Raw genomic sequence first — 40918 nt, 5'->3', positions numbered from 1 at the left:
GCCCCCGGACCCCCGAGGTATTTGGACAAAGAAGAAGCAGGCACAGTTTGCCGGGTATTCCGGCGAAAGCGGGATGTCGGGCAAAAATCCTGTGCCGATTTATTTTACCATTTGATAAAATTTCTGACCTGTGTCAGCCTGATTGCATCCAACAGGTGAGCCAGGAGACGAAAATGTCCCAAGCCAGACTGTCCCCGGGCGTCGTGCCCGGACGCCTGAGTTCTGAAGAACTCGCGGCAAATTTTGCCGATGTCGCGCCTTTGATGGACGATCACGAGGCACGTATTGCCGCCGATCGATGTTATTTCTGCCATGATGCGCCCTGCGTGACGGCCTGTCCGACCTCGATCGATATTCCGTTATTCATCCGGCAGATCGCGACCGGCACGCCGGATGCGGCGGCGATGACGATCCTGCACGCCAATATCCTTGGCGGGATGTGCGCACGGGTCTGCCCGACCGAAAATCTGTGCGAAGGTTCCTGTGTGCGCATGGATGCCGAACAGCAACCGGTCGAGATCGGCGCATTGCAGCGCTATGCGACCGACGGGCTGATGGCGCAGGACGGGCACCCGTTCCGCCGCGCCGAACCAACGGGCAAGTGGATCGCCGTGGTGGGCGCGGGTCCTGCCGGGCTGGCGGCGGCGCATCGGCTGGCCGCCAAGGGCCATGACGTGGTGATCTTCGAGGCCCGCGAGAAGCCCGGCGGGCTGAATGAATACGGGATTGCCAGCTACAAGGCCGTTGACGGTTTCGCGCAGTCCGAAGTGCAATGGCTGCTTGAGATCGGCGGGATCGAGTTGCGGCACGGGCAGCGGCTGGGCCGCGAGATCACGCTTGAGGGGCTGAGGGCGGAATATGACGCCGTGTTCCTTGGGATGGGGCTGAGCGGCGTCAACGCCCTGCGCACCGATGGCGAAGACAAGGATCACGTCACCGATGCCGTATCGTTCATCCGCGATCTGCGGCAGGCAAGCGATCTGACCGCCTTGCCGATCGGCCGCGATGTCGTGGTGATCGGTGGCGGCATGACCGCGGTGGATGCTGCCGTGCAGGCGAAGCTGCTGGGGGCCGAGAATTCCACCATCGTCTATCGCCGCGGCCGGGACCGGATGAGCGCCAGCAGGCATGAACAGGAACACGCGACCTCTTCCGGGGTGCGGATCATCTGCAATGCCGCGCCGGTGGCTATTCACGGCAATGGCTCGGTCGCCGAGATGGAGTTCTGCTATACGCAGGACGGGCCGGACGGGCTGACCGACACGGGCGAGCGTTTCCGCCTGAAGGCTGATCAGGTGTTCCGCGCCATTGGTCAGCAGCTCGCAGATGAGCCGCAGGGGCTGAAGCTGACCGGCGGCAAGATCGCCGTCACCGCATCAGGCCGGACCAGCCTGCCTGATGTCTGGGCCGGCGGCGACTGCGCCACCGGAGGCGACGATCTGACCGTGACCGCCGTGGCCGAGGGCCGCGACGCCGCCGAGGATATCGATGCGCGGCTGACCGGCCGTCCCGTCGAAATCCCCGGCTGACCCATTCTTGCGCTTATCAGAAGGAGGCTGACACATGGCCGATCTGCGCAGCGATTTTATCGGAATCAAATCACCCAACCCGTTCTGGCTGGCCTCCGCTCCGCCGACCGACAAGGAATACAATGTCCGCCGCGCCTTTCAGGCCGGATGGGGCGGGGTTGTCTGGAAGACTCTGGGCTCGGAAGGGCCTCCCGTCGTTAACGTTAATGGGCCGCGTTATGGCGTGATCCACGGCCCTGACCGGCGTGTGCTGGGGATCAACAATATCGAGCTGATTACCGACCGGCCGCTTGAGGTGAATCTGCGCGAGATCAAGCAGGTCAAGCGCGACTATCCCGACCGGGCGCTGATCATCAGCCTGATGGTGCCCTGCGACGAGGATTCGTGGCGGACGATCCTGAAACAGATCGAGGATACCGGCGCGGACGGGGTGGAGCTGAATTTCGGCTGCCCGCATGGCATGAGCGAACGCGGCATGGGCAGCGCCGTCGGTCAGGTGCCGGAATATATCGAGATGGTGACGCGATGGGTGAAGCAATATTCCCGCATGCCCTGCATCGTGAAGCTGACGCCCAATATCGCCGATATCCGCAAACCCGCCGAGGCCGCGAAACGCGGCGGTGCGGATGCCGTCAGCCTGATCAATACGATCAACTCGATCACTTCGGTGGATCTGGATCTTTTCGCGCCGGAACCGACCGTCGACGGCAAGGGCGCGCATGGCGGCTATTGCGGGCCGGCGGTCAAGCCCATAGCGCTTAACATGGTGGCAGAGATCGCGCGGAACGCTGAAACCCGCAACCTGCCGATCAGCGGCATCGGCGGCGTGACCACATGGCGCGACGCGGCCGAATTCATGGCCCTTGGCGCCGGAAACGTGCAGGTCTGCACCGCCGCAATGACCTATGGTTTCAAGGTTGTGCAGGAAATGATCACGGGCCTGCGCGATTATCTGGACAGTCACGAGATGGCGATGTCTGACCTGATCGGGCGGGCGGTGCCGAATGTGACCGACTGGCAATATCTGAACCTGAACTATGTCACCAAGGCGGTGATCGATCAGGAAGCCTGTATCAAATGCGGGCGCTGCTATGCCGCCTGCGAGGATACCAGCCATCAGGCCATCGCGATGAAGCCGGGCCGGGTCTTCGAAGTGATCGAAGAGGAATGCGTGGCCTGCAATCTGTGTCTGGATGTCTGCCCGGTCGAGAATTGCATCTCGATGCGGGAACTTGACATGGGAGAGGTGGACAAGCGTACCGGCATTGCCCGTGGCGGTTATGCCAACTGGACCACGCATCCCAACAACCCGATGGCGAAAGCGGCGGAATAGCCGTTTTCCCATTCCGGAGCGCTCTTCGCGTTTCTGGCCCGCAGCCCTTGACTTCCGCCGGTCATACGGGCGGATTGGGGTTGTGATTTCGATTTCCCGTGAACAGAGTATGATCGCAGCGCCTATAAGCTGCATATTCCGGGGCACAGCTAGGGGCAGGCATGAGTGGCACAATCATCGTAACCGGAGCATCCGGCGGCATCGGCCGCGCCACGGCAAGGCTGTTCTTGCAGACGGGCTGGCAGGTCGGGCTGATCGGCCGCCGCCCCGAGGCGCTGGAAGAAACGGCCGATGGCCATGACAACGCGGTGATCCTGCCCTGCGATGTCGCGTCCGAGGATCAGGTGACGGCGGCTTTCGATACCGCGCTGTCCCGCTGGGGTCGGCTTGACGTGTTGTTCAACAATGCCGGGACGTGGCTGATATCCGTCACGATCGACGAAATCGGGTTCGATCAATGGCGCGAGGTCATGGATGTGAATATCAACGGGATGTTCCTTTGCGCCCGCGCAGCCTTTGCGCAGATGCGGCGACAGGAGCCACAGGGCGGGCGGATCATCAATAATGGTTCGATCTCGGCTCATGCACCCCGCCCCGGTTCCGTCGCCTATACGACCTCGAAACATGCGGTGACCGGGATGACTCGCAGCCTTTCGCTTGATGGCCGCCCGTTCAATATCGCGTGCGGCCAGATCGATATCGGCAATGCCCTGACCGATATGACCGCCGGTCAGGCTCAGGGTTTTTCGCAGGCGGATGGCTCGATACGGCCGGAACCGACGATGGATGTGCAGGATGTGGCCCGCTCGGTCCTGCATATGGCCAGCATGCCAGATGGCGCGAATGTGCAGTTCATGACCGTGATGGCCACCAATATGCCCTTTGTCGGACGCGGCTGAGGCAATCGGAAATCGCATGTGAAAGGATGAACGGAGATGACGCGCAATCCCCTTAAGGCGGCACTGAAAGAACGACGGAAACTGCCGGGTCTGTGGCTTTCCCTGTGTTCGCCCACAGTGACAGAGATCGCCTCGGGGGCGGGCACCGACTGGGTGCTGGTGGATATGGAGCATGCGCCGGGCGATCTTTCGCAGATCGCGGATCATCTGCGGGCGGCACATGGAAGCAATGCCGAAGTGATCGTGCGGCCGCCTTTTTCCGAACAGGTGATGATCAAGCGCCTGCTGGATATCGGAACGCGCAACCTGATGTTCCCGATGATCCAGACAGCCGAAGACGCGCGGCAGGCCGTAAGCTGGACGCGATATCCGCCTCATGGGATTCGCGGCATTGCGGCGTCGGTCAGGGCAAATCGCTATGGGCGGCAGGCGGATTATCTGAAAACCTATACCGAGGATATGACGATTATCGTTCAGGTCGAGACACCTGAAGCCATCGCCAATATCCCCGAGATTGCCGCGGTAGACGGGGTGGACTGCATTTTCGTCGGGCCGGGCGATCTTGCCGCGTCGATGGGCCATGCCGGCAATGGCAGCGCGCCAGAGGTACGGGCGAAGATCATCGAAGCACTGAAGCTTATTCACGAGGCCGGCCTGCCGGCGGGCATCCTGGGTTATGGCGAAGAGACCGCCCGGGGCTATCTTGAGAATGACGGTTTCGAGTTCGTCGCCATTGCGGGCGACACCTGGCTGCTTGCCCGCCATATGGATGCGATCGTACATGCCCTGAAGTAAACCGGCTTCAATGGAACGGCGGCGGATCGGTGCGATGTTGCCGCTATCATTCGCTCTCGCAACGAGGCGGGAACCGGTTTAAACGGGCTTGGCGAAAAGGTTGATCCGGGGGACTGGTCGATGGTGACATTGTTGGGAGATGTCGGCGGCACGAATGCGCGGCTGGCCATTGCCAGAGACGGCGTGATCGACAATACGACGGTGACACGGTTTCGTGGCGACGATTTCAGCAGTTTTGATGACGTCATGCGGCAATATCTTGACCAACAGGGCAATCCCCGGATCAATTCGGTCTGTATCGCCGTGGCGGGACCGGTCAGCGGCGGCACGGCAGAGCTGACCAATCGCGACTGGAATTTCTCGGAAGACAGGCTTGCGCGGCTGACGAATGCGGATCGGGTGCGGCTTATCAACGATCTGACCGCGCTTGGCTATGCGACACCGGCCTTGCGCGGAGACGGGCTGGCCATTCTGCGCAAAGCCCCCGAAGATCGCGCCCGCAACGGGCAAAGTCTGGTCGTCGGATTGGGCACGGGGTTCAATGTCTGCGCCGTCCGCCTGCTGCCCGGCGGGATCATCACCGCGCTGGAAGCCGAGGAAGGGCACACGAACCTGCCCGCGAATATCTATCAAAGGCTGGTCGACCTGTTGGGATATGACGCTGCGCAGGGGTTTTTCTCGACCGAAGAGACCTTTGCCGGGCGCGGGCTGGCGCGATTGCACGCGGCGCGGACCGGCGGTGACATCCTGCGCAGCGAAGATATCGCCCGGGCCGCCGGGAACGGAGATACCGGGGCGGTGGCCACCTATGACCTGTTTACGGAGCTGGTCGGCCTGCTATGCCGGGAACTGGCGTTGCGCTTCATGCCTCTGGAGGGTCTGTTTCTGGCGGGCAGCGTGGGCCGCAGCATTGCCGACCGGATGGACCGTTTCGAAACCGGTTTTCTGGCCGATAACTATATGCGTCAGATTCCCGAGACGACGCCGATCTATCTGATCCGCGATGATATGGCTGCATTGCATGGATGCCTTGCCGCAACAGGCTGACGCAAGGGTGTTACCTCTGGGCGGCAATCTGCTGGAAGAATGATCTGCTTGCTGGATCTCCGGGTCTATTCCTGCTCAAATACCGTCAGAAATTCGAGGGCGGAGACAACGCGATGCGGGCATATCTGAAGGCGATTCTGATAAGCCTTACAGCTTTGGGTATCGGCGGAGTGGTCCATGCGCAATCCTCGAATCCGTTTTCCGGACTTTTCGGCGACGAAGACAGCGACAGCCCCGTTTCCCTTGATTTCCGGGTTGCCGGAGACAACGACCGAATCGAACGGATGATCAAGGGCACATCGCTTTTGTCCAGTGCTCTGGCCGAGGATCGGATCACCGGGCAGGATCTGCTTGCCGCCGCACGTGCCGATTACGCCCGGATATTGGGCGCGTTGTATGACGAAGGGCATTATTCCGCGGTCATCGATATCAAGCTTGACGGCGTGGAAGCTGCCGAGATCGCCCCACTGGATGCGCCCGAGCTTGTCCGGTCGGTTGTCGTTATCGTCGATCCCGGGCCGGAATTCGCCTTTTCGCGCGCGGCCATCGGCCCGCTGGCCCCCGGCGCACAACCCTCGAACGACTATCGGCGCGGCGAACCGGCAGGAACCGGCGTGATCAAGTCCGAGGCGCTGTCTGCGGTGGCTTCCTGGCGGGAATATGGCCACGCCAAAGCCGATGTCAGCAGTCAGGAGATCGTGGCGGATCACAACAGCAATACCGTGGACAGCCAGATCGGGCTTGAATCCGGTCCCGTCGTCACCTTCGGCGAGTTGCATATTTCCGGCTATAGCCGCATGAATCCGCGCAGGCTCCGCAAGATCGCGGGTTTCCCGACCGGGCAGCGATTCGATCCCGAAGATCTGGAAACAATGCGCAAAAGGCTTCGCCGCACCGGCGTATTCTCGGCCACGACGATCGAAGAGGCCGAACAGCTTGGGCCGAATAACAGCATGGATGTCAGCCTTGCCGTGGTCGAGCAGAAACCCCACAGGATCGGCGCTGGGTTCGAATTGTCGAATACCGATGGCGCAATGGTCTCGGCCTATTGGATGCATCGCAATATTCTGGGCGGCGGCGAGCGGCTGCGGATCGACGGTAAAATTTCCGATATGGGATCGGATGTCAGCGGGCGCGATGAGGAACTGAAATTCCGCCTCGACCGGCCCGCCACGATCACCCCGGACACAACCGCCTATACCGAGACCAAGCTGGAAAGGATGCGGGAAGAGGAATACGATTCCGACAACCTGACCATCGGTGTGGGTTTCAACCATATTTTCAGCGACGAACTTACTGCCGATATCGCGATCGAATATGAAACCTCACGCGTCACCGATGCCAATGGCGAGACCGATTTCCGGGTGCTGGCGCTTCCGATGGAAGCCACATGGGACATGCGCGACGAACCGAACAATGCCAAGCGGGGCTTTTATCTTTCGGCCGAGGTCACGCCGTTCAAGGGCTTCGAAGAAACCGGATCGGGCGTCAGGGCGCTGGGCGAAGCGCGGGGCTTCTATTCGCTGGGTGAAGATGACAAGTTCACGCTGGCGGGCCGGGCGAAAATCGGAACTGTGGCAGGAACAGAAATCGAACGCACGCCGCGCGACTATCTGTTCTATTCCGGCGGGGGCGGAACCGTGCGTGGCCAGCCATATGAGTCGCTTGGCGTAAGGGAAATTCCCGGACCTGACGAGCGGATCAAGACCGGCGGGATGAGCACCGCCGTGCTTAACGCCGAGCTTCGCTGGCAGTTCGGCGAAAATCTGGGGGTTGTCTTCTTCGCCGACTATGGCAAGGTCTGGGCAGAGTCCGGATTCGGCGGCAACAACGACTGGCATTCGGGTGCGGGCGCCGGAATCCGTTATAATACGCCGATCGGTCCCCTGCGTTTCGACATCGCGGGACCGGTCGGAGGCGACACTGGCGACGGTGTGCAGCTTTACCTTGGCCTTGGACAGGCATTCTGATGCGCAGGCTTGTAATCTTTCTTTTCGCTATTTTTCTTCCGCTCGCGGTGCTGGCGCAAAGCGCCGCCGAATTGTCCGAGCAGGCCGAGGATGACCGTGGCTTCCTGACCTCGCTCCTTGAGAAAAATCTGTCCGGAGCTGGGCGGCAGGTCGTTATCCGGGGCTTCAAGGGGGCCCTGTCCTCCCGCGCGACATTCGAGCAGTTGATCATCGCCGATGATGAAGGCACCTGGCTGACACTGAATGACGGGGCAATCCAGTGGAACCGGTCTGCGCTGCTGGTCGGACGGATCGAGATCGCCGAACTTTCGGCCAGCGAGATCCTGCTGCCCCGCCTGCCCGGCACCGGCGAAGACGGAAAACCCAAGGCCGAAGCCAGGGAATTCGCGCTGCCGGAACTGCCGGTTTCGGTGAATATCGACACGATCCGCGCCGACAGGGTAGAGTTGGGCGAACCCGTCATCGGCCTTCCCGCCGCCATTTCCATGGCAGGCAGCATGAGCCTTGCCGGTGGCGAGGGTAACGCCGACCTGAATATCAAGCGGCTTGACGGGCCACGGGGCGAGTTCGTTCTGAGCGCCGGATATATAAACGAAACCAAGAACCTGTCACTGAACCTGTCGCTGGACGAGGCCAAGGACGGGTTGCTGGTCAATCTGGTCGATCTCTATGACAAGCCATCAGTCACCGCCCAGATCAGCGGCGAGGGACCGCTGGACGGTTTCACCGCAGATCTGCGGCTTGCCACCAATGGCCAGCCACGGGTGACGGGCAATGCCTCGATCAGTGCCGAAAGCTCTGCCGATGGTGAGCCGGGACGGGCATTCCGGCTGGAACTTGGCGGCGATGTCGCCTCGCTTCTGCCGCCCGATGACCGGACGTTCTTCGGCCCGGATACCCAGCTTGTCGCCGATGGCTGGCGCGGTGACAGCGGACGGCTGAACGTGCCGGAGCTCATGATCGATACGGATGCCCTGAATCTTTCGGGATCGGTGACCACCAATGAAAAGGGCGCGCCGCAAAGCGCAAAGCTGCTGCTGGCGCTTGGCAGGGATGCGGAGGCAAGCGAGCTGCCCGTCAAACTGCCCGGAGCAGGCGGCGATACCACCGTCGATTCCGGGATGCTGGAACTGCAATATGATGCCGCCGAAGGAGAAGGCTGGACCCTGGCGGGCCGTGTCGGCCAGCTTGATCAGGGCGATGTCAAGATCGGCGCGTTGACGCTTGATGGTTCGGGCCAGGTGGTCATGAACGAGGCAGGCGCCCTGTCCGAGATCACCGGCGGGCTGGATTTCGGCGGCAGGCAGATGGAATTCGCGGATCCCGGGCTTGCGCAGGCCATCGGCGAAGCCATTACCGGCAATGCCGTGTTCACCTATGCCAAGGGTCAGCTGGAGGTCAGCGAATTGCAGGTGAACGGATCAGATTACGGGCTGTCAGGCTACAGTCTTCTGTCCGACCTGACCGGCGGGCTGATGCTGTCGATGGACATGCAGGCACGATACGAGGACCTCGACCGTCTCTCGACCCTTGCCGGTCGTCCCCTGTCAGGTCGCGCCGATGCTTCGATCTCGGGCTATTACACCGTGCTGACGAAAGCTTTCGATATAGATGCAGCGGTCCGGGGCACGGATATCACCGTCGATCAGGAACAACTTGACCGGCTTCTTGCCGGGCAATCGCGCATCCTGCTTTCGGGACGGCGGGACGAAACCGGAATCGAACTTCGCGATCTTTCGATCAACGGGCAAGGATTGACTGCGAATGCGCAAGGCTATCTGAACAGCGAGTCAAGCGATGTCACCGCGCAGATCTCGATGCCCGCGCTTGACCAGCTTGGCGGCGGCTTCCAGGGCTCTGTCGAGACCGAGGCGAAACTGACCGGGGCGGATGGCGCAAGGCAGGTTTCCCTAAGGGGCGAAGCGGACAATCTACAGCTCGGGATCGAGATGCTGGATCGGGCGCTAAGCGGAAAAACCAGCCTGACGGTGCTGGCCGGACAGGTAGAGAACGGGTTTCAGGTCGAGAATTTCCGGTTCTCGAACCCGCAGATCAATGCCGAGGCCAAGGGCAATTTCGCCGCTGGCGCATTGGACGCGACGGCGGATATCGCGATTCCCGATCTGGCCGCGCTCAACTCCGACTGGACCGGCGACCTGAGCGCCACCGCCCTACTGAACGAGAAGGACGGCATCCGCTTTGTCGATCTGACCGGGACAAGCGAAGATCTGGGCTTTGGCCAGCAGGGCGCCGATGTGGCATCTACGGGCACCACCAATCTGCGCGTGAAAGCCGAAGAGAAGGACGGCGTTATCACATTGCGCGATGTCGGGCTGAAGAATGAACAGATCGACGCGACCGCTTCGGGAACCTATGGCGAAGGCGTCACCGATATTTCAGCCGATGTGGACATCTCGGCGCTTGAACCGCTGATTGCAGGTTGGCATGGCTCGCTAAGCGCGAACGCCGTCCTGAAGGAAACCGGGGATGGCGCGCGGCGGCTGGAAGTCGATGGCACCGGGCAGGATCTTGCCTTTGGTCAGGCGCAGGTCGACAACGCCTTAAGCGGTGAAACACACCTGCGCGTCATCGGGACCGAGCGTGACGGGGTTTTCGACATCGAGCAGGCGCAGATCGAGAATCCCCGCCTGGAAGCGGAAGCGACCGGCAAGATCGGCAAGGGCGCGACGGATCTTTCCGCGACGGTTGACGCAAGCGATCTTGGTTTTGTCGGGCAGGGATTCGGCGGAGCGGTTTCGGCGCAGGCGACGCTGGTCGAACAGGATGGCACGCGCCGGATTAATGCCAACGGATCGGCAAGCAATCTTTCGGTCGGACAAGAAAAGGCCGATGCTGTCCTGCGCGGACAGACGAATTTCGATATTGCCGCGACCCAATCGGATGCGGGAATTTCCCTGCAAAAACTGGATGTCTCGAATCCACAAATCCAGATCGGCGCAAGCGGAGATCCCGCGCAGGCATTGAATGTCGATGCGAGACTGAACGATCTGGCACTGATCCAGCCCGGTTTTCCGGGACCTGTCAGCCTGACCGGAACCATACAGGAAACCGCTCAGAATTTCATCGCCGATCTCGATGTGACCGCGCCGGGTAATACGAGTCTTCGGATTTCGGGGTCAGCGGCGCGTGATTTTTCGACCATGGATCTTGGTATCAATGGCGACACCAATGCCTCTATCGCCAACAGTCTCATCCGGACACGCAGCATTCAGGGTCCGGTCACAGCCGATCTGCGGATCAGCGGCCGACCGTCGCTGGAAGCCATCAGCGGTCAGGTGACCCTGCGCGGCGGTGAAGTCGCCGAACCGGGTCTGGGCATGCGGATCGAGGGGCTGGATGTGACCGCCGATCTACAGAATGGCCGGATCATGGTAGATGCCGCCGGGAATATGGAGGCGGGCGGGCGGATCGCGGTGAACGGTCCGGTCGATATTCGGAACGGCACGGTGGATCTGGAGGTGGCATTGGACAGTGTCGTCGCCCGCGACCCCAATCTTTACGAAATCATGATTTCCGGCAATGTCCGTTTCGCCGGACGTAACGCCGATGGCCCGCTGATCTCGGGCCGGGTGGATGTGGAGAAAGCGGAAATTCGCATTCCGTCGACCGGGTTGGGCGGCGCAAAGGCAATTCCCGACATCAAGCATATCGGCGACACGCGCCCCCCACGCTCGACCAGAGCGAAGGCCGGGCTTGAACCCTATGGCGGTCCGGCCTCGCAAGAGGCCGGGCTGGGCGGGCCTCCGGCCACGCCGCCGGCCAATCCGCCACGACTGGATCTGATGATCAGTGCCCCCAATCAGGTATTCATCCGTGGCCGGGGCGTGGATGCCGAAATGGGCGGGGAACTGCAGGTCACCGGCACCACCCGCAATGTCATCCCGATCGGCCATCTGGAAATGATAAGGGGCCGGGTGGATCTTCTTGGCAAACGGTTCGATCTGACCGAAGGGCTTGTCGAGTTGCAGGGCAGCATGATCCCCGTGATCCGGCTTGTTGCGGAGACATTGGAAAACAGCGTCACGACCCGTATCATCATCGACGGCGACGTGCGCGATCCCGATATCAAATTCGAATCCTCACCCGAAATGCCGGAAGAAGAGGTGCTGTCGCAATTGCTGTTCGGGCGCGGTATCGATAATATCAGCCCCTTGCAGGCGGCCCAGCTTGCGAATGCGATTGCGGTTCTGGCCGGGCGCGCGGGTGACGGAATCGTCGGACGGCTGCGCAAGCAGGTTGGTCTGGACGATCTGGATCTGGCAACCGATGACGAGGGCAATGTATCGGTCCGGGCCGGCAAATACCTGACGGACAAAGTTTATACCGATGTATCGGTCGGCGACGACGGCAAAAGCGCCCTAAGCCTGAATATGGATATTTCGAATACTCTGCGAACCCGGGGTTCGGTCGCCAGCGACGGCGAAAGCACAATCGGCATCTTTTTCGAGCGCGATTACTGAAACCGGTCGAAGCCTTGCCGGGATACGGCTTTCCCCGGCAAATCGTCAGGCAGCATGAAATCGCAGCATCCGGCAGCCGCCGCTTACCTGCGAGATGCTCCACCCGATCCGTTGGCCTGCCGGGCCGGATATGCTGCCGCCGCATTCATCGGGCTCTATATCCGGATTCAGAAAACTGCGGCGCAATGCGTCATGTGCCGCCGATACCTCATCGCTCCAGTTATCCTGATATGAGCGATTGGACAGCACCAGCTTCCCATCCGGTCCGAACACGGCCAGGGAATCGTCGATCTGATCCAGCACCGCCTTGTTCAATGCCAGCTTTTCCCGGTATTCCCGCCTTATCACGATCTCGGAAGTGATATCCTCGAACAACAATGCGATAGCGCCATCGGGATGCGGGCTGCCCTGCACACGGAAAACCCGACCGCAGGGCAATGACCATTCTTCAAGATGATGGCCGCTCGCCGCCGCGCTTTCGAGATTATTGATCTGGCGGCGCCAGCCTGGATAATCCTTTGGCTCGGGCACCATCCGCAATTCGCGCAGCTGATCAAGAAAATCCGCAAGCGTCGGACGCGATGCCAGAAAATCTGCCCGGATACCGGTCAGCTCAATGATCGCGGGATTGAATAGCTGCAAATTGCGCTGCCGGTCGAATATCGCGAAGCCGGTGTTCAGGGTGGCGAATGTTCTGGTCAGCGTCTGCACGAATTCGCGCAGAAACCGCTCGGCCCGCACGGCGGCATCGGCGGGGACGGCGAAAAACATTGTATCCTGCCCTACATTGTGACGTCGGCAGTCGAACCACAGCGTTTCATCGCCGGAGATCAGCTTGGCGCGGCAAATCCCGTCCCCGTTATCGGGCAAATCAAACAGATGCAGCATGGGCCAACCGGGTTCCTTGCCTGTGATCCTCCTGACCTGCGACAGATAAGAGGCATTCGCCCATGTGATCCGCCCCGCCGGGTCCTGCCGCCACAGCAGCGATGGCGCGTTGTCGAAGGCCTGACGCAGCACCAAAAGCTCGTCTTCCATGGCATATCGGGACATGATGTCGTTATCGCCGCAACTGCCTGGATTCGCCGGGGCCAAGGTGACGCGTGTCAGGTTCTCGCCGGGGTTTTCAATCACAAGGCGAATTTCGTCGCCATCAGGATTGATACGGGCAGTCAGGTCGGTGGGAGTAAAGCCACCACCAGCCGCAAACCCCCTTGCCTGCGGAAAATGCGATTCGATCCAGTTCCGCACCTGCTGCCACTCGGTTCCGGGCATGCCACTTCGCCCCAGCCAATGACGAGCGGGTTCTGTCGCATCAAGCAGATCAGTGCCCTTGAACAGGAATATCGTGGGGGTTTGCCGCTTTGAAGCGTCATTCGTACTGGCCTGCGTCGCCAGCTGCCGCCCGCGCGCCCAAAGCCGGACCAGTGCCAGCCCCGATATGACGGACAGCGCACCGCAAATCAGGGATATACCGATAATCAAGAACGTAACATCGTCCACGCAATCGTTCCTCGGGAAAAGCAATGCAACTATAGCGGGTATTTCAATTCCGCAAGTCTAAAATTCAGGGATCGGCCGGGTGATGAGGGTTCTCCCCCAGGATCGCCCGGCTGTCGGTTTTCAGACGATCCAGCGGCCATGTGACCCGAACCACCGCACCGGGCCCGCCATTCGAGAATTCCAGACGGGCTCCCGACCGCTCAAGCAGGGTCTTGGCGATAAACAAGCCAAGCCCCATACCGTCATATTCCTGGCGCTGCGCTCCGCTTCGGCGACTGGTCAGATAGGGATCGCCGATCCGCGAAAGCAGGCTGCCGGGATAGCCCGGCCCGTCATCTTTGATCGTGACGATCAGGGTTTCGTTGTCATGTTCGGCCTCTATCTGAACTCGTTTACTGGCGAAATCGACAGCATTCTGGATCAGATTGCGCAGCGCGTGAATCACCGCCGGATCGCGGCGGACACTGATATCCGGCGCGTGGATTTCAACCGCCGGACCACGATCGCCATGTGGCCCCACGGCATCTTCAAGCATCGCGCTTAGAAGCGCGGAATGCAGCAGAAGATCGTCCTTCCCTGCCCTTCCCATACTTCGCAGGATATATGCGCAGCGATCGGCCGAGTCGCGCAATGCGTTAAGATCGGGCGACAGTTCGGGCCGGTCTCCCAACTCGTCGATCAGTTCCGATGTGACCAGCTTGATCGTCGCCAACGGTGTTCCCATCTCATGCGCCGCCGCGGCAACCACGCCCCCGAGATGCTGCAGCCGCTGCTCTCGCGCGAGGGCCATCTGCGTCGCGAACAGCGCGTTCGAGGTGGCGGATAACTCGGCCGTGACGCGATGCGCATAGCCCGAGAAAAAGAACACGCCGATAATCAACGCAAGCCAGTGACCGATCTGAAGCAGGGGATCCAGAAGCATCATCTCACCGTCGGGATAGCGGACGGGGATGGCCAGAACGGCGGATAGAGTGATCAGGGCGACGGTCGCCAGTCCCAACGCGAATGTATGGCGGGCGTTAAGCGCCGTTGCCGCAATCGTGACCGGCGCCAGAACCAGAAGCGCGAACGGATTGGCCAACCCACCGGTCAGGCCCAGCAAAGCCGAAATCTGCGCGACGTCGAACAGCAATTGAAGAACGGCGCTATTGGGCGAAATCCGGGTAGGAACCTGCAAAAACAGCCATAGATTCATGACTCCGGCGATTGCGATCAGAACCAACGCCCATATGATCGGGAATTTCATACCCATTGCCGACGCCGTAACCACCGCCGCCAGTTGCCCGGCAATCGCGAACCACCGCAATAACGCCAGTGTACGCATGCGTATAGGCTCTGAATGCGGAACCTGATCGCCGATACTCAAAGACTCTGTCTGGGACATGGCGCTTTCCGCTGCGACAATGAGTTATCTTGATACCCGGCGCAGGATTGGCGATCAATGCGCGAATGAAACCCGAGCAGGAGCAAACAGATGACCGTTCGGAAAGACCTGATAATTGGAGGTGCCGTTGCCGTGGTGGCACTTGTCTCTGGCGGAATATATCTGTCAAACGGCTCCGGAGGCAGTTACGCGGATTGCGTCGCCAGCAATGTTGCCGGCGGATTGGACAATTTCGGCACCTCTTTTACCCTACGCAATCAAAAAGACGAGCAGGTAACCGATCAGGAGGTTTTCTCGAAACCATCCCTGCTTTATTTCGGTTATACTTATTGCCCGGATGTTTGCCCGTTGGATAGCGCCCGAAACGCCGAAGCCGCTGAAATCCTGAAAGAACGCGGTATCGAATTGCAAACTGTTTTCATTACCGTCGACCCTGACAGAGACACGCCTGAAGTTCTTGCCGATTTCACCGACTCATTTCCCGGCGATATGATCGGCCTGACGGGTACCCAAGAGGAAATTGCCGCGGTCAACAAAGGTTGGAGAAATTACTACAAGCTTAACAATCAAGAGGATAGCGAATATTATCTCGTCGACCACATGACAAATACCTATCTCATTATGCCTGGCAACGAAACGGTTGAATTTTTTGACCGTAACAAGTCCCCCGAAGAGATCGCGGATAGTGCCGCTTGCTTTATCCAGGCAGCGTCATAGTCTACAGATCGGCTCTACGCGACTCGCCGGAGTCAATTCGCTGTGATAAAGGGGCTGGCATGGCAGAAGTTAACTCGAACAAAATCGGGCCGGACCCTTCGCTATTGCTGGTCGATGACGATGAGATTTTTGTAACCCGGCTTGGCCGGGCCATGGAAAAACGTGGTTTCCAGCCACTGACAGCGCTTGGCGTCGCAGAAGCCGAGCGGATTATCGCCGACAAGCCGCCGGCCTATGCCGTTATCGATCTTCGGCTGGAAGATGGGCACGGGCTTGATGTGGTGGATCAGTTGAGAGAGCGTCGTCCGGATGCCCGCATTATCGTTCTGACAGGTTATGGCGCCATCGCGACGGCCGTTGCGGCTGTAAAGATGGGCGCAATTGATTATCTTGCCAAACCTGCGGATGCCAATGACGTAACGGCAGCGCTTCTTTCAACAAAAAACGTTTTACCACCACCGCCCAATAATCCGATGTCCGCAGATCGTATTAGATGGGAACATATTCAAAGAGTTTTTGAGCAATGCGACCGGAATGTCAGTGAAACTGCGCGCCGTTTACATATGCACAGAAGAACACTACAGCGAATTCTTGCCAAGCGCGGCCCACGTTAATATATTACGCTTCTCTATAACTTTATTCATATAGTATAGGATTAAGAGTAAATCCTGTACGAATGGAAAAAAAACGAATGGATATCGAGTTAGATAAGCTGTCGCTTAAGGAGTTGCGTGAACTTCAAGCCAAGGTAGAACGCGCCACAAATTCTTACGAAGATCGTAAACGGCGCGAAGCACTTTCCGCAATCGAAAGCACCGCTCGTGAATATGGCTTCAACCTTGCCGAGCTGGTCGGCAGCAAACCGAAGCGTGCCGGAACCATTGCGCCGAAATATGCGAATCCCGAAGACCCGACGATGACCTGGACCGGCCGCGGCCGTAAGCCTCGTTGGGTCGCCGAGCATCTTGAAAAGGGTAAATCCCTGGACGATCTGGCCATCTGATCCCGAAAATCGTTCAGACGTAACCCGTCACTTTCCCGGCTTCGCTCTGTCTGCCTTGTCAAGCAAGCGGGAAAACCTGTCCAGAAACTCCGTCCGCACTTCCGCAGGTGGGCGGAGTTTTATTTCAAGCTCTTCCAGAAGCGCCCCATTTCTGATCGGAAACAGTTTCCGCGCCTCACCAGTGGTGAAACCGGCTATCTGGACCGCCTCAAGCCGCGCCGAAATCCGGTCTGCGGATTTGATCCGCTTCCTGATCGGTAATGGAATATAGCCCGGCAAACCGAAGCGGCGGTGAATGGCAGTCGTGAGGCGTTCATCCATATCGCCATATTCCCCGCCCAATGCCGCCTTGACCGGGGAAATCATGTCGCCAATCACATATTCGGGCGCATCATGCAGCAAGGCGGCCAGCCGCCAATTGGGATCGGCGCCCGGTTCGAGACGGCCGAAAATCTGTTCGACCAGAAGAGAATGCTCGGCTACGGAATAAGGCCAGTCGCCGCGCGTCTGGCCATTCCAGCGCGCGACAAACGCAAGCCCATGCGCGATATCTTCGATCTCGATATCGACCGGAGTGGGATCAAGAAGATCAAGGCGGCGCCCGGAAAGCATTCGCTGCCAGGCGCGGCTTTGCCGGACGGCCATTGAATACCCTCCTCAGGACGAGGATTGCTGTTCCTTGGCGGAAGATTCGGCTTGTTGCTGCGCGCGCCGGGCAAGTTCCTGACGGTAAAGCTGGACGAAATCAATCGGATCCATATTGAACGGCGGGAAACCACTGTCGCGCGTCAGGTCCGACACGATCCGGCGCGAGAACGGGAACATCATGCGCGGGCATTCGATCATCAGGAAAGGGTGAAGCTGATCTTCGGGAACCCCCTCGATGTGGAATACACCGCCATAATCCAGTTCGATCAGAAACAGCGTCTGACCGTCACCCTTGTTGGTCGATTTCACGCGGTATTTCGAAATGACTTCATATTGGTTGTCATTATTGCGCTTGCGGGCATCCAGGCTGACCTGCACGGTGATTTCAGGCTGCACGTCACCGGTTGGAGCGCCTTTCTGGGCAACCGCATTCTCGAAAGACAAATCACGGATATATTGCGCCAGAATTTGCATCTTCACTTGCTGTTGCGGCTGACTGTTCGGAGCAGCACCGTTCGACTGATTGTCTTCGGCCATAGGATTCTTCAAACCTCTCTGAAAAACTCAGGCCGCTTTTAACAGCACTGCGTGTCCGCCTCAATGCCGCGTCCAGCCAGAGTTGCCGCGATTGCGGTTTTCCCGCGGCGAAACATCCGGCGGCACGGGAGAATGATCCTGCGATTCGTCCTCGACCACGAAATCACCATCGATCACGCCATCGTTATACGGGGGACGATGTGGTTCGGGCCGGCCTCCCATTTGGACACGGGACACCTGAATGCGGCTGGCGATCCAGCGCATGACAAGTTCGCGTATGCCGGGCACCAGAAGCGCCAGACCAAGGCTGTCAGTAAAGAAACCGGGCAGCACCAGCAGCATGCCGGCAAACATGATCATCACGCCATGCGCCAGCGGCCGGCCGGGATCACGCAATTCGCCAAAGCTTCGGTTCACATCATTCCATGCCTTCGCGCCCTGGCTGCGCATCAGCGACATACCGGCGACCGCCGTCAGAATCACGATGCCAAGCGTGGGCCAAAGGCCAATCAGACCGCCGACCTGTATGAACAGTGCGATCTCGATCAGCGGAACTGCCAGAAACAGTACGAATAACCACATATGCTTTCCCTTTCCGGACGGGTCGATAACTGGACTTGCCCCGCCTCAGCCCCTACATAATGATCGAGGCCGAAGATACCAACATATGCGCATAGAATTGAGGTTCCCTGCATGTCCAACCCGATGATCCAGCTGCTTGTTCTGGCCGCGATCGCAGTTTTTCTGATATTGCGGCTGCGCAATGTGCTGGGCACGCGTGACGGCTATGAACCTCCGAAATCGGAAACCGCGCAGTCGGATCGCCGGAATTTCGAGGTTATTGATGACAGCCCGGTCGAGCTTGACCATGATATCCTTGACCATGTCGAAGCCGACAGCCCTGCCGCCCATGCATTGATCGCGATGAAACACGCCGAACCTTCGTTTTCCGTCCGGGAATTCCTGAGCGGTGCGAAATCCGCGCATGAGATGATCCTTCTGGCATTCGAACGCGGCGATATTTCCGAGATTCGTCCTTTTCTCGCGGATGAGGTGGCCAACGCATTCCAGTCGGTCATCGATACCCGCAACGAGCAGGGACAGAAAGTCGAGGCTCAGTATCTTGGCACACGCGAAATCTCGGTCGCCGGCGCGGAATTCGACAAGGCGACAGGCACCGCCGAATTGTCGGTGCGTTTCCTTGCCGAGATAATCGTGGTGACCCGCGATTCCGAAGGCGCCGTGCTGGAGGGCGATCCCAAAGCCCCGCACAAGCAGCGGGACGTCTGGACCTTCAGCCGCGGAATGGGACAGGACGATCCGAACTGGCAGTTGGTCGCGACCGGCTGACATGGCGGCGCGGCGCAGGGGACTTACGCCGGGCGAGCGGGAGTTGTGGTCCCGTATCGCCCGCAGCGCCAAGGCATTGCACCCGCCCGGAAAACCCGCGAAATCCCAACGGGAAGAGACGACCCTTCCCATATCTGAAAAAGCTGCCACGACGCCGGCGGCTTTTCCGCGGTTTCGGGTCGGCCAATCCTCACTTCCCTCCAAACCAACCAGTGTCAGGGCACCAAGCCCCGCCGAATGGCTGGCCGATGCCGCCCCGCGCATGGATGCCAAAGCCTATAAGCGGATGACCCAGGGCAAGATGCGCCCGGAGGCGCGGCTTGATCTGCATGGCATGACGCTTGCGCAGGCACAGCCCGAACTTACCCGGTTCATCCTGTCTTGCCATGCGAATGGATTGCGACTGGTTCTGGTGATTACCGGTAAGGGTCGTGGCGATCACGGCCCTTTACCGACCCGCCCTGGCGCACTTCGCCACCAGGTGCCGCATTGGCTGCACAGGACACCATTGGCTCCGGTCGTGCAGCAGATCACCGCCGCGCATTACAGGCATGGAGGAGAAGGCGCCTATTACGTCTATTTGCGCCGATAATGCCGTTAAAGCGATATGTTGGATTTCGGCCCGGCAAAATACCAGATGATCAGGCCGATAACCGGCAGAATGACAATAATGGCAATCCAAAGGATTTTTGTGCCGGTGCTGGCATTCGTATTGATGATCGACGCAATCGCCAGAACATCCAGCACGAAAATAATGATCCCGAATATATAGTTCACGATAAAGCCCTCCGTGCCGCTGAGTGATCAACTCCGGAAAGCGATCCGGGTTCCCGATAAAATCCTGCAGCCGCGACGGCCCGGGAATGAAATAACCCCGGTGCACAAGGCACCGGGGCATCAGAGAGAGAAAGAAGGTATGCCCACAACCGTGGACGATAACTTCCTATCACCAACGCATCCTGTCGGGTTAGGTTCCACGATTCCGCTCGTCAGGAGGATTCACACTGTTTTGTGAAAACCGAAAGACCCGGCATGATACCGGGCCCTTCCTGATCCCGAGTCGCGGAATCCTGTTCAGGCGATCAGCCGATAGCCGCCGGATTCAGTGACCAGCAGGCGCGCATTCGAAGGATCGGGCTCGATCTTCTGGCGCAGGCGATAGATATGCGTCTCAAGCGTATGCGTGGTGACGCCCGCATTATAACCCCAGACCTCATGCAGCAGCACATCGCGCGGCACCACACCATCCTGTGCGCGATACAGGAACTTGAGGATATTGGTCTCCTTCTCGGTCAGACGGATCTTGCGGTCCTTCTGGTCGATCAGCATCTTCATCGCCGGCTTGAACGTATAGGGCCCAAGCTGGAAAATCGCGTCCTCGGATTGCTCATGCGTCCGCAACTGCGCCCGCAGACGGGCCAGCAGGACCGGGAACTTGAACGGCTTGGTCACATAGTCATTCGCCCCGGCGTCAAGACCAAGAATCGTATCCGCATCGGTATCATGTCCGGTCAGCATGACGACCGGGCATTTGACATTCAGCTTGCGCAGCTTCTTGCACAGCTCGCGGCCATCGGTATCGGGAAGGCCCACATCAAGAATGACCAGATCGTAAATGGCGTTCCGGGTGGCATCCACCGCCTCGGCACCGGTCCCGGCCTCGATCACTTCGAATTCATCGGTCGCCGCCAACTGCTCGGCCAAAGCCTCGCGCAGGTCTTCCTCATCATCGACAAGCAATATTTTTTTTAGTCCGGGCATGTTGCCTCCTTCACACTATTGCGCAAAGGAGTGGGGACAGGTCCCGGTTCCGTCCAGAGGAATGAAGGAATTCTCACATGGAATTGTCGGTATGGGGCCCTTATGTTTCAGAATGTTTCAATAATTGCCAGCCATGAGCCTGATCCCGACCCTTGCCGAAACCATATCCCGCGCCCGTGCCGATCTGCGCATGGGCCTACCGGTCGTGATCGGCAACCATGTTACCGCGGCGGTCGAGACGCTTTCGCCCGCGCGGCTTTCCGACATGCGGGCACTGGGTCAGCCGGTTCTCGCACTGACCGCGCGACGGGCGGAAACACTGAAAGCCCGCGTCTATGACGACGGGCTGGCACGGGTGATCGTTCCGACTGACGGCGATCTTGGCTGGCTCAGGGCGCTTGCCGATCCCGCCGGCGATCTGATGACCCCGATGAAAGGCCCCCTGAAAACCCTGCGCGACGGCGAGATTGAGGATCACAAGGCGGCATTGGCGCTTGCCAAATCGGCTCAGCTTCTGCCCGCGATGCTGATGATCGCTTCCCCCCCCCTGCCCGGCCTGACGACGCTGACGGCCGGACCGATGCTGGCGCAGCTTGCAAGCGAAGCCGCAATTGCGCCGGTCGCCGCGGCCCGGCTTCCGCTGCTGTCGGCAGAGCGTTCGCGCCTCCATATCTTCCGGCCTGACGATGGCGGAACCGAACATTACGCCATCGAGATCGGCGATCCGCCCCGCGATCAACCCGTTCTGACCCGGCTGCATTCCGCCTGCTTTACCGGCGATGTGCTGGGCAGCCTGAAATGCGATTGCGGCCCGCAGCTTCAATCCGCCCTGACGGCAATGGGTCAGCAAGGCGCCGGCGTGCTGCTTTACCTCAATCAGGAAGGGCGCGGCATCGGGCTTGCCAACAAGATGCGTGCATATGATCTGCAAAATCAGGGCTTTGACACTGTCGAGGCGAATCATCGCCTGGGATTCGAGGATGACGAACGGGATTTCCGGATCGGAGCGGCATTGCTGCGGCGTCTGGGCTTTGATGCGGTGCGGCTCATGACCAATAACCCGCGCAAGGTGGCGATGCTGGAAGGTCAGGGAATCAAGGTTTCCGAACGTGTGCCTCTGATTACCCCGCGCAACCGGTTCAACACCGATTACCTTGATACCAAGGCCCTGAAATCGGGGCATCTGCTGTGACGCGGCAGGATATGATCCTGACCCCGCGCGGCATCCGCTTTCTGGGCCGGATATTCCCGTGCAGTATCGGCAAGACCGGCGTCACCACACATAAACGCGAGGGCGACGGCGCGACGCCCGCCGGTATTCTGCATATCACCGGCCTGTGGTATCGCCCCGACCGGCTGGCGCCCCCTGCCCCCTGGGCGCGCCCTGTCGGGCCCGGCGATCTTTGGTGCGACGATCCCGGCCATCCGGCCTATAATCATCACGCCCGCGCGCCCCTGCCCGCCAGCCACGAGCGCCTGCGCCGCAGCGATCCGCTTTATGACCTGATCCTGACCACCGACTGGAACTGGCCCGATGCCATCCCCGGTTGGGGCTCGGCGATATTCCTGCACCAATGGCGCCGTCCCCGCTTCGGCACAGAAGGTTGTATCGCCTTCTCTCGCGCTCACCTGCTTCGGATCGCCGCACTGGCCATCCCCGGAACGCGCCTGATCATCCCCAATGCGCTTGCCGGCCAATAGCCACATTCTTCTTTGCTCAAATACCTCGGGGTGAATTGGCCGCAGGCCAAGAGGGGCAGCGCCCCTTCCCGTTCCCGGCTACCCGTAATCCCGCGCCCCGAATATCGCCGAGCCGACACGCACATGAGTCGCGCCCTCGGCAATCGCGGTCTCGAAATCCGCGCTCATCCCCATGGACAGGTTCGGCAACCCGTTATCTTCGGCCAATTGGCGCAACAGACGGAAATGCGGCACCGCATCGCCGCTTTCCGGCGGGATACACATCAGACCTTGGGGTGACAGGCCCATCTCGCGGCAAGAGGCAAGGAATCCCGGCAGCTCATCCGCCAGCACGCCGGCCTTTTGCGGCTCATCCCCGGTATTGACCTGAACGAACAATTCAGGTGCCCTGCCCTGCTCGGCGATCTGTGCGGCCAGTTTGCGGGCAAGCGACATGCGGTCAAGCGAATGGATCGCGTCGAAAAGCTGCACGGCCAGCTTTGCCTTGTTCGATTGCAATGGGCCGATCATATGCAGCGAAACGCCATCGAAACGCGCCTGCCAGTCGGGCCATTTTCCCTGTGCCTCCTGCACGTAATTCTCGCCGAAGATACGCTGCCCGGCCATCAGCACCGATTCGACCCGCGCGGGCGGCTGCACCTTGCTGACGGCAATCAGCGTGACCGAGCCGGGGGCGCGTCCGGCGGCCTGTTCTGCCGCGGCGATGCGGCCTTTGATATCATTCAATCCCATGACATGACCAAACAAAAAGAAAAGAGCGGGCGCAAGGCCCGCTCCTCACAAATTGCGATGATCGTTCGATCAGAAGTCGAAGCGAACACCCATGTCAGCGGTCACACGCTCGTCGTAGTCACGCTGCAGCGAGGCACCAAGACGGGCACCGCCCAGATCGTAGTTCACACCGATACCGAAAGCGTTGTCGGTTTCGTTCCACTCTGCGTCGTTGTTGGCGACATAGGCTTCGATATTGGTCAGGCCGTCAGCCAGGGTGTAGTCACCATAGATTGCAATGGTGTTACCTTGCTCGACATACTCACGATCAAGTTCGTTACCAGTGACACCGTCATTGCTGGCGTCAACGTAGTTCAGACCGATACGTGCGTTATCCATGACAGCATAACGCGCACCGACGAAGAAGATGTCGTTATCTTTGACGCCTGCGCCGTTCATGACATAGGCAGCCGACAGTTCCAGACGCTCGTTCCAGATATAGTCGATCGACAGACCGTATTCTTCTTCGACGTCATGGAAATATTTAACGCCATCAATAACGGTCGAAGTTGCTTCGTTCCAACCGGATTGGTCGGGGTCAACATACGAACCTTGAACGATCAGGTTGTCGATCTCGTACAGAACGCGGACGCCAACACGATCAACGTCACTGTAAGCATCGGATTTATAGGTGAAGAACGAACCGGCACGGTCGCTGAAACCGACCGAACGGTCATATACGCCAAGCTCGGTTTCGTAGATCAGGCCGTTCGAGTCGAACGCGGTGTCGACGTTACCAACCTCGACGGTCAGGCCGTTCGAGGTGACATACAGTTTACCGGCATTGGTTGCAGCGTCTTCACCACGCGAACCGTGACCCTGATCCCATTGCAGACGGAAACGCGCACCGAAATCAACACCTTGGTCGGTCGAAGTCGAGGCATCGATGTTCATCCGCAGGCGCGAAACGATCTGCGATTCGTTGGTGCGGTCGTCGCCGTCTACGTTCTCATAATACTGCACACCGGTCCGGCCATAACCCGAGATGGTGACGTCGGCGGCAGCAAAGCCAGCGGACAAAGCCAGCGCTGTGGAGGCGATAAGAGCCTTTTTCATGGTAATGTTCCCTCTTGTCTCTCTGATGCCCAAACCGGATTGCCGTCTTGGGTATGCATCGTGTTTCCTACTTTCGGCCGCGCTATGCAACGAAATCGGGGCGCTGCTCAGGGGATTAACGAAGATTGTGATGCACAAGCGCCACAGTTTCAGGTTGCAACGTGTCCTTTCTGTTCTGCCTGCCCTGACCCTGCTTTGTGAAAGCAAGGTTTTGCCAAAGCGCTTGTCGCACGGGGGGAATCCGCGCTAAAGCTGCCGTGAATGGCAAATCCGGGGGATCGCATGAAGACGCCACGCATCGTGCAGTTGTTTTTCGTTACGGCGCTTTGCGTCGGATTGGCTGCATGCGGAGGCAATCGCGCCACCAGAAGCGACGACATGTCGGTCTATGGTGCTGATATGCGCCCCAGCGCCCGTCAGACAACGATCTGGGACGTGTTCGGCAACCGCAGCAATCCGAACACAACGGTCGCAGTGAACAAGTATCTGTGGAATGCCAGCCTCGAAGTCCTGAACTTCCTGCCGATCCAATCCGTCGATCCCTTCACCGGCGTGATCGTGACCGGCTACGGCACACCTCCGGGCGGCGGCAGGTCCTACCGGGCAACGGTCCAGATCAGCGATCCGGCCATGGACGCCCGCTCGCTCAAGCTGTCGCTGCAGGGACCGGGCGGCGCTGCCGTCGCACCTGGCACGGTGCGCGCGGTCGAGGATGCGATCCTGACCCGCGCCCGGCAAATGCGCATCCGCGACAGCGGCCTGTAACCGCGCATTCCTGCAGCACTGGACCAATGCGCGCCTGCCGTATACATCCTGCGGCCAAAGAATAATGCCCGAGGTCCGACATGCCCTATGATCCCTCCAGCTCCGAGTCCCGGTGGCAGAATGCCTGGGCCGATGCCGGATGCTTTACCGCCATCCGCGACGAGCGGCCGAAATATTACGTCCTGGAGATGTTTCCCTATCCCTCTGGCCGGATTCATATGGGCCATGTGCGCAACTACACGATGGGCGACGTGGTGGCGCGGTTCAAACGCGCGCAGGGCTTCAGCGTGCTGCATCCGATGGGCTGGGACGCGTTCGGAATGCCCGCCGAGAATGCCGCGATGGAGCAGGGCGGTCATCCCCGTGACTGGACCTATGCCAATATCGCCACGATGCGGGATCAGCTGAAACCGCTTGGCCTGTCCATCGACTGGAGCCGGGAATTCGCCACCTGCGACGATTCCTATGTCGCGCAGCAGCAGGGGCTGTTTCTGGATTTCCTGAATGCCGGGCTGATCACCCGCAAATCGGCGCAGGTGAACTGGGATCCGGTCGATATGACCGTTCTGGCGAATGAGCAGGTCATTGACGGCAAGGGCTGGCGTTCGGGCGCGCCGGTCGAGCGGCGGGAACTGACGCAATGGTTCTTCCGCATCTCGGATTACTCCGAAGAATTGCTGGACGCCATCGACGGGCTGAAGGGCTGGCCCGACAAGGTGCGGCTGATGCAGCAGAACTGGATCGGCAAGTCGCGGGGCCTGCAATTCCGGTTCGAAACGGTGAACGCCCCCGAGGGATTCGGTCAGATCGAGGTCTACACGACCCGCCCCGACACGCTGATGGGCGCGTCCTTCGTGGCGCTGTCGCCGGATCATCCTCTGGTCACCGAGCTGGCCTCGAATCCGGACGTGGCCGCCTTCATTCAGGAATGCCGCAGCATCGGCACCACCGAAGAGGCCATTGAAACCGCGCCGAAACTGGGCTTCGATACCGGCTTGACCGTTCGTCATCCGCTTGATTCGTCTTGGGAATTGCCGATCTGGATCGCCAATTTCGTGCTGATGGATTACGGCACCGGCGCGATCTTCGGATCCCCCGCCCATGACGAGCGCGACCATGAATTCGCCATGAAATACGGCCTGCCGATTCCCGCCACATTCGGCGAAAAGGGGATGGATCTGGAACAGGCGGACGCGCTGGTCGCCAAAGCGTCCTTTGTTCCGCTGAAAACCGAGCAGGTCACCTATGTCCGCGGCTTCGCCGGCGAGGCCGAGCAGACGGGCGAGGCCGCGGTCACAGCGGCAATCGCGGTTGCCGAAGCGCAAGGCTGGGGCGAGGGCGTGACCAAGTTCCGGCTGCGCGACTGGGGCATTTCGCGGCAGCGCTATTGGGGCTGTCCGATTCCCGTGGTGCATTGCGATACATGCGGCACGGTGCCCGAGGCCAAGGAAAACCTGCCGGTGCTGCTGCCCCAGGATGTCAGCTTCGACCAGCCCGGAAATCCGCTGGACCGTCACCCTACATGGCGCGATGCAACCTGTCCGAAATGCGGCGGCGCGGCGCGGCGCGAAACCGATACGATGGATACTTTCGTCGATTCGTCATGGTATTACGCGCGTTTCACCTCGCCCGGGGCCGATACGCCGACCAATCGGGCAGATGCTGATTACTGGATGAATGTCGACCAGTATATCGGCGGAATCGAGCATGCGATCCTGCATCTGCTGTATTCCCGCTTTTTCGCCCGCGCGATGGTCAAGACAGGCCATCTGCCGGAAAGCGCGTCAGAGCCCTTTGACGCGCTGTTCACGCAGGGCATGGTCACGCATGAAATTTATCGTACTCTCGATGAACGCGGCCGCCCGGTCTATCACCTGCCCGAGGATGTCACCGACGGCAAGCTGGCCGATGGCACTTTGGTCGAGACCGTTCCTTCGGCCAAGATGTCGAAATCCAAGAAGAATGTTGTCGATCCGGTGAATATCGTCGCAAGTTTCGGCGCGGATACCGCGCGCTGGTTCATGCTGTCCGACAGCCCGCCCGAACGTGACGTGGAATGGACCGCTGCCGGGGCCGATGCGGCCTATAAGTTCCTGTCCCGCGTCTGGCGTCTGGCCGATGAAGCGCCCGAAGGCGACGAGGATCCCGCCCTGATCCGCGCAGCGCATCGGGCCATTGCCGATGTGACCCGCGCGATCGAGGGCTTTACCTTCAACAAGGCCGTGGCCAAACTGTATGAACTCGCCAATGCCGTAGGGAAATCCGGGGCAGGGGGCGAGTCCCGGCGCGAGGTATTGCGCATCATGGCGCAGCTCATGGCGCCGATGGTGCCGCATCTTGCGGAAGAGGTCTGGGCAAAGGCCGGCGGACAGGGCATGGTTGTGGACGCACCCTGGCCCAAGGCCGATCCCGCATTGCTGGAGGATGACACCGTGACGCTGCCCGTTCAGATCAACGGCAAACGCCGGGCCGAGATCAGCGTGGCGAAGGATATGCCCAAGGACCAGATCGAAGCATTGGTGCTGGCAGATGAGACGGTGCAGCGTTTCCTTGACGGTGCGGCGCCGAAAAAGCTGATCGTGGTGCCCGGCCGGATCGTCAATGTGGTTGCATAGGGCGAACCCGATGAAAACCCCGTCACCCAAAAGCACAGCAAAACCGCGCATCGGGATAAGGGTACCCCGCAATTCACTGCCCAGACGTACGGCCATTCTGGGACTGCTGGCACTGTCCGCCTGCGGCCTGACCCCGGTTTACGGCCCGAATGGCGGCGGCAAGAAGCTTTTCGGCAAGATCCGTCCGCGCGATCCGCAGGATTATCAGGAATTCGCCTTCAACCGCCGTCTTGCCGAACGCATCGGCCCGGAGGGCGAGGCTTCCTATGACCTTGATTACCGGATAAGCATCGGCGTCGTCCCGCAGGCGATCACCACCGATGAGATCACCACCCGCTATTCCCTGAACGGCACGGTGGATTTCGCGCTTAGGGAAAGTTCCGGCGGCGCCACGCTGACCTCTGGCCGTGTCAGCAGCTTCACCTCTTACTCGACCACTGGAACCACGATCGCCACGCTCAGCGCCGAACGTGACGCACGCGAGCGTCTGGCACGAATGCTGGCGGATCACGTGGTGACACGCCTGTTGGCCGCCTCTGCCTCGCTGTCTGCCCCATGAACCTCAAGGGCGGCGAAATCGCCCGCTATCTGGCGCGGCCCGATCCTTCGCGCCCGGCCTTGCTGATCTATGGGCAGGATGCCATGCGCGTCGCGCTTAAACGCGCCGAGGCTGTCGCCTCGCTGACAGGCGGGAATGCCGAAGAGGAAATGCGCCTTACCCGCCTGCCCGGAGCAGCGCTGAAGAAAGATCCGGCCACGCTTCTGGATGCGATCAAGGAGGTCGGATTCTTCCCCGGCCCCCGCGTCGTTCTGGTCGAGGACACGCCGGATAGCGGCACGGATGCCGTCAGGGTCGCCCTGGAGGAATGGCAGCCCGGCGATGCGGTTATCGTGATCACCGCCGGAGGATTGGCGAAGTCATCGGCCCTGCGCAAATTGTTCGAGCCACATAAACAGGCGGTCGCCGCGCCGATCTATGACGATCCGCCGGGCGAGGACGAGATCCGGAAATGGCTGCAAGCCGCCGGTCTGCAGGAAGTTCCCCCCGACGCCATGCGCGACCTTCTGACATTGGCGCAGGCCCTGGATCCGGGTGATATGCGCCAGACCATCGAGAAGATCGGACTTTACAAATATGGCGATCCCTCGCCGCTGACGCCTGCCGAAATCGCGCTGAACACACCCGCTACGATCGAGGCAGAGCTGGATGAGCTGCTTCATGTCGTGGCCGAGGGGCGCTCGGACGAATTCGGGCCACTGATGCGCCGGATCGAGGGGCAGGGGGTCACGCCGGTTTCGCTATGTATTGCCGCGCTCAGGCATTTCCGGGCACTGCATCTGGCCGCCGCTGACCCACAGGGGCCAGGGGCCGGGTTGTCGCGCATGCGCCCGCCGGTATTCGGCCCGCGCCGCGACCGCATGACCCGGCAGGCGCAGCAATGGGGCGTGGCGCCGCTGGAAGAGGCGATATCCCAGCTGCTGACCACCGACCTGACGCTGCGCAGCGCAAGCCGCGCGCCACAAATGGCACTGGTCGAGCGTGCCTTGATCCGGCTGGCGATGAGCCGCCGGGGACGACGGTGACCAATCGGCCCGACGCATTGGTGATCGGCGCAGGGCCAGCCGGACTGATGGCCGCCGAAATGCTTGCCGGGGCAGGGCGGCAAGTCATAATCGCCGATGCCATGCCGACACCGGCGCGAAAATTCCTGATGGCCGGTAAATCGGGGCTGAACCTGACCAAAAACGAGCCGGAAGACGCGTTCGCCACTCATTTCAGCGGCAGCGCCGTCTCTGCATTGGGATATGGGCAGCCGGATGCATTCGGTCCGCAAGAGGCGATGGATTGGGCAAGCGGCCTTGGTGCAGAGCTGTTTACCGGCTCGACCCGGCGTGTCTTTCCGGTTGGAATGAAGGCGTCGCCTCTGCTGCGCAACTGGCTTGCACGATTGCGCGACGCCGGGGTCGAGTTACGGACGAGATGGAGCTGGACGGGTTTGCAGGACGGTTTTCGTTTTTCCACGCCCATGGGCGAGCAGGTCCTGCGCCCAGCCGTCACTGTGCTTGCCCTTGGCGGCGCAAGCTGGCCCCGGCTGGGGTCGGACGGCGCATGGATGTCGATCCTCCACGGCGCGGGGGTGGATATCACGCCCTTCCGCCCCGCGAATATGGGGCTGCGTGTCTCATGGTCGCCTGAAATGACACGCTTTTTCGGCTCTGCCGTCAAAGGCGTGGCCCTTCATGCCGAAGGGCAGGTCAGTCGCGGAGAATGGGTCATCACGCGCGACGGGATCGAAGGCGGCGGCATCTATGAAATCGCCGCCCGGCTTCGGGATGGTCAGGTGGCCCATGTCGATCTGACCCCGGATCTGGATCATCAGGCACTTGGCGCGCGCTTTGGGAAGCCAAGGCGGAAATTGTCGGTCGGAAACTGGCTGCGCCGGGTGCTGGGCGATCCGGTCAAGACCGCGCTGCTGCTGGAATGGGGGTACCCCCGGCCTGTCAGCCCGAATGACTGGGCCATGATGGCCAGGAACCTGCCTCTGCGCCATGATGGCCCGATGGGCCTTGAACGCGCGATTTCGACGGCAGGCGGAGTCGCCGGTACCGCGATCACCCCTGATCTGGAGTTGAAGGCATTGCCGGGCGTGTTCGTTGCAGGCGAAATGCTTGATTGGGAGGCGCCGACAGGCGGCTATCTGATCACCGGCTGCCTTGCCTCGGGGAGACGCGCGGGGCTGGCGGCAAGCGCCTTTCCTGACGCGCGTCAAAACAGGGCGCATTGAACGGGCATGCGGGTTGCTTGCGTCCCGCGATGGCCGGGGGCGCTGCCCCGTCGCCGGCAGGTCTTTCGAACCAGTGGCGCGACCCGCCGGCAACCCCCGAGGTATTTACCACAAAGAAGAAGGAGCGGAGGGGAGAAGGCAGGTCAGGCATGATGCGCCATGTTCAGCACGAAACCACCTAACCGATTGCCCGGTCACGGGTTTCCTCTTTGACCAGCAACAGCGCAGCAGCACCCAAAAGCAGAAGCAGGGCGAACACGCCTATGGCAAAGCCGAACCCTTTGACGAAGACGAATGCCAGAAGGCTGGGCGCGAGGATACCACCCAACCGGGCAACCGCGCTTGCGGTGCCCATGCCGGTGCCGCGCAGATTGGTGGGATAGAGTTCGGGGGTGAACGCGTAAAGCGCGCCCCATGTGCCAAGCAGCGAAAAGCTCATCATGATCAGCGAAAAGGCGATCATCGCTGTTGAACCGGCAATCGTGAACAATGCGCATCCCGCCGCGCTCAGGATCAGGAAGCCCATCAGCGTATTGCGCCGCCCGACCGCCTCGACGCCCCAGGCGGCAAGCATATATCCCGGAATCTGCGCTAGAGCGAGGATGACCACGAAACCGAAGCCGCGGACAAAGCCGAAACCCTCGGTCGCAAGTTCCCCCGGTACCCAGACGAATACTCCGTAATAGGAAAGCGAGACGAGGAACCAGACGGCCAGAATCCCGATGCTCCGGTCACGCAGGGCCGGGCCGAAGATCGACCGTTCGGCCGCGTCGGAAACCGGAGCCGGGATGATCTGCGTCCCTTCCTCCAGCAGCGGTACTCCGTTCGTCGAAAGGACGCGATTGATGATCAGCCGCGCCTCGGGCTCGCGTTTGTTGCGGATAAGGTACATGGGCGATTCCGGCACCCAAATCCGCAACCAGAACCCAATCAGGGCGGGTAGGGCGGCAATCGCGAAAATCCATCTCCAGGGCGCGACGGCTTCGATCGAGGTGGCGATCCACGCGGTCAGAGCGATGACGACGGTTCCCACCGCCCAGAAACCTTCAAGCCAGACCAGCCAGCGCCCCCGGTTCTTCGGCGGCAGAAACTCGGCCATCATCGCATAATCGACGGGCAGGGTGCCTCCGACGGCGACGCCGGTCATGAAACGCATCGCCAGCAGGAGCGTGAAGTCATTGGCGAAGACCGAGGCAAGGCCGAATATCGCGTCCATCGCGACGGTCAGCAGCAGGACCTTGCGCCGCCCGATCCGGTCGGCAATCCGCCCGAAACCATAGGCGCCCACGAACATCCCCAAAAAGAACAGCGTGCCGATCTGAAGCGCAGTGACCCGCTCTACCCCGAAACTTGCGGCGACCGATGGCCAGGCAAAGCCCACCGCAATGACCTGCATCGCGTCCGCAGCCCAGACAAGCCCGAATATCCCCAGCAGGCGCCATTGAAAGCGCCCTGTGCCGCCCCGTGCCAAAGCGTCGTCAACGGTGATCTGCATGGGCTGTCCCTCTTTCACTTTGTCGCCCTCATTAGCTGCTGTGCTGCATTTCACCAAGCGTCAATATGGCGGAAAAGACGGCTTGCCCCGCCGCTCTGGCTCGACATGCCTTTATCCCGCGGCTAGGTTCCCGAACAAAGGAGCCCGCATATGTTCACACTCGCCACCTGGAACATCAATTCCGTCCGCCTGCGCGAAGCCCTGGTCACCCGGCTATTGCGCGAGGAAGGCCCGGATATCCTGTGCCTTCAGGAATGCAAATCACCGGTCGAGAAGATCCCGCTGGAGGGATTTCGCGAACTTGGCTATCACCACATCGTCGCGCGCGGCCAGAAAGGCTATAACGGCGTCGCCATTCTGTCCCGCCTGCCGATCGAGGATGCGGGCGACCGGGATTATGCGGGACTTGGCCATGCCCGCCATGTCGCCGCACGGACGGAAAGCGGCATCACGATCCATAACATGTATATCCCGGCCGGTGGCGACATTCCCGACCGGGAACTGAACGTGAAATTCGGCCAGAAACTGGATTTCGTGACCGAACTGCGCGATGTTTTCCATGCCGAGCGGCCCAGCCGTTCGATCATGGTCGGCGATTTCAACATCGCACCGCGCGAAGACGATGTCTGGTCGCACAAGCAATTGTTGAAAGTGGTCAGCCATACGCCCATCGAAGTTGAACACCTGATGCAGGCGCAGGATGCCGGGAAATGGGTGGATATCACCCGCAAGGATATTCCCGACGGTCAGCTTTATTCATGGTGGAGCTATCGGGCACGGGATTGGGACGCAGCCGACAAGGGCCGCCGGCTGGATCACATCTGGGCCAGCCCGGATATCGCCAATTCCGGCCATAACAGCCGGGTTCTGCGCGATGTCCGCGGCTGGGAAAAACCAAGCGATCATGCCCCGGTCTTCGCGAGTTTCGATCTTTGAGCCATGATCGGGAAAACGGGCTGGCGGGTTATCTAAAGATTTAATCACAATCCGCAGCCCGCAAGCGATCCGTTCATAAATCATCAGCCTCTGCCGCGTTACATCTGTTCCGCAGGTTCTGTTCGGAATTTTCTGGTGACCGGGGTGGCGTAATGGTGTTTTCCGTAAATTTGGGTGTCGGTGGCCCCGCCGGATGGAATCTGCTGCAACGCACGGAAACCAAAAGCAAACAGGTGCTTGCACGCGATCCGGTGGTAAAGCGGGAAATCGACTATTACCGCGACCGGATACAGCATGTCGAAACCGCTGATGATCTGGTGGGCGATTACCGCCTGTTAAGCGTCGCGTTAAAGGCACATGGGCTTGAAACGGAAATCAACTATCGCGGGCTTATCAAAAAGGTGCTCGAATCGGATCTGAGCGACCCGCGCTCGCTTGCCAATCGGCTTTCGGACAAGCGATATCTGCGGCTTGCGGAAAGCTTCGACTTCAACCGCAAGGCCTCGGGTGGCATCGATACCAGCATTCCCTTTGAAGACCGTGTTGGATTAAAAGGATATTCCCGGGAAATACTCGGCTTTGCTTCACGGCAAAAGGATAAAATTGCCGCTCTGGCGCAGGATACGCGCGATGATTTTTCTTTCTGGGGCAAGGTCCGCAAGGATGTGTCATTGCGAAAAGTGTTCACGGTTGCGCTGAACCTGCCGGACGATTTCGGAAAGTCCACGTCTTTTACGGATAGCTCGGGCGAGCAGAGGTCATTGGTCACCACGCGCAGCCGGCCGGCGGTAGAAAAGGCCAAGATTCTGAGCGCGCTCAAGGATGTCACCGGCGCGGAAAGTTTCAAGGAACTGGCCGATCCCGGGATGGCCGAGAAACTTATTCGCGCCTATGTGTTCAACAACCGCGATGCCATCATTCAGCAAAAGATCGAGGCCGACGCCACAGCGCAAATCGGAAGTGATCCGCGCAAGCCGGATCCCAAAGATGACTTTCTTCGCAATATCGGCCTGACCGGTTTCGACAAGGGCACGATCAGGGCGGTCCAGAAATCGCATGATGCGATGCAGAAGATATTCGAGGTCAAGGACAGGGACTCCACGATAACCTTTGCGCTGCTGCGCAACGATGATTTGCAAGATGTCCTGAACAGCGCTTTCGATCTGGGCGAAGATTTCAACGGGCTTTCCTTCCTGAAGAAAGAAGAGGCATTCACCGAGAAGGCGAAAAATATCTTCAATGTCGAATCGCTGACGGAATTCGCGGATCCCGCGAAACTGGAGCAGGTCTTCCGCCGTCATGTCTTCCGGCTGCGGACAGCCGAAAAGCCCGACGATCCGTCGAAGACAGCCGATCCCGTCGAAACGGTCGCTACTGCCTATCTGGATCGCGAATTCGAATCCCGGATCGGACAGAGTGATCAAACACTTCGGCTGGCCCTGAATGCACGGCGCGAGATCGCCCGCATAGCCGAGGCTGGCCGCAGCGACAGGGCGAACTGGTATGAATTGCTTAGCAATCCACCATTGCGGCAGGTGTTTCAGGGAGCCTTCAATTTTGGCCCGCATATCGGGGCACTGGATGTTGACCGGCAAGTGGAAGAATTTACCAGCGCCGCCAGACGCGTCCTTGGAACCGATTCATTCACGGATATCTCCCGGAAGGAAACGACCGAACGGCTGCTTCGCACCTATCTTGCACGTTCGCAGACAAGCGATTCATTCGCCGTGAATCGTTATGGGGCGGCGCTTACATTGCTGGCCAATCCCGGTCCGATTTTCTGACATTGTCGGACCTTGTGGCAGTTGCCACCTTGCGCACAGGCCACGCTTGGCTATAACCCCGGACGATTTGCGCAACTCCTAGACATGCCGGGGGCAGGACCATGCCGAAAAGAACCGATATCAAATCGATACTGATCATCGGTGCCGGGCCCATCGTGATCGGGCAAGCCTGCGAGTTCGATTATTCGGGCGCACAAGCCTGCAAGGCACTGCGCGAAGAAGGCTATCGCGTCATTCTGGTCAACTCGAACCCCGCCACGATCATGACCGATCCCGAAATGGCGGACGCCACATATATCGAGCCGATCACCCCCGAAATCGTCGAGAAGATCATCGCCAAGGAACGTCCTGACGCCCTGCTGCCGACGATGGGCGGGCAGACCGGTCTGAACACCGCGCTTGCGCTTGCCGATTCGGGTGCGCTGAACCGCTACGGCGTCGAGTTGATCGGTGCGCAGCGTTCCGCCATCGAAATGGCCGAGGACCGGAAGCTGTTCCGCGAGGCCATGGACCGGATCGGGCTGGAAAACCCGCTTGCGACCATCGTTTCGGCTCCGAAACTCGCCAATGGCAAATATGACATCAATGCCGGCGTCAACACCGCCATGGAGGCGCTCGAGGAAATCGGCCTGCCCGCGATCATTCGGCCCGCCTTTACGCTGGGCGGAACCGGCGGCGGGGTGGCTTATAATCGCGACGATTACGAACGGATCGTACGTTCGGGGCTGGATGCCTCGCCGATGGCACAGGTGCTGATTGACGAAAGCCTTCTGGGCTGGAAGGAATACGAGATGGAGGTCGTGCGGGATCGCAACGACAATGCCATCATCGTCTGTGCTATCGAGAACGTTGATCCGATGGGCGTCCACACCGGCGACTCGATCACCGTCGCCCCCGCCCTGACACTGACCGACCGCGAATATCAGATCATGCGGAACGGCAGCATCGCGGTCCTGCGCGAAATCGGCGTCGAAACCGGCGGATCGAATGTGCAATGGGCGATCAACCCCGCCGACGGGCGCATGGTCGTGATCGAAATGAACCCGCGCGTCAGCCGTTCCTCGGCGCTCGCCTCCAAGGCCACGGGTTTCCCGATCGCCAAGATCGCCGCGAAACTTGCCGTCGGCTATACGCTGGACGAGCTGGACAACGATATCACCAAAGTCACGCCGGCAAGCTTTGAACCCTCGATCGACTATGTCGTCACGAAAATCCCGCGTTTCGCCTTTGAGAAATTCCCCGGCTCCAAGCCCGAACTGACCACCGCGATGAAATCCGTGGGCGAGGTGATGGCCATCGGCCGCAGCTTCCATGAATCGCTGCAAAAGGCCCTGACCTCGATGGAGAATGGGTTGTCCGGCCTGGACGAAATCGCCATCGAGGGCTTTGCGGAACAGGGCAAGCCTGCCGTCATCGCCGCATTGTCGAAACAGACGCCCGACCGTTTGCGCGTTATCGCCCAAGCTATGCGTTTCGGGCTGAGCGATGATGAAATCCAGCGGATCACCCATTTCGACCCGTGGTTCCTGCAACGCCTGCGCGAAATCGTCGATACCGAGAACAGGATCCGCGAAAACGGCCTGCCGGCAGATGCCGAAGACCTGCGGGCACTCAAGATGATGGGCTTCACCGACGCCCGCCTTGCGATGCTGACCGGCCGGGAAGAGGATGATATCCGCCGCGCCCGGGTTTCGATGGATATCCGCCCGGTCTTCAAGCGCATCGATACCTGCGCCGCCGAATTCGAGGCGCAAACGCCCTATATGTATTCAACCTATGAATCCCCGGCGATGGGCGAGGTCGAATGCGAATCCCGGCCGACCGCGGCGAAAAAGGTCGTCATTCTTGGCGGTGGCCCGAACCGGATCGGGCAGGGGATCGAGTTCGATTACTGCTGCTGTCACGCCTGTTTCGCACTGACCGATGCCGGTTATGAAACCATCATGGTCAACTGCAACCCCGAGACCGTCAGCACCGATTACGACACCTCGGACCGCCTGTATTTCGAGCCTTTGACACTGGAACATGTTCTGGAAATCCTGCGGGTTGAAAAGGAAAACGGCACGCTTCACGGGGTCATCGTCCAATTCGGCGGCCAGACCCCACTGAAACTGGCGCGCGCGCTCGAAGCCGAGGGAATCCCGATCCTTGGCACCACCCCGGACGCGATTGATCTTGCCGAGGACCGCGAGCGGTTCCAGAAGCTGCTGAACGACCTGAACCTGAAGCAGCCGATCAACGGTATCGCGCATAGCGACAGCGATGCCATTGCAATCGCCGAAAAAATCGGCTTCCCGCTGGTTATCCGGCCATCATATGTCCTTGGCGGCCGCGCGATGGAGATCGTGCGGGACATGGATCACCTGAAACGCTACATTAGCGAGGCCGTCGTGGTATCGGGCAAGAACCCGGTGCTGCTGGACAGCTACCTGTCCGGCGCGATCGAGGTTGACGTTGATGCGCTGTGCGACGGCGAAAATGTCCATGTCGCCGGTATCATGGAACATATCGAGGAAGCAGGCGTCCATTCCGGCGACTCGGCATGTTCGCTGCCTCCGCATACATTGGATCAGGCGACCATTCAGGAATTGAAGCGCCAGACCATCGAGATGGCGCGCGCCCTGCATGTCGTCGGCCTGATGAATGTGCAATTCGCTCTCAAGGATGGCGATATCTATGTGCTCGAGGTAAATCCCCGCGCCTCCCGCACGGTTCCCTTTGTGGCCAAGGCGACCGACAGTGCCATCGCCTCGATTGCCGCGCGGCTTATGGCGGGCGAACCGATGTCGAATTTCCCGGCCCGCGACCCCTATCCCGAAGGAGTCGGCCCCGAGGATGATCTGCCTTTCGCCGATCCGCTGACATTGGCCGATCCCAATACCCCGTGGTTCTCGGTCAAAGAGGCAGTGATGCCCTTCGCCCGCTTCCCCGGCGTCGACACGCTGCTGGGCCCGGAAATGCGCTCGACCGGCGAGGTGATGGGCTGGGACCGCAATTTCCCGCGCGCCTTCCTTAAGGCGCAGCTTGGGGCGGGAAGCAACTTGCCGCATGAAGGGCAAATCTTCCTGTCGATCAAGGATGCCGACAAGACCGACGCCATGGCCTCCGCCGCCCGCGATCTCATCGACATGGGCTTCCAGATTATCGCCACCAGCGGGACAGCCGATTTCCTGGCCGCCAGGAATGTCGAGGCGCAGCGCGTCAACAAGGTCTATGAGGGCCGCCCCAATATCGTTGACCGGCTGAAGAATGGCGAGATCACGATGGTCCTGAACACGACCGAAGGGGTACAGGCCATTGCGGATTCTCGCGAAATCCGCGCCGTCGCCTTATATGACAAAATCCCCTATTTCACGACCGCGGCAGGCAGCATCGCCGCCGTCGCCGCGATCAGGTCCCGGGACGAAGGCGAGGTAGGCGTGCGCAGCCTTCAGGCATAGAACCCGCCACTGTTGGGATATAAGGATCATGCTCTGCGTTTCGTAAGGGCCCTGCCCACAGGATAGCTATTGCCTCCTCTCGCGCCCGGCCCGGATTCATCTCTGCCCCTTCTTCTTTGTCCAAATACCTCCGGGTCGCGCCACTGGTTCGAGAGACCAGCCGGCGACGGGACAGCGCCCCCGGCCATCGCGGGACGCAATCTGTCGCCACAACACCGGCATTTCGGTTCAGACGGGAAAATTCACCCTCTTCCACAGGATGCCAGCTGCACGCGATAGGTTTCCGAGCGCGATCCAACATTGTTCGCCACGTTTATCAACCATCCCTTGGACCGATAGGATCCGCGGGAGAAACCTCCGCGACCTTCATGATAGGCTAGGTATTGCGATGTCGCGTCCAGTTTCGAGATGCCCAGCCTTCTTGCCGAACCATCCATATACCACCCCATGAAATCGGTGGCATCGTCGATCCGGTCGCGCCTTGCGCGGCGCTTTCCGGTTTTCTCGACATATTCTTCCCAGGTGCCGTCCAGCGCCTGTGAATATCCATAGGCGCTGCTTTGCCGTCCCATCGGGATCACGCCCAGAAGGTAGCGATGCGGGGTCCGGGCATTGCCGATGAACTTGGATTCCTGATGGATGGTCGCCATCTGTACATGGACAGGTATGCCCCAGCGCCTTTCAGCCTTTCTCATCGCATTCAGATAGGCCGGGCGCTCGGCCACGATGGCGCAAGCATTGTCAAGATTCCGTGGCGCCTTGTAGTTGCCGCCCCCGCATGAGGCGACAAGCGCGACGATCGCGAGTTTCAGAAACCTGTTCATCACTGCCCTCTTATCGTTTTTTTGTAATATTACGGAAAAACGCGCTTGCGTAAAATCACAAAGCCCGAATCAGACCGCCATGACTGCCTGAACCGCCCTTTGCCATGCGGAATATCGCCGGTCGCGCTCTGTCCCGCTCATTTGCGGCTCGAATCTGCGATCCAGCCGCCACGCTTTGGCATATTCCTGTGGTCCCGGGCATAAATCTGCGCGGAAACCCGCCAGCCAGGCAGCGCCCTGTGCGGTCGTTTCGGTATTCACGGGGCGATCAACCGGCGCACCCAGAATATCCGCCAGAAACTGCATTGCCGGCTCGCTGGCGGTCATGCCGCCATCGACCCGCAGCACCGCCGCATCGCCGGTACCCCGCCAATCCGCAGCCATGGCATGCCAAAGATCGCGGGTCTGGAAGCCGACGCTTTCAAGCGCGGCGCGGGCGAATTCCGCCGGTCCGGTATTGCGCGTCAGCCCGAACACCGCCCCGCGAGCCCGCGGGTTCCAATGCGGCGCGCCCAAGCCGGTGAATGCCGGAACCATGATGATCTGCTGGCTGTCATCGGCCTGCTCGGACAGGGATTGCGTCTCTTTCGCCTCGCGGATCAGTTTCAACCCGTCGCGCAGCCACTGAACCACTGCACCGGCGATGAAGATGCTCCCTTCCAGCGCATAGACCGGCTTGCCGTCCAACTGATAGGCAATCGTCGTGAGCAACCGGTTTTCCGAAGTCACGGCCTGCTCGCCTGTGTTCAGCAGCGCAAAGCAGCCGGTGCCATAGGTCGATTTCATCATGCCCGGATCGAAACAGGCCTGACCCACGGTCGCGGCCTGCTGATCGCCAGCGACGCCCAGAATGGGAATTTCGCGCCCGAACAGATCGGCGCGGGTGGTGCCGAATTCAGCGGCGCTGTCCAGAACATCGGGCAGGATCGCCCTTGGCACATTGAACAGACGGCACATGTCATCGGACCAGTCGCCCTTGCGGATATCGTAAAGCAGCGTCCGCGAAGCATTCGTGGCATCCGTCACATGAGATCTGCCTCCGGTCAATTTCCAGATCAGGAAGCAATCCACCGTGCCAAAAGCAAGTTCTCCGGCTTCGGCCCGCGCCCGCGCGCCTTCGACCTTATCCAGCATCCAGGCGATTTTCGTCGCACTGAAATAGGGATCAAGCAGCAGCCCGGTCACCGACCGGACGGCATCCTCGTGCCCTTCATCCTTCAGCCGGTCACAAAGATCCGCCGTCCGGCGATCCTGCCAGACAATGGCGCGATATATGGGCTTTCCGGTCTTGCGGTCCCAGATCAGGACCGTCTCACGCTGATTGGTGATCCCGATGGCGTCGATACGCGGATTGCCCGCCTTTTCGATCGCGCCGCGCGCCGTCGCGGCGCTGGTCGTCCAGATGTCGTCCGCGTCATGCTCGACCCAGCCCGAGCGCGGGAAATGCTGCTCGAATTCCTGCTGTGCGCTTGCCTGCACCTGCAAATCGTCGCTGAACACCAATGCCCGTGACGAGGTCGTCCCCTGGTCCATTGCCAGAATGGTCATCTCTGCCCTCCCCTATATTCTGGTTATAGATAGCCTTTGTGGCCTTGCGGGTGAAGCGCCCGGATCATTTCACGCTGTCCGTAACAGTGCGACCGGAAAACCATATTTCAACGCCGAACACGGCACAGGCAGAGCCGATGGCAGTTGCAGCGCGAAATCGCGCCTGCTAGGCAACGAAAAGCCTTGGTGAAAGCGTGTCTCATCGTGACAGCACCGCCCCGACTGGAAGTTCAAAGCCTG

The 40918-nt window shown here is 60.1% G+C and carries 35 protein-coding genes (1 of these 35 only partly in view); 23 read left to right on the top strand and 12 right to left on the bottom strand.

Going from position 1 to position 40918, the window contains the following annotated elements; all coding sequences use genetic code 11:
* Positions 1–173: 173 nt before the first annotated feature.
* The 7 genes from D3P04_RS16690 to D3P04_RS16660 all read left to right on the top strand — a co-directional run bounded on the left by D3P04_RS16690 (position 174) and on the right by D3P04_RS16660 (position 12054).
* Positions 174–1529, top strand: a complete 1356-nt coding sequence (locus tag D3P04_RS16690; RefSeq protein ID WP_119750877.1) for an NAD(P)-dependent oxidoreductase — start codon at positions 174–176, stop codon at positions 1527–1529.
* A 34-nt stretch (positions 1530–1563) separates the two neighbouring features.
* Positions 1564–2862, top strand: a complete 1299-nt coding sequence (gene preA, locus D3P04_RS16685) for an NAD-dependent dihydropyrimidine dehydrogenase subunit PreA (RefSeq protein ID WP_119750876.1) — start codon at positions 1564–1566, stop codon at positions 2860–2862.
* A gap of 161 nt (positions 2863–3023) precedes the next feature.
* Positions 3024–3761: an SDR family oxidoreductase gene (locus tag D3P04_RS16680; RefSeq protein ID WP_119750875.1), complete on the top strand. Its 738-nt coding sequence runs from the start codon at positions 3024–3026 to the stop codon at positions 3759–3761.
* A 36-nt stretch (positions 3762–3797) separates the two neighbouring features.
* Positions 3798–4556: an HpcH/HpaI aldolase family protein gene (locus D3P04_RS16675; RefSeq protein WP_119750874.1), complete on the top strand. Its 759-nt coding sequence runs from the start codon at positions 3798–3800 to the stop codon at positions 4554–4556.
* A gap of 120 nt (positions 4557–4676) precedes the next feature.
* Positions 4677–5603, top strand: a complete 927-nt coding sequence (locus tag D3P04_RS16670; RefSeq protein WP_119750873.1) for a glucokinase — start codon at positions 4677–4679, stop codon at positions 5601–5603.
* A gap of 113 nt (positions 5604–5716) precedes the next feature.
* Positions 5717–7573, top strand: a complete 1857-nt coding sequence (locus D3P04_RS16665; RefSeq protein ID WP_119750903.1) for an autotransporter assembly complex protein TamA — start codon at positions 5717–5719, stop codon at positions 7571–7573.
* On the top strand, positions 7573–12054 hold the full coding sequence (locus tag D3P04_RS16660; protein ID WP_119750872.1) for a translocation/assembly module TamB domain-containing protein: 4482 nt from the start codon (positions 7573–7575) through the stop codon (positions 12052–12054). Before D3P04_RS16665 ends, D3P04_RS16660 begins: the two co-directional genes overlap by 1 nt.
* Positions 12055–12099: 45 nt before the next feature.
* On the opposite strand, the gene D3P04_RS16655 is transcribed toward D3P04_RS16660, so the two are convergent.
* Both D3P04_RS16655 and D3P04_RS16650 read right to left on the bottom strand, forming a co-directional pair.
* Complete coding sequence (locus tag D3P04_RS16655) at positions 12100–13557, bottom strand: PAS-domain containing protein (RefSeq protein WP_119750871.1); 1458 nt, start codon at positions 13555–13557, stop codon at positions 12100–12102.
* Positions 13558–13621: 64 nt separating this feature from the next.
* Positions 13622–14941, bottom strand: coding sequence for an ActS/PrrB/RegB family redox-sensitive histidine kinase (locus D3P04_RS16650; RefSeq protein ID WP_119750870.1), 1320 nt, complete (start codon positions 14939–14941; stop codon positions 13622–13624).
* A 90-nt stretch (positions 14942–15031) separates the two neighbouring features.
* Between D3P04_RS16650 and D3P04_RS16645 the strand changes: the two genes are divergently transcribed.
* From D3P04_RS16645 to D3P04_RS16635, 3 genes are all read left to right on the top strand, one after another.
* Complete coding sequence (locus D3P04_RS16645; protein WP_119750869.1) at positions 15032–15658, top strand: SCO family protein; 627 nt, start codon at positions 15032–15034, stop codon at positions 15656–15658.
* Positions 15659–15717: 59 nt separating this feature from the next.
* Complete coding sequence (locus tag D3P04_RS16640; RefSeq protein WP_119750868.1) at positions 15718–16272, top strand: ActR/PrrA/RegA family redox response regulator transcription factor; 555 nt, start codon at positions 15718–15720, stop codon at positions 16270–16272.
* Between the two features lie 77 nt (positions 16273–16349).
* Positions 16350–16661 carry an H-NS histone family protein gene (locus D3P04_RS16635; RefSeq protein ID WP_119750867.1) on the top strand — a complete coding sequence of 104 codons (312 nt, stop codon included), beginning with the start codon at positions 16350–16352 and terminating at the stop codon, positions 16659–16661.
* A gap of 27 nt (positions 16662–16688) precedes the next feature.
* Here D3P04_RS16635 and D3P04_RS16630 read toward each other — a convergent pair whose 3' ends face one another.
* From D3P04_RS16630 to D3P04_RS16620, 3 genes are read right to left on the bottom strand one after another with little or no spacing between them, the layout of a single operon-like run.
* Positions 16689–17306, bottom strand: coding sequence for an HD domain-containing protein (locus D3P04_RS16630; protein WP_119750866.1), 618 nt, complete (start codon positions 17304–17306; stop codon positions 16689–16691).
* 12 nt (positions 17307–17318) lie between these two features.
* The gene (secB, locus tag D3P04_RS16625) at positions 17319–17846 is read right to left on the bottom strand and encodes a protein-export chaperone SecB (RefSeq protein ID WP_119750865.1); all 528 of its coding nucleotides are present in this window, start codon (positions 17844–17846) and stop codon (positions 17319–17321) included.
* Between the two features lie 60 nt (positions 17847–17906).
* Positions 17907–18428, bottom strand: a complete 522-nt coding sequence (locus D3P04_RS16620) for an FxsA family protein (RefSeq protein ID WP_119750864.1) — start codon at positions 18426–18428, stop codon at positions 17907–17909.
* A 111-nt stretch (positions 18429–18539) separates the two neighbouring features.
* Between D3P04_RS16620 and D3P04_RS16615 the strand changes: the two genes are divergently transcribed.
* Both D3P04_RS16615 and D3P04_RS16610 read left to right on the top strand, forming a co-directional pair.
* Entirely contained in the window at positions 18540–19196 is a 657-nt protein-coding gene (locus D3P04_RS16615) for a Tim44/TimA family putative adaptor protein (RefSeq protein ID WP_119750863.1), read from the top strand.
* A 1-nt stretch (position 19197) separates the two neighbouring features.
* A complete protein-coding gene (locus tag D3P04_RS16610) occupies positions 19198–19788 on the top strand; it encodes a Smr/MutS family protein (protein ID WP_119750862.1) in 591 nt (196 codons plus the stop codon).
* Positions 19789–19793: 5 nt separating this feature from the next.
* Here D3P04_RS16610 and D3P04_RS16605 read toward each other — a convergent pair whose 3' ends face one another.
* Entirely contained in the window at positions 19794–19973 is a 180-nt protein-coding gene (locus D3P04_RS16605) for a PLDc N-terminal domain-containing protein (protein ID WP_119750861.1), read from the bottom strand.
* A 297-nt stretch (positions 19974–20270) separates the two neighbouring features.
* A complete protein-coding gene (locus tag D3P04_RS16600) occupies positions 20271–20957 on the bottom strand; it encodes a response regulator transcription factor (RefSeq protein ID WP_119750860.1) in 687 nt (228 codons plus the stop codon).
* A 133-nt stretch (positions 20958–21090) separates the two neighbouring features.
* On the opposite strand from D3P04_RS16600, the gene ribA reads away from it, so the two are divergent.
* Both ribA and D3P04_RS16590 read left to right on the top strand, forming a co-directional pair.
* Complete coding sequence (ribA, locus tag D3P04_RS16595) at positions 21091–22149, top strand: GTP cyclohydrolase II (protein ID WP_119750859.1); 1059 nt, start codon at positions 21091–21093, stop codon at positions 22147–22149.
* A gap of 11 nt (positions 22150–22160) precedes the next feature.
* Positions 22161–22658 carry a L,D-transpeptidase family protein gene (locus D3P04_RS16590; RefSeq protein WP_408634387.1) on the top strand — a complete coding sequence of 166 codons (498 nt, stop codon included), beginning with the start codon at positions 22161–22163 and terminating at the stop codon, positions 22656–22658.
* Between the two features lie 78 nt (positions 22659–22736).
* Here D3P04_RS16590 and D3P04_RS16585 read toward each other — a convergent pair whose 3' ends face one another.
* Both D3P04_RS16585 and D3P04_RS16580 read right to left on the bottom strand, forming a co-directional pair.
* The gene (locus D3P04_RS16585; protein ID WP_119750902.1) at positions 22737–23390 is read right to left on the bottom strand and encodes a YggS family pyridoxal phosphate-dependent enzyme; all 654 of its coding nucleotides are present in this window, start codon (positions 23388–23390) and stop codon (positions 22737–22739) included.
* Between the two features lie 69 nt (positions 23391–23459).
* A complete protein-coding gene (locus D3P04_RS16580; protein WP_119750857.1) occupies positions 23460–24485 on the bottom strand; it encodes a porin in 1026 nt (341 codons plus the stop codon).
* Positions 24486–24767: 282 nt separating this feature from the next.
* Here D3P04_RS16580 and D3P04_RS16575 point away from each other — a divergent pair, with 282 nt between their 5' ends.
* From D3P04_RS16575 to D3P04_RS16555, 5 genes are all read left to right on the top strand, one after another.
* Positions 24768–25250: a DUF3576 domain-containing protein gene (locus tag D3P04_RS16575; protein WP_119750901.1), complete on the top strand. Its 483-nt coding sequence runs from the start codon at positions 24768–24770 to the stop codon at positions 25248–25250.
* Between the two features lie 80 nt (positions 25251–25330).
* Entirely contained in the window at positions 25331–27865 is a 2535-nt protein-coding gene (gene leuS / locus D3P04_RS16570) for a leucine--tRNA ligase (RefSeq protein ID WP_119750856.1), read from the top strand.
* Positions 27866–27875: 10 nt separating this feature from the next.
* A complete protein-coding gene (gene lptE / locus D3P04_RS16565) occupies positions 27876–28424 on the top strand; it encodes an LPS assembly lipoprotein LptE (protein WP_119750855.1) in 549 nt (182 codons plus the stop codon).
* Complete coding sequence (holA, locus tag D3P04_RS16560) at positions 28421–29449, top strand: DNA polymerase III subunit delta (RefSeq protein ID WP_119750854.1); 1029 nt, start codon at positions 28421–28423, stop codon at positions 29447–29449. Before lptE ends, holA begins: the two co-directional genes overlap by 4 nt.
* Positions 29446–30651: a BaiN/RdsA family NAD(P)/FAD-dependent oxidoreductase gene (locus D3P04_RS16555; protein ID WP_119750853.1), complete on the top strand. Its 1206-nt coding sequence runs from the start codon at positions 29446–29448 to the stop codon at positions 30649–30651. Before holA ends, D3P04_RS16555 begins: the two co-directional genes overlap by 4 nt.
* A 178-nt stretch (positions 30652–30829) precedes the next feature.
* On the opposite strand, the gene D3P04_RS16550 is transcribed toward D3P04_RS16555, so the two are convergent.
* Entirely contained in the window at positions 30830–32146 is a 1317-nt protein-coding gene (locus tag D3P04_RS16550) for an MFS transporter (protein WP_119750852.1), read from the bottom strand.
* Between the two features lie 150 nt (positions 32147–32296).
* Between D3P04_RS16550 and D3P04_RS16545 the strand changes: the two genes are divergently transcribed.
* The 3 genes from D3P04_RS16545 (at position 32297) to carB (ending at position 38306) form a co-directional block, all read left to right on the top strand.
* Positions 32297–33082, top strand: a complete 786-nt coding sequence (locus D3P04_RS16545; protein ID WP_119750851.1) for an exodeoxyribonuclease III — start codon at positions 32297–32299, stop codon at positions 33080–33082.
* A 152-nt stretch (positions 33083–33234) separates the two neighbouring features.
* Positions 33235–34866, top strand: a complete 1632-nt coding sequence (locus D3P04_RS16540; RefSeq protein WP_119750850.1) for a DUF1217 domain-containing protein — start codon at positions 33235–33237, stop codon at positions 34864–34866.
* Between the two features lie 101 nt (positions 34867–34967).
* A complete protein-coding gene (carB, locus tag D3P04_RS16535; RefSeq protein WP_119750849.1) occupies positions 34968–38306 on the top strand; it encodes a carbamoyl-phosphate synthase large subunit in 3339 nt (1112 codons plus the stop codon).
* Positions 38307–38548: 242 nt separating this feature from the next.
* Here carB and D3P04_RS16530 read toward each other — a convergent pair whose 3' ends face one another.
* Both D3P04_RS16530 and glpK read right to left on the bottom strand, forming a co-directional pair.
* Complete coding sequence (locus tag D3P04_RS16530) at positions 38549–39130, bottom strand: transglycosylase SLT domain-containing protein (RefSeq protein ID WP_119750848.1); 582 nt, start codon at positions 39128–39130, stop codon at positions 38549–38551.
* Positions 39131–39199: 69 nt separating this feature from the next.
* Entirely contained in the window at positions 39200–40678 is a 1479-nt protein-coding gene (glpK, locus tag D3P04_RS16525; RefSeq protein ID WP_119750847.1) for a glycerol kinase GlpK, read from the bottom strand.
* A 204-nt stretch (positions 40679–40882) separates the two neighbouring features.
* Between glpK and D3P04_RS16520 the strand changes: the two genes are divergently transcribed.
* Positions 40883–40918, top strand: partial view of an ABC transporter ATP-binding protein gene (locus D3P04_RS16520; RefSeq protein ID WP_119750900.1) — the 5' end (the start) only. 1044 nt of this gene lie beyond the right edge of the window; only the first 36 of its 1080 coding nucleotides appear in the window; the start codon lies at positions 40883–40885; its stop codon lies off the right edge, out of view.

This window comes from Paracoccus onubensis (assembly GCF_003591515.1).
GTDB lineage: Bacteria > Pseudomonadota > Alphaproteobacteria > Rhodobacterales > Rhodobacteraceae > Paracoccus > Paracoccus onubensis.
Note: the sequence above shows the minus strand (reverse complement) of the source record. Positions and strands in the feature narration are given on the sequence as shown.

What these genes read in the sequence shown, in the direction of transcription:
- D3P04_RS16690 (WP_119750877.1), top strand. Translation starts at nt 174, where the DNA reads ATGTCCCAAGCCAGACTGTCCCCGGGCGTCGTGCCCGGACGCCTGAGT.
- preA (WP_119750876.1), top strand. Translation starts at nt 1,564, where the DNA reads ATGGCCGATCTGCGCAGCGATTTTATCGGAATCAAATCACCCAACCCG.
- D3P04_RS16680 (WP_119750875.1), top strand. Translation starts at nt 3,024, where the DNA reads ATGAGTGGCACAATCATCGTAACCGGAGCATCCGGCGGCATCGGCCGC.
- D3P04_RS16675 (WP_119750874.1), top strand. Translation starts at nt 3,798, where the DNA reads ATGACGCGCAATCCCCTTAAGGCGGCACTGAAAGAACGACGGAAACTG.
- D3P04_RS16670 (WP_119750873.1), top strand. Translation starts at nt 4,677, where the DNA reads ATGGTGACATTGTTGGGAGATGTCGGCGGCACGAATGCGCGGCTGGCC.
- D3P04_RS16665 (WP_119750903.1), top strand. Translation starts at nt 5,717, where the DNA reads ATGCGGGCATATCTGAAGGCGATTCTGATAAGCCTTACAGCTTTGGGT.
- D3P04_RS16660 (WP_119750872.1), top strand. Translation starts at nt 7,573, where the DNA reads ATGCGCAGGCTTGTAATCTTTCTTTTCGCTATTTTTCTTCCGCTCGCG.
- D3P04_RS16650 (WP_119750870.1), bottom strand. Translation starts at nt 14,941, where the DNA reads ATGTCCCAGACAGAGTCTTTGAGTATCGGCGATCAGGTTCCGCATTCA.
- D3P04_RS16645 (WP_119750869.1), top strand. Translation starts at nt 15,032, where the DNA reads ATGACCGTTCGGAAAGACCTGATAATTGGAGGTGCCGTTGCCGTGGTG.
- D3P04_RS16640 (WP_119750868.1), top strand. Translation starts at nt 15,718, where the DNA reads ATGGCAGAAGTTAACTCGAACAAAATCGGGCCGGACCCTTCGCTATTG.
- D3P04_RS16635 (WP_119750867.1), top strand. Translation starts at nt 16,350, where the DNA reads ATGGATATCGAGTTAGATAAGCTGTCGCTTAAGGAGTTGCGTGAACTT.
- D3P04_RS16630 (WP_119750866.1), bottom strand. Translation starts at nt 17,306, where the DNA reads ATGGCCGTCCGGCAAAGCCGCGCCTGGCAGCGAATGCTTTCCGGGCGC.
- secB (WP_119750865.1), bottom strand. Translation starts at nt 17,846, where the DNA reads ATGGCCGAAGACAATCAGTCGAACGGTGCTGCTCCGAACAGTCAGCCG.
- D3P04_RS16620 (WP_119750864.1), bottom strand. Translation starts at nt 18,428, where the DNA reads ATGTGGTTATTCGTACTGTTTCTGGCAGTTCCGCTGATCGAGATCGCA.
- D3P04_RS16615 (WP_119750863.1), top strand. Translation starts at nt 18,540, where the DNA reads ATGTCCAACCCGATGATCCAGCTGCTTGTTCTGGCCGCGATCGCAGTT.
- D3P04_RS16610 (WP_119750862.1), top strand. Translation starts at nt 19,198, where the DNA reads ATGGCGGCGCGGCGCAGGGGACTTACGCCGGGCGAGCGGGAGTTGTGG.
- D3P04_RS16600 (WP_119750860.1), bottom strand. Translation starts at nt 20,957, where the DNA reads ATGCCCGGACTAAAAAAAATATTGCTTGTCGATGATGAGGAAGACCTG.
- ribA (WP_119750859.1), top strand. Translation starts at nt 21,091, where the DNA reads ATGAGCCTGATCCCGACCCTTGCCGAAACCATATCCCGCGCCCGTGCC.
- D3P04_RS16590 (WP_408634387.1), top strand. Translation starts at nt 22,161, where the DNA reads ATGATCCTGACCCCGCGCGGCATCCGCTTTCTGGGCCGGATATTCCCG.
- D3P04_RS16585 (WP_119750902.1), bottom strand. Translation starts at nt 23,390, where the DNA reads ATGGGATTGAATGATATCAAAGGCCGCATCGCCGCGGCAGAACAGGCC.
- D3P04_RS16580 (WP_119750857.1), bottom strand. Translation starts at nt 24,485, where the DNA reads ATGAAAAAGGCTCTTATCGCCTCCACAGCGCTGGCTTTGTCCGCTGGC.
- D3P04_RS16575 (WP_119750901.1), top strand. Translation starts at nt 24,768, where the DNA reads ATGAAGACGCCACGCATCGTGCAGTTGTTTTTCGTTACGGCGCTTTGC.
- leuS (WP_119750856.1), top strand. Translation starts at nt 25,331, where the DNA reads ATGCCCTATGATCCCTCCAGCTCCGAGTCCCGGTGGCAGAATGCCTGG.
- lptE (WP_119750855.1), top strand. Translation starts at nt 27,876, where the DNA reads ATGAAAACCCCGTCACCCAAAAGCACAGCAAAACCGCGCATCGGGATA.
- holA (WP_119750854.1), top strand. Translation starts at nt 28,421, where the DNA reads ATGAACCTCAAGGGCGGCGAAATCGCCCGCTATCTGGCGCGGCCCGAT.
- D3P04_RS16550 (WP_119750852.1), bottom strand. Translation starts at nt 32,146, where the DNA reads ATGCAGATCACCGTTGACGACGCTTTGGCACGGGGCGGCACAGGGCGC.
- D3P04_RS16545 (WP_119750851.1), top strand. Translation starts at nt 32,297, where the DNA reads ATGTTCACACTCGCCACCTGGAACATCAATTCCGTCCGCCTGCGCGAA.
- D3P04_RS16540 (WP_119750850.1), top strand. Translation starts at nt 33,235, where the DNA reads ATGGTGTTTTCCGTAAATTTGGGTGTCGGTGGCCCCGCCGGATGGAAT.
- carB (WP_119750849.1), top strand. Translation starts at nt 34,968, where the DNA reads ATGCCGAAAAGAACCGATATCAAATCGATACTGATCATCGGTGCCGGG.
- D3P04_RS16530 (WP_119750848.1), bottom strand. Translation starts at nt 39,130, where the DNA reads ATGAACAGGTTTCTGAAACTCGCGATCGTCGCGCTTGTCGCCTCATGC.
- glpK (WP_119750847.1), bottom strand. Translation starts at nt 40,678, where the DNA reads ATGACCATTCTGGCAATGGACCAGGGGACGACCTCGTCACGGGCATTG.